Source organism: Caballeronia sp. LZ065, from assembly GCF_031450975.1.
GTDB lineage: Bacteria > Pseudomonadota > Gammaproteobacteria > Burkholderiales > Burkholderiaceae > Caballeronia.
Genome location: NZ_JARUXV010000004.1, coordinates 191,889 through 249,559 on the forward strand (window position 1 = coordinate 191,889; position 57,671 = coordinate 249,559).

49 protein-coding genes and 1 pseudogene (1 of these 50 only partly in view) are annotated in these 57,671 nt (G+C 65.6%); 26 read left to right on the forward strand and 24 right to left on the reverse strand.

The genetic code is table 11. The annotated features are described in order from the left end of the window. Both QCE63_RS27410 and gabT read right to left on the reverse strand, forming a co-directional pair. Positions 1 to 762, reverse strand: a 762-nt coding sequence (locus tag QCE63_RS27410) for an aldehyde dehydrogenase family protein (protein WP_309837563.1), incomplete at its 3' end; no start/stop codon positions are given. A gap of 55 nt (positions 763 to 817) precedes the next feature. After that, a complete protein-coding gene (gabT, locus tag QCE63_RS27415; RefSeq protein WP_309837564.1) occupies positions 818 to 2,113 on the reverse strand; it encodes a 4-aminobutyrate--2-oxoglutarate transaminase in 1,296 nt (431 codons plus the stop codon). A 146-nt stretch (positions 2,114 to 2,259) separates the two neighbouring features. Between gabT and QCE63_RS27420 the strand changes: the two genes are divergently transcribed. Beyond that, a complete protein-coding gene (locus QCE63_RS27420; protein WP_309837566.1) occupies positions 2,260 to 3,753 on the forward strand; it encodes a PLP-dependent aminotransferase family protein in 1,494 nt (497 codons plus the stop codon). A gap of 105 nt (positions 3,754 to 3,858) precedes the next feature. Here the strand turns inward: QCE63_RS27420 and QCE63_RS27425 are convergent, their stop codons facing one another. The 5 genes from QCE63_RS27425 to QCE63_RS27445 all read right to left on the reverse strand — a co-directional run bounded on the left by QCE63_RS27425 (position 3,859) and on the right by QCE63_RS27445 (position 8,853). Continuing rightward, positions 3,859 to 5,400, reverse strand: coding sequence for a methyl-accepting chemotaxis protein (locus QCE63_RS27425; RefSeq protein ID WP_309839276.1), 1,542 nt, complete (start codon positions 5,398 to 5,400; stop codon positions 3,859 to 3,861). A 156-nt stretch (positions 5,401 to 5,556) separates the two neighbouring features. Beyond that, positions 5,557 to 5,718, reverse strand: coding sequence for a hypothetical protein (locus QCE63_RS27430; RefSeq protein WP_309819430.1), 162 nt, complete (start codon positions 5,716 to 5,718; stop codon positions 5,557 to 5,559). A 37-nt stretch (positions 5,719 to 5,755) separates the two neighbouring features. After that, on the reverse strand, positions 5,756 to 6,376 hold the full coding sequence (locus QCE63_RS27435; protein ID WP_309837568.1) for a glycosyltransferase family 9 protein: 621 nt from the start codon (positions 6,374 to 6,376) through the stop codon (positions 5,756 to 5,758). A 328-nt stretch (positions 6,377 to 6,704) separates the two neighbouring features. Then, positions 6,705 to 7,199 (reverse strand): hypothetical protein, encoded by a 495-nt coding sequence (locus QCE63_RS27440; protein WP_309837570.1) that lies wholly within the window; start codon positions 7,197 to 7,199, stop codon positions 6,705 to 6,707. Between the two features lie 157 nt (positions 7,200 to 7,356). Continuing rightward, complete coding sequence (locus QCE63_RS27445; protein WP_309837572.1) at positions 7,357 to 8,853, reverse strand: UdgX family uracil-DNA binding protein; 1,497 nt, start codon at positions 8,851 to 8,853, stop codon at positions 7,357 to 7,359. A gap of 222 nt (positions 8,854 to 9,075) precedes the next feature. Here QCE63_RS27445 and QCE63_RS27450 point away from each other — a divergent pair, with 222 nt between their 5' ends. Beyond that, complete coding sequence (locus QCE63_RS27450) at positions 9,076 to 9,786, forward strand: glycosyltransferase (protein ID WP_309837573.1); 711 nt, start codon at positions 9,076 to 9,078, stop codon at positions 9,784 to 9,786. Here the strand turns inward: QCE63_RS27450 and QCE63_RS27455 are convergent. The 8 genes from QCE63_RS27455 to QCE63_RS27490 all read right to left on the reverse strand — a co-directional run bounded on the left by QCE63_RS27455 (position 9,726) and on the right by QCE63_RS27490 (position 17,737). Further along, positions 9,726 to 10,310, reverse strand: a complete 585-nt coding sequence (locus QCE63_RS27455) for a hypothetical protein (RefSeq protein WP_309837574.1) — start codon at positions 10,308 to 10,310, stop codon at positions 9,726 to 9,728. The genes QCE63_RS27450 and QCE63_RS27455 overlap by 61 nt on opposite strands. Before the next feature lie 331 nt (positions 10,311 to 10,641). Then, on the reverse strand, positions 10,642 to 11,229 hold the full coding sequence (locus QCE63_RS27460) for a nucleotidyltransferase family protein (RefSeq protein ID WP_309837575.1): 588 nt from the start codon (positions 11,227 to 11,229) through the stop codon (positions 10,642 to 10,644). A 113-nt stretch (positions 11,230 to 11,342) separates the two neighbouring features. Continuing rightward, entirely contained in the window at positions 11,343 to 13,565 is a 2,223-nt protein-coding gene (locus tag QCE63_RS27465; protein ID WP_309837576.1) for a xanthine dehydrogenase family protein molybdopterin-binding subunit, read from the reverse strand. Next, positions 13,562 to 14,551, reverse strand: coding sequence for a xanthine dehydrogenase family protein subunit M (locus QCE63_RS27470; protein WP_309837577.1), 990 nt, complete (start codon positions 14,549 to 14,551; stop codon positions 13,562 to 13,564). The genes QCE63_RS27465 and QCE63_RS27470 overlap by 4 nt, the downstream gene beginning before the upstream one ends. A 10-nt stretch (positions 14,552 to 14,561) precedes the next feature. Next, complete coding sequence (locus QCE63_RS27475) at positions 14,562 to 15,254, reverse strand: 2Fe-2S iron-sulfur cluster-binding protein (protein ID WP_309837579.1); 693 nt, start codon at positions 15,252 to 15,254, stop codon at positions 14,562 to 14,564. A 331-nt stretch (positions 15,255 to 15,585) separates the two neighbouring features. Beyond that, a complete protein-coding gene (locus tag QCE63_RS27480) occupies positions 15,586 to 15,837 on the reverse strand; it encodes a DUF4148 domain-containing protein (RefSeq protein WP_309837580.1) in 252 nt (83 codons plus the stop codon). A 66-nt stretch (positions 15,838 to 15,903) separates the two neighbouring features. After that, on the reverse strand, positions 15,904 to 16,419 hold the full coding sequence (locus tag QCE63_RS27485; protein WP_309837582.1) for an isochorismatase family protein: 516 nt from the start codon (positions 16,417 to 16,419) through the stop codon (positions 15,904 to 15,906). A gap of 4 nt (positions 16,420 to 16,423) precedes the next feature. After that, complete coding sequence (locus QCE63_RS27490) at positions 16,424 to 17,737, reverse strand: inositol monophosphatase (protein ID WP_309837583.1); 1,314 nt, start codon at positions 17,735 to 17,737, stop codon at positions 16,424 to 16,426. A gap of 90 nt (positions 17,738 to 17,827) precedes the next feature. On the opposite strand from QCE63_RS27490, the gene QCE63_RS27495 reads away from it, so the two are divergent. From QCE63_RS27495 to QCE63_RS27545, 11 genes and pseudogenes are all read left to right on the forward strand, one after another. Next, positions 17,828 to 18,253, forward strand: coding sequence for a GFA family protein (locus tag QCE63_RS27495; protein WP_309837585.1), 426 nt, complete (start codon positions 17,828 to 17,830; stop codon positions 18,251 to 18,253). Positions 18,254 to 18,470: 217 nt separating this feature from the next. Beyond that, positions 18,471 to 20,045, forward strand: a complete 1,575-nt coding sequence (locus tag QCE63_RS27500; RefSeq protein WP_309837586.1) for a S53 family peptidase — start codon at positions 18,471 to 18,473, stop codon at positions 20,043 to 20,045. A gap of 93 nt (positions 20,046 to 20,138) precedes the next feature. Continuing rightward, complete coding sequence (locus QCE63_RS27505; protein ID WP_309837588.1) at positions 20,139 to 21,845, forward strand: S10 family serine carboxypeptidase-like protein; 1,707 nt, start codon at positions 20,139 to 20,141, stop codon at positions 21,843 to 21,845. Positions 21,846 to 22,215: 370 nt separating this feature from the next. Further along, positions 22,216 to 23,733, forward strand: coding sequence for an efflux transporter outer membrane subunit (locus QCE63_RS27510; protein ID WP_309837589.1), 1,518 nt, complete (start codon positions 22,216 to 22,218; stop codon positions 23,731 to 23,733). A 101-nt stretch (positions 23,734 to 23,834) separates the two neighbouring features. Continuing rightward, positions 23,835 to 25,007: an efflux RND transporter periplasmic adaptor subunit gene (locus QCE63_RS27515; protein ID WP_309837591.1), complete on the forward strand. Its 1,173-nt coding sequence runs from the start codon at positions 23,835 to 23,837 to the stop codon at positions 25,005 to 25,007. A gap of 45 nt (positions 25,008 to 25,052) precedes the next feature. Beyond that, complete coding sequence (locus tag QCE63_RS27520) at positions 25,053 to 28,358, forward strand: efflux RND transporter permease subunit (RefSeq protein ID WP_309837593.1); 3,306 nt, start codon at positions 25,053 to 25,055, stop codon at positions 28,356 to 28,358. Between the two features lie 18 nt (positions 28,359 to 28,376). Next, complete coding sequence (locus QCE63_RS27525) at positions 28,377 to 29,054, forward strand: TetR family transcriptional regulator (protein ID WP_309837594.1); 678 nt, start codon at positions 28,377 to 28,379, stop codon at positions 29,052 to 29,054. Between the two features lie 27 nt (positions 29,055 to 29,081). Continuing rightward, a pseudogene (gene katE / locus QCE63_RS27530) lies at positions 29,082 to 31,217 on the forward strand (catalase HPII); the annotation flags it as partial. 195 nt (positions 31,218 to 31,412) lie between these two features. After that, positions 31,413 to 31,946 (forward strand): hypothetical protein, encoded by a 534-nt coding sequence (locus QCE63_RS27535; protein WP_309837595.1) that lies wholly within the window; start codon positions 31,413 to 31,415, stop codon positions 31,944 to 31,946. A 246-nt stretch (positions 31,947 to 32,192) separates the two neighbouring features. Further along, positions 32,193 to 32,459 carry an RNA-binding protein gene (locus QCE63_RS27540; RefSeq protein WP_309837596.1) on the forward strand — a complete coding sequence of 89 codons (267 nt, stop codon included), beginning with the start codon at positions 32,193 to 32,195 and terminating at the stop codon, positions 32,457 to 32,459. A 216-nt stretch (positions 32,460 to 32,675) separates the two neighbouring features. Next, positions 32,676 to 33,881 carry a L,D-transpeptidase gene (locus QCE63_RS27545; protein ID WP_309837597.1) on the forward strand — a complete coding sequence of 402 codons (1,206 nt, stop codon included), beginning with the start codon at positions 32,676 to 32,678 and terminating at the stop codon, positions 33,879 to 33,881. A 23-nt stretch (positions 33,882 to 33,904) separates the two neighbouring features. Here QCE63_RS27545 and QCE63_RS27550 read toward each other — a convergent pair whose 3' ends face one another. Both QCE63_RS27550 and QCE63_RS27555 read right to left on the reverse strand, forming a co-directional pair. Further along, the gene (locus tag QCE63_RS27550) at positions 33,905 to 34,789 is read right to left on the reverse strand and encodes a DMT family transporter (RefSeq protein WP_309837599.1); all 885 of its coding nucleotides are present in this window, start codon (positions 34,787 to 34,789) and stop codon (positions 33,905 to 33,907) included. Positions 34,790 to 34,902: 113 nt separating this feature from the next. After that, a complete protein-coding gene (locus QCE63_RS27555; protein WP_309837601.1) occupies positions 34,903 to 35,088 on the reverse strand; it encodes a hypothetical protein in 186 nt (61 codons plus the stop codon). 176 nt (positions 35,089 to 35,264) lie between these two features. Here QCE63_RS27555 and QCE63_RS27560 point away from each other — a divergent pair, with 176 nt between their 5' ends. Further along, entirely contained in the window at positions 35,265 to 36,044 is a 780-nt protein-coding gene (locus QCE63_RS27560) for a DeoR/GlpR family DNA-binding transcription regulator (protein ID WP_309837602.1), read from the forward strand. Between the two features lie 43 nt (positions 36,045 to 36,087). On the opposite strand, the gene QCE63_RS27565 is transcribed toward QCE63_RS27560, so the two are convergent. After that, positions 36,088 to 36,858: an alpha/beta hydrolase gene (locus QCE63_RS27565; RefSeq protein WP_309837604.1), complete on the reverse strand. Its 771-nt coding sequence runs from the start codon at positions 36,856 to 36,858 to the stop codon at positions 36,088 to 36,090. A 287-nt stretch (positions 36,859 to 37,145) separates the two neighbouring features. Between QCE63_RS27565 and phnS the strand changes: the two genes are divergently transcribed. From phnS to QCE63_RS27590, 5 genes are all read left to right on the forward strand, one after another. Further along, on the forward strand, positions 37,146 to 38,219 hold the full coding sequence (phnS, locus tag QCE63_RS27570; RefSeq protein ID WP_404990225.1) for a 2-aminoethylphosphonate ABC transporter substrate-binding protein: 1,074 nt from the start codon (positions 37,146 to 37,148) through the stop codon (positions 38,217 to 38,219). Between the two features lie 16 nt (positions 38,220 to 38,235). Beyond that, positions 38,236 to 39,282 (forward strand): 2-aminoethylphosphonate ABC transport system ATP-binding subunit PhnT, encoded by a 1,047-nt coding sequence (gene phnT / locus QCE63_RS27575; protein WP_309839278.1) that lies wholly within the window; start codon positions 38,236 to 38,238, stop codon positions 39,280 to 39,282. Next, positions 39,260 to 40,186, forward strand: coding sequence for a 2-aminoethylphosphonate ABC transporter permease subunit (gene phnU, locus QCE63_RS27580; RefSeq protein WP_309837606.1), 927 nt, complete (start codon positions 39,260 to 39,262; stop codon positions 40,184 to 40,186). The genes phnT and phnU overlap by 23 nt, the downstream gene beginning before the upstream one ends. A 1-nt stretch (position 40,187) precedes the next feature. Continuing rightward, entirely contained in the window at positions 40,188 to 41,000 is an 813-nt protein-coding gene (gene phnV, locus QCE63_RS27585) for a 2-aminoethylphosphonate ABC transport system, membrane component PhnV (protein WP_309837607.1), read from the forward strand. Between the two features lie 258 nt (positions 41,001 to 41,258). Then, entirely contained in the window at positions 41,259 to 43,712 is a 2,454-nt protein-coding gene (locus QCE63_RS27590; protein WP_309837608.1) for a glycogen/starch/alpha-glucan phosphorylase, read from the forward strand. 36 nt (positions 43,713 to 43,748) lie between these two features. On the opposite strand, the gene QCE63_RS27595 is transcribed toward QCE63_RS27590, so the two are convergent. The 3 genes from QCE63_RS27595 to QCE63_RS27605 all read right to left on the reverse strand — a co-directional run bounded on the left by QCE63_RS27595 (position 43,749) and on the right by QCE63_RS27605 (position 46,905). Beyond that, positions 43,749 to 44,156 carry a DUF6232 family protein gene (locus QCE63_RS27595; protein ID WP_309837609.1) on the reverse strand — a complete coding sequence of 136 codons (408 nt, stop codon included), beginning with the start codon at positions 44,154 to 44,156 and terminating at the stop codon, positions 43,749 to 43,751. Between the two features lie 112 nt (positions 44,157 to 44,268). Beyond that, a complete protein-coding gene (locus QCE63_RS27600; protein ID WP_309837611.1) occupies positions 44,269 to 46,365 on the reverse strand; it encodes a TonB-dependent receptor in 2,097 nt (698 codons plus the stop codon). A 165-nt stretch (positions 46,366 to 46,530) separates the two neighbouring features. Beyond that, the gene (locus QCE63_RS27605) at positions 46,531 to 46,905 is read right to left on the reverse strand and encodes a DUF2946 domain-containing protein (protein ID WP_309837612.1); all 375 of its coding nucleotides are present in this window, start codon (positions 46,903 to 46,905) and stop codon (positions 46,531 to 46,533) included. A 205-nt stretch (positions 46,906 to 47,110) separates the two neighbouring features. Here QCE63_RS27605 and QCE63_RS27610 point away from each other — a divergent pair, with 205 nt between their 5' ends. From QCE63_RS27610 to QCE63_RS27635, 6 genes are all read left to right on the forward strand, one after another. Next, entirely contained in the window at positions 47,111 to 47,404 is a 294-nt protein-coding gene (locus QCE63_RS27610) for a hypothetical protein (RefSeq protein WP_309837613.1), read from the forward strand. A gap of 101 nt (positions 47,405 to 47,505) precedes the next feature. Continuing rightward, positions 47,506 to 47,799 (forward strand): metalloregulator ArsR/SmtB family transcription factor, encoded by a 294-nt coding sequence (locus tag QCE63_RS27615; protein ID WP_309837615.1) that lies wholly within the window; start codon positions 47,506 to 47,508, stop codon positions 47,797 to 47,799. A 54-nt stretch (positions 47,800 to 47,853) separates the two neighbouring features. After that, entirely contained in the window at positions 47,854 to 48,915 is a 1,062-nt protein-coding gene (locus tag QCE63_RS27620) for an alkene reductase (RefSeq protein ID WP_309837616.1), read from the forward strand. A gap of 521 nt (positions 48,916 to 49,436) precedes the next feature. Continuing rightward, positions 49,437 to 51,131: an aspartate-alanine antiporter gene (gene aspT, locus QCE63_RS27625; protein WP_309837617.1), complete on the forward strand. Its 1,695-nt coding sequence runs from the start codon at positions 49,437 to 49,439 to the stop codon at positions 51,129 to 51,131. 58 nt (positions 51,132 to 51,189) lie between these two features. Beyond that, positions 51,190 to 52,830 (forward strand): bifunctional aspartate transaminase/aspartate 4-decarboxylase, encoded by a 1,641-nt coding sequence (locus QCE63_RS27630; RefSeq protein ID WP_309837619.1) that lies wholly within the window; start codon positions 51,190 to 51,192, stop codon positions 52,828 to 52,830. 39 nt (positions 52,831 to 52,869) lie between these two features. Next, positions 52,870 to 54,273 carry a glutamate decarboxylase gene (locus tag QCE63_RS27635; RefSeq protein ID WP_309837620.1) on the forward strand — a complete coding sequence of 468 codons (1,404 nt, stop codon included), beginning with the start codon at positions 52,870 to 52,872 and terminating at the stop codon, positions 54,271 to 54,273. Between the two features lie 104 nt (positions 54,274 to 54,377). Here QCE63_RS27635 and QCE63_RS27640 read toward each other — a convergent pair whose 3' ends face one another. Then, complete coding sequence (locus QCE63_RS27640) at positions 54,378 to 55,541, reverse strand: porin (RefSeq protein ID WP_309837622.1); 1,164 nt, start codon at positions 55,539 to 55,541, stop codon at positions 54,378 to 54,380. Positions 55,542 to 55,778: 237 nt separating this feature from the next. Between QCE63_RS27640 and QCE63_RS27645 the strand changes: the two genes are divergently transcribed. Then, entirely contained in the window at positions 55,779 to 56,147 is a 369-nt protein-coding gene (locus QCE63_RS27645) for a nuclear transport factor 2 family protein (protein WP_309837623.1), read from the forward strand. Between the two features lie 10 nt (positions 56,148 to 56,157). Here QCE63_RS27645 and QCE63_RS27650 read toward each other — a convergent pair whose 3' ends face one another. Beyond that, the gene (locus tag QCE63_RS27650) at positions 56,158 to 57,273 is read right to left on the reverse strand and encodes a M14 family metallopeptidase (protein WP_309837624.1); all 1,116 of its coding nucleotides are present in this window, start codon (positions 57,271 to 57,273) and stop codon (positions 56,158 to 56,160) included. 210 nt (positions 57,274 to 57,483) lie between these two features. Then, on the reverse strand, positions 57,484 to 57,671 hold the 3' portion of the coding sequence (locus QCE63_RS27655) for an ABC transporter substrate-binding protein (RefSeq protein ID WP_309837625.1). 607 nt of this gene lie beyond the right edge of the window; 188 of the gene's 795 nt are visible here — the last part of the coding sequence; the start codon falls outside the window, past its right edge; the stop codon is at positions 57,484 to 57,486.

Below are 57,671 nucleotides of genomic sequence, written 5' to 3' on the forward strand. Positions count from 1 at the left end.
CTTGACCGTCGGCGCGCTCTGCGCCATCAGCAGTCGGCCCACGGCGGTGGAGCCGGTGAACGAGAGCTTGCGCACGATCGGATTGCCGGTCATTTCCTCACCGATGGCTTTCGGGTCGCCAGTGAGGATGCTCAGCACGCCCTTCGGAATGCCGGCGCGTTCAGCCAGCACGGCCATCGCGAAGGCTGAAAATGGAGTGGCTTCTGCTGGCTTCACGACGATCGGGCAACCGGCTGCGAGCGCCGGGCCGACCTTGCGCGTGATCATTGCCGCAGGGAAGTTCCATGGCGTGATCGCCGCACATACGCCGATAGGTTCCTTCGTCACGACGATGCGTTTGTCCGCTGCCGGAGTGGCGAGTGTGTCGCCGGCGACGCGCTTGCCTTCTTCCGCGAACCATTCGATGAACGACGCCGCGTAGCCGATTTCGCCCTTCGCTTCGGCGAGCGGCTTGCCTTGTTCGGTGGTGAGGATCAGCGCGAGGTCGTCGGCGTTTTCCGTCATCAGGTCGAACCAGCGACGCATGAGCGCCGCGCGTTCCTTTGCGGTTTTCTTGCGCCATGCGGGCCAGGCCGCGTTCGCTGCGTCGATCGCGCGGCGCGTTTCAATCGCACCCATCTTCGGCACGGCGCCGAGCGATTCACCTGTCGCGGGGTTCACCACGTCGAAGGTCGCGCCGTTGTCGGCCTGCTGCCATTCGCCGTCGATGTAGGCTGCGTGACGCAGCAGCGTCGGGTCTTTCAGTTGATCTTTCAAGCTCATTTCTGCGAATCCTTTTCGGTTGATCGGGAGCACATGTCGATTTTGCCTTCGATCGTCAAACCGTGGCGCCGACCGTTTCCGTCAGCACGTCTTCGAGGATGCCCAGCGCTTCGTCGAACACGTCGTTCTGGATCGTAAGCGGGAACAGGAAACGCACCACGTTCGAATACACGCCACACACCAGCAGCAGCAAGCCACGCTCCAGCGCGCGCGTCTGCACGCGCTTGGCGAAGGCGGCGTCGGCGTCATGCGTGCCGGGCTTGCAGAACTCCACGGCCACCATCGCGCCCGGGCCGCGCACGTCCGCGATCTGCGGGACGTCCGCCTTGAGCGCTTCCAGCTTTGCCTTCAGCTTGTCGCCGAGCGCGGCGCCGCGTTCGCACAGCTTTTCTCCGTCGATGATGTCGAGCACCGCGTGCGCCGCCGCCACCGCCAGCGGATTGCCCGCATAGGTGCCGCCAAGACCGCCGGGCGCGGCGGCGTCCATGATCTCCGCGCGGCCGACTACGCCCGACAGCGGCATGCCGCCCGCGAGCGACTTCGCGATGGTCATCAGATCCGGCGCGACGCCGCAGTGCTCCATCGCGAAGAGCTTGCCGGTGCGTGCGAAACCGGTCTGCACTTCATCGGCGATGAGCAGGATGCCGTGTTCGTCGCAGAGGCGGCGCAGGGCGCGCACGAATCCCACCGGCGCCTGATAGAAGCCGCCTTCGCCCTGCACGGGCTCGAAGATGATCGCGGCGACGCGCGCGGCTTCGATGTCGGCCTTGAAAAGATATTCGATGGCGCGCAGCGAGTCTTCCACCGAGACGCCGTGCAGCGGATTCGGGAACGGCGCGTGGAACACGTCCGACGGGAACGGCCCGAAGCCGATCTTGTACGGCGCGACCTTGCCCGTGAGCGCCATGCCCATCAGCGTGCGGCCGTGGAAGCCACCGGTGAACGCGATCACTCCGGGACGGCCGGTCGCGGCGCGCGCGATCTTCACGGCGTTCTCGACGGCTTCCGCGCCGGTCGTGAAGAACGCGGTCTTTTTCGGATACGCGCCGGGTGCGCGGGCGGAGATCTTCTCGGCGAGCGACACATACGACTCGTAAGGCACGATCTGATACGCGGTATGGGTGAAGCAGTCGAGCTGGGCGCGGATCGCCTCGACGATCTTCGGATGACGATGCCCGGTGTTGCAGACAGCGATGCCCGCCGCGAAGTCGATGAAGCGGCGGCCCTCGACGTCCCACAGTTCCGCGTTCTCGGCGCGCGCCGCGTAGAAATCGCACATGACGCCGACGCCGCGCGGGGTTGCGGCGTTCTTGCGGGCTTGCAGGTCTGCGTTCTTGACGGGGGTGCTCACGAGGGTCTCCTTGGACGGATGGGGCGCTTCGGCTGCGAGAGGGAAGTTCCGGCAGGCCAGATGGCCTGCGGCATGATTCGACGACTATAGTAATATTTGGCCCTCAAGTTCAGAGCCATTTCAATAAATCTATAGGGGCCAATCGGATGTCGAACCGTGCCAGCGTGCTGTCGGACTGGCTGGCCCAGCGCATCGAGCGGGGCAATGGTCAGCCGGTCTACCGGCAACTGCACCGGCTGCTTCAGCAGGCCATCCTCACGCGCGAGCTCGCGGCGGGCGCGAAGGTGCCGTCGTCGCGGCTGCTGGCGGCGGAATTGGGCATCGGGCGCAATACGGTGACGCAGGTCTACGAGCAGCTCGCCATCGAGGGTTACGTTTCGTCGGCGACGGGGCGCGGCACCTTCGTCACCGACGGCGCACCCGACGAAATCCTCTTCGACGATACGCCGCCCGCCGCCATGCCGTCTGCCATCCTTTCCGAGCAGCAGGCGCTTTCAACACGCGGTGCGCGGCTGATCGCGGGCGCGGGCGTCTCGAAGCGACAAGGCGGCGCATTCATGCCGGGCGTGCCGGACGTGTCGCGCTTTCCGTCGCGCGTGTGGAACCGGCTGCACGCGAAATACTGGCGTCGTCCGCAGCCCGATCTGCTGACGTATGCCCCCGGCGGCGGCCACGCCGGTCTGCGCCATGCGCTCGCGGACTATTTGCGCACGTCGCGGTCGGTGCGCTGCACGCCGGAACAGATTGTCGTGACGACCGGCATTCATCAGTCGATCGATCTCGCCACGCGCCTGCTCGCCGACGCCGGCGACACCATCTGGACCGAAGATCCCTGTTATTGGGGCGTGCGCAGCGTGCTCCAGGTGTCCGGGCTCGACCTGAAGGCGATCCCGGTCGATGCGGAAGGCATCGCGCCGACGCCTGCCGATCTCGCCGCGCCGCCCCGGTTGATGCTCGTCACGCCGTCGCACCAGTACCCGCTCGGCATGGTGATGAGCCTCGCGCGCCGCCGCATGCTGCTGGAATATGCGCGCCAGCATCGCTGCTGGATCATCGAGGACGATTACGACAGCGAGTTCCGCTACGGCAGCCGTCCGCTCGCCTCGCTGCAAGGCATGGACACGGGCGGGCAGGTGATCTATGTCGGCAGCTTCGGCAAGACGCTGTTTCCCGGATTGCGCGTGGGTTACGTGGTCGTGCCGGAAGCGCTCGCGGAGAGTTTCGCGACCGCGAGCGCCGAGTTGTATCGCGAGGGGCAGCTCTTGCAGCAGGCCGTGCTGGCCGAGTTCATCGAGCAGGGACACTTCACGTCGCATATCCGGCGCATGCGCGTACTGTACGGCCAGCGCCGCGACGTGATGCTCGCCACGATTGCCGCGCGTTATGGCGAGACGCTTGCCATCGCCGGTGGCGATGCCGGACTGCATCTGGTGCTCAGGCTGCCGAAGGACGTCGACGATCGCGCGGTGGCCGCGGCGGCGCTGGCCGCGAATATCGTCGTGCGGCCGCTGTCGGGGTATTACGCGCATCGGCCGGAGGCGGAATCGGGGCTGCTGATCGGCTATGCGTGCGTGCCGGATGAGGACATTGCGCCGGCGTTCGACGTGCTCGCGGACGTGATCGACCGCTTTTTGCGTTGAGCGCCGTCATGGCGTTCGAGCGCGATTTCACGGGCAAGCGTCGCGCGTCAGGCGCAAAAAAAAGGCGCACGACACGTCGTGCGCCTTTCACCACTTTCATGCGTCTCAGGCAGGCAGCCTGAAACTGCCGATTGCCTCGCGCAGCACATCCGCCTGATCCTTCAGCGAATGCGCGGCGGCCGCCGCCTGCTCGACCAGCGCGGCGTTCTGCTGCGTCACCTGGTCCATCTCGACCACCGCGCGATTCACCTGCTCGATGCCCGCGCTCTGCTCGCGCGATGCGTCGCTGATCTCGTCGAGAATCTCGTTCACGCGACGCACCGACTGGACGATCTCGCCCATCGTGGCCCCCGCGTTCGACACCAGCGAGGCGCCGCGTTGCACCGTCTGCGTCGAGGTCTCGATCAGCGCCTTGATTTCCTTGGCGGCCGTGGCGGAACGTTGCGCGAGGCTGCGCACTTCCGCCGCGACGACCGCGAAGCCGCGGCCCTGTTCGCCCGCCCGCGCCGCTTCCACGGCCGCGTTGAGCGCAAGGATATTGGTCTGGAACGCGATGCCGTCGATCACGCCGATGATGTCGCCAATCTGCCGCGAGCTGGCGGTGATGCGCGTCATGGTGTCGATCACGTCGTCGACGACGCCGCTGCCGCGCGTCGCCACGTCCGCGGCCTGCTCGGCGAGGCGCGCGGCCTGCGCGGCGCTTTCGGCGTTGTTCTTCACGTTGGCGGTCATCTCGTCCATGCTCGACGCGGTCTGCACGAGCGCGGCCGCCTGTTCCTCGGTGCGTTGCGACAGATCCGTGTTGCCCGCCGCGATCTCGGAGGCGCCGACGTTGATGTTCTCGGTGCCGTTGCGCACGCGCGAGACGGTTTCCACGAGCCCGCGCTGCATGGTGCCGAGCGCGTGCAGCAGGCTGGTGGTGTCGTCCGGATGCACGTGGACGGCGCTCGTCAGGTCGCCCCGCGCAATGCGGTGCGCCGCGCCGACCGCGAGTTCCAGCTCGCCGCCGAGATTGCGCCGGATGCTGCGCAGGACGATCAGCATCGCGGCCGTCGCGATGCCGCCGAGCACGGCTGTGATCGCGAGCCAGCGCAGCGCGCTTGCCCAGAAGGCGCTTTGCACGTCGTCCATGTACATGCCGGTGACGATGTACCAGTCCCACGGCGCGAAACGCTGCGAGTAGGACATCTTGCCGACCGGCTTGTCGTTGCCCGGCTTCGGCCAGAGGTAGCTGATGAAGCCGCCGCCGGGCTGATCGCCGGCCTTGACGATATCGACGAACAGGCGGTTGCCCGCCGGGTCCGTGTAGCTGGACAGGTCCTGTCCGTTCATTGCGGGCTTGATCGGATGCATCACCATTTTCGGACGCGAATCGTTGATCGAGAGGTAGCCGTCCGCGCCATAGCGGATGGCGCCGATCACGTCCAGCGCGCGTTTTTTTGCTTCTTCCTCGGGGAGGGTCTTGTCGGCCGCGAGCGCGGCGTAGTGCGCGGTGATGGCATGCGCTTCGTTGACGAGGGTCCTCAACTGTTCCTTGCGGTCCTCGATCATCGATGACCGGTTCTGCCACGCCCCGATGATCCCGATCGCGATCAAGCCGATCCACAGCACGGCGATCATCGAGCCGAGCTTCCTGTTCAACGTCATTCTGTTCATAGGTGCGCCTGCCGCCTCTTGGTATTGTCGGTTGCGACGGCGCATGCCGCCGCATGCCCGCTTTACGGCAGGCGCGGCGGCGTCATGAGGGCGGGGAAAACCCGCGGGTTCCCGCGTGCCGGGAACGCCAGGAACGCTCCGGCGCGTTCAGAAGCGGCGGATCGGGTCCTTGTCGGGCGGCGCGTCCGGATGCTGCGGCTCGTCCGGACGATGTCCCGGCGACGGCGGCGTCAGCGGATCGGCTTCCGGATCGCGGTTCGGGTCCGCGACAGGATCGGGAACGGGATTGGTCTGCAGGTCGATTTTCATGATGTGCCTCGAAAGACGGTGCGCGCGGACGGCCTCGTCACGCGGATTGGGGTGCGGCCGGCATGTGCAACGTGAAAGGCGCGCCCGGATGCGCGCCGCCCGCGTCGGAGAGAATGGCGCGGGCGTGCGCCGTGATGGCGTCGCTGGTCATATCGCGGGGATGCTCCGCCAGGACAAGATGCGGCGTGCCGAGCGCACGGGCCATCGCGACCGGCGACGCGTCCGACGAAGCCGCCGGCGCGGCGTCGTCCGACACCAGCAGGCGCGCATGGGCGATCAGGCGCGGCAGCACGCGCGGCGCGACCGCGCCCGCCAGGAACAGCGCAGCCGTCTGCATCGCGCCCAGCACGCCGGCCGTGCGCACGGGATCGGGCGCATCGCCGACGATGGCGATCTGCCAGCCATCGGCGGCGAGCTGGTCGGCGAGATCGGCGTAGCGCTCGGCGGGCCAGGCCGGCGGCGCGCCGTGACTGCCCGGATGGAGCAGCACCAGACGCTCCTCCTCGATGCCATGGAACGCGGCGAGCTCGTCGTATTCGGTGTCGGGCGGGAGGGCTGCATCGTCCGCGCGGGAACTGATGTGCGGCGCGCCCGGCGTGTCGGGCAGCAACGTCGGGATGAGTTCGTCGCTCATGATGGAAAGGGGATTGGCTCGCATCCTGGCTCCTGCAAGTGGCGTGGCCTCGTTGGATCGTCCGCAATGACGCGGTGGCGGGAGCGGGGCAAGCACCGTCCATGCCCGGGCGGGCACGTGCGGCGGCGTGTGCCGATGCCGATGCAAGCGCGCCGCGACGTGTACGGAGTGCAACGGCGCGCGTGACAGTCTGGCCGTCGAAGGCGGGGTTCTGACAGGTATTGAAGGAGCAGCGACGTCGCGCGTCAAGGCGCGTTGCTTGGCAAGGCGGGCGTCAGTCGTGAAAAAGCCGCCGCCTCGTCATCGCGAGGCGGCGGCTTTCCGGATGGTGTTGCGCGGCGGAGGCCGGGAATCAGGTTTCGGCGTTGCTGTCGTCGGCGGGCAGGGTTTTCGGCGTGAACGCTTCGGCGCGGCGGCGGATGCCTTCGATTTCGCCGGTCACGAAGGTACGGTTGTCGGCGGCGAGCGCTTCCTGATACGACGTGCCTTCGGGCACGCGGTGCAGCAAGGCGCGCAGCTCGCCCTGGGTGGTCTGCTCGACGGGTTCGTAGTCGTACAGGCCCAGCGAGAGTTCGGCGCGCTCATGCAGGATGAACAGGCAGGACGCGAACACGGCGACCGCGAGCACTTCCTGCACGCCGAAGCGGAATTCATGGGGCACCGGCGAGAACGGCAGCCACGCGATGAGCGCCGCACCGGCAAGCGCCACGGCGACGGTGAGATTCAACAGCCACTGTGCGCGGATGACGAGACGTTCGCGCTCGGTCTTCAGCTGCCCGGCCGATTTCGGCACGAGCGCCAGCAGCGATTGTTGACGGTGGAGTTCCTGGAGCGGGAGAGCGGCCATTTAAGTTGTGGTCGTAACCATCTGGTGAGCGCCGGGAGCGACGCGACACCGATATTAACGCGCGGCTTACAGGATCGTTGACGGCGCTTTCGTCTTGTTTCTCCTGTTGCTTCCTGTTGCACTTGAGCGCCTGGCGTTCGCGCGACGGAATGCGGCGTCAGCGTGCGCGTTCCTTGACCGGGGTGCGGATAGTCGCGGTGCCGTCGGCGATCTGCTGCGCGAACACCAGCGCCTCGACAATCGTCCCGAGCACTTCCGCGCGCACTTTTTCGTCGGTCAGGCGCAGCAGATACGACGGATGATAGGTCGGCACGATGATGCGCCCCTTGTGCTCGATGGTCTTGCCGAGATACTCCGACAGCGCCGTGCGATGCCCGGTGAGCGCCTTCAGCGCGGTGGCGCCCAGCGCGACGACCACTTTCGGCTCGATGCGCGCCAGTTCCTCGTCGAGCCAGAAGCGGCAGGCTTCGCGCTCACGCTGGGCGGGCGCGACGTGCGCGCGTTCGTCGCCGTGCGCTTCCCACTTGAAGTGCTTGACCGCGTTGGTCAGATAGAGCGATTCGCGCGCGAGCGACGCCTCGGCGATCGCTTCGTCGAGCAGCTTGCCCGACGGGCCGACAAACGGCTTGCCCTCAAGGTCTTCCTGGTCGCCCGGCTGTTCGCCGACCAGCATCACGCGCGCGCCGGCCGGCCCGATGCCCGGCACCGGCTGCGTGGCGTTGCGCCAGAGCGCGCAGCGCCGGCAGGCATCGAGCGACGGCGGCGCGGTCAGGATCGTGCCCTTCACCGGCTCCCGGTCCGTATTGAGCGCCACTTCCATGTCGGACGGCACGTTGCGCGGATGCTCGTCGCGCCGCGAGTACGGGTCGGCGCGGGCAATCAGCGCGGGATCGGCGCGTTCGTTCGACGGACTTTTCCAGTAGCGCACCGGCATGTGCGAGGCCATTTCAGCGGCATTCGCCTGGGCCGGCGCGAAGGTGCTTTCGTAGTACGCGAGCCAGAGCGCCTCGATGGCGTCGCCGCTGACCGCCTCGCCGCTCATGGCGGTGTCGCCGAAGTCCATCGGCTTTTCTTCCGGCTCGCTCGTGCGGTCGACGCGCAGCAGCGCGCCGTCCCAGAAGGCGGCGCCGTGCGGCGTGGCGATCATCCAGGTGGCGCTGCCCATGCGGGTGGCGAAATGCATGGCGGCATGCTCCAGCAGATCGTGCACGGGCTCGAACCAGCTGATGAACTCCGGCGGCCCGAGCGACGAGTCGCGATGCCTGAAGCGCAGCACGCGGCGCATTGTGTTTTCCTCGGCTTCGACCGCTTCGATCATCCGGTGCAGGCGCAGGCCGTCGGCATCCTCCCGGGACGCGATGGCGCGGTCGCCCTGGGTCCAGCGCCACAGCGCCTTGTACAGGAACGGCCAGCGATCCGGCGCGCGATAGCACGCGGCCGTCTCCAGCATCGTGAGAAATTCGCGGGCGATCCTGACCGGCTGCTTCGCGTCTGGACCCGTGGCGCCGGGCGGCGACTGGATCGTGCCGAACACCGTGGCCGACGCGTCCGATTCGCACCAGAGCACCTCCTCGGGGCGCAAGCCTTCCATGAGGAGATTGCGTGATTCGGTACGCCACGCGGCAAACGACGGATCAAGGATGACGCTTTTCATCGGCGAACGGGATCGTAAAAGTACTGTATATCCATACATTATTCTAGCGATGACCATTGGCTTGAGGCAACTATTTGGAGACGATCGTGCCCTTTGCTGATCCTGCGCCCAGACTGGGTACGGCCATGGGTACGGTCATTGCTGAAATTGATCTGTCGCGGCGTTCGATTGTTTTTTCGACGTTTGGGCTTGCCGCGCCACCGATCAACCCACGGAGCCGTCATGCTGGCCATCATCATTCCTGCCCACAACGAAGCCGCGCATATTGGCGCCAGCGTGGCGGCCGCATGCCGCGCCGCGACGTGTCATCAACTGTCCGGCGAACCGGCGCGCGTAATCGTCGTGCTCGACAGCTGCACCGACCAGACCGGCGACATTGCGCTCGCGCACGGCGCGCAGGTGGTCTCGATCGATGCCCGCAATGTCGGCCGGGCGCGCGCTCACGGCGCGGCGCTTGCGCTCGAGTGGGGCGCGCGCTGGCTGGCCTTCACGGATGCCGACACGACGGTCGCGGAAGACTGGCTCGTGCGGCAGCTCGACTGTCATGCCGATGCCGTCTGCGGCGTGATCGGCGTACACGACTGGTCGCCGCATATCCACGCCGTGCGGGAGCACTTCGGGCGTACCTACATGGATGCGGATGGCCATCGGCATATCCATGGCGCGAATCTCGGCGTGTCGGCGCAGGCTTATCTGCGCGCGGGCGGTTTTCCGCCGCTGGAATCGAGCGAGGACGTGGCGCTGGTGGAAGCGCTGATGGCGAGCGGCGCGAAGATTGAATGGAGCGCGATGCCGCGCGTGGTGACGAGCGCAAGGTTGGACTTCCGTGCGCAAAAGGGCTTCGGCGCGACCTTGCTCGAGGTCAGCAAGCGCTATCTGCCAGCGGCGTCCGATGCCGGCGATTCAAACGATGCCGCGCCGATTGCGGCCTGAGGAAGCAGCGCCGCCTGATCTTCAGGTTTCGCTCTGAAGGCCGCTTGATGCTTGTCCCTCATGACCGTACCGGTGAGGAACGCCGTGAGCACGCTGACGAGCAGCGTGACCGCAACCGCGATGGCGACGCCATCATGCTCTTCTTGCGCAAGCTTGTAGACGAGACCAAAACCGATCAGCACGAGGATGCCCGCGATGAACTGCGCGCGCGCGTCCTTGCAAATGGAGTCTCGCGCGTTCATGGATTCCATGTGCCGCGTGTGCTGACCGTTCATCTGAAACTCCTCGACGATCATTCGACCTGCGCCCGGCACGATCCGGTCGTACTGCGCAAGATACTCGGGCGACGGCATGGGTCCGCGAAAAATTGAATGTGCCTGGACCGCGACCATGACCGAGGCCGGACTTGACGCCTGGCCCGGCGACAGATCCAGTCCAGGCACCGGTTCAGCTCTCTCGCTCCGAGCCGCTTGCGCGACGTAGCGAATGCGCGTCTCCTCAGCGGTTTCGTTGACGCTGTCCATAGCCGTTCAAGGTTCTGTCGAAGTCCGACATGGTTCTGTTCCACGCGTCGTCCATCATCTCGGCAGGCGACTTGCGCGGACGATTGGCCAGGTAATCGGTACGCGGATAAATGGAAAAAACGGAGGCGAACGCGTTTGCCACGCGCCGCATTTCGCGCCGGATTGTCATGTGATGCTCCCCTCCACAAAGGTGTGCGCCGCGCCGCCGGAATGCCGCGCGATTGAAATTGATCTTACCATTTGATAAACGGTGCGAATCAATTCAGCCGAATGGCCAAGCGCTTTTCAGACAACCCGACAGCGCGTGCGCCTACCCCGGCGCAGCATCGCTTCAGACGGCTCCGAGATCGCCGGGCACATCGATGTCGCGCAATACGTTCGGGTCGCCGGCCTCCACGATGAAAGGCTCGTGCAGGGCGAAGAGTCCACGCGCGCCGGCGTCGCCGTCGAGCGCCATGAGCGCGTCCCGATGCGCCAGACCGAAGCCCACCGGGTGCCCACGCTGTCCACGATAGCCGGGCGCGACCAGGGGCTCGCCGCCGTCGAGTGCGCGGGCGACGGCTTCGTAAGTCGTGGCTTCGATCCACGGCATGTCGCCCAGCGCAACGAGCCAGCCGTCGGATTCCGACGTGGCGCGCACGGCCGCGGCGAGCGTGGCGCCCATGCCGCGTTCGGCGTCGATGCTGAAGATGACGCCGCAGCCTGCTTCGTTCAACACGTCGGCCAGTTTCTCCGCACCGGGCCGCACGACGGCGATGACTTCCGCCGCCACCGCCAGCAGCCGCCGCGCTGACTGGAACACCACCGGCGTGCCGTTGGGCAATGGCGCGAGCAGCTTGTTGTGAATGCCGGAGGGATCGAAGCGGGTGCCCAGGCCCGCCGCCAGCAGGATGCCGGTCGCGCTCGACGAATAGGTCATCGCGGCTGCTCTCAGGGAAATTGAACGGCGATTGTGCGGCGCATCGAAGTGCGCCGCAAGCTTAAAAAAATGCGCGGCGGCTCAACGGTGCCGCCGCGCATTTCGTTACACCGTCACGCCTGAATCGAAGGCAGGAGCGTATCGAGCGTGATCGGCAGGTCGCGCACGCGCACGCCCGTTGCGTGATATACCGCGTTGCCGAGCGCGCCCGCCACGCCCGTAATGCCGATCTCCCCAATGCCGCGCACGCCGAGCGGATTGATCAGCGGATCGGGATGCTCGACAAAAGCAATGTCGAGCACGCCGATATCCGCATTCACCGGCACGTGATACTCGGCGAGGTTGGCGTTCGTATAGCGGCCATAGCGTGCATCGAGCTCGCCCTTTTCCATCAGCGCCGAGCCGACGCCCCACACGATGCCGCCCATCAACTGGCTGTGCGCGGTTTTCCGGTTGAGCAGCGTGCCGACGTCATACACGCCGACGATGCGCGGCACACGGATGATGCCCAGTTCGGCATCGACGTGCACTTCCGCGAACACCGCGCCGAAGGAGTGGAACGCGGCCTGCTTTTTCTCGTCGCCGGGGCGCGTGGTGGCGAGCGCCTCGATGGCCTTGCCGCCGTTGCGCGCGATGACCGCCGCCGCCGGATCGCGCCGTTCGGGATTCGACAGGCTCACGACCCAGCCGTTGTTCACCGTGACATCCTCGCGCGCCAGGCCTGCGACGGGCGAGCCTTGATCCGCGAGCGCCATCGCGATGAGTTGGTCGCGCGCCTGCAACGACGCCGCCCGCACCGCCGGCGACACGCTCGCCGCCGACTGCGAGCCGCCCGACACCGGCGCTTTCGGCAGCGAGGAATCGCCGAGTGCGAAGCGCACGTAATCGGGCGGAAAACCGAGCGCGTCGGCGGCCACCTGCGTCATGACCGTGTAGGTGCCGGTGCCGAGATCCTGCGTGCCCGAGGCGACCATCGCGGTGCCGTCCGGCAGGATGCGCGCGACCGCCGATGCCTCGCTGCGGTTCGCCGGATACGTCGCCGTGGCCACGCCCCAGCCGATCAGCGTATTGCCTTCGCGCATCGAACGCGGCGCGCTCTGGCGGCGTGCCCAGCCGAAGGTGTCGGCGCCGCGCTGGTAGCACTCCAGCAGCGACTTCTCCGACCACGGCTTCTTCTCCTGCGGCTCCATGTTGGCGTGGTTCTTCACGCGGAACGCGAGCGGGTCCATCTTCAGCTGATACGCCATCTCGTCGATAGCCGTTTCGAGCGCGAACGAGCCGCTCGTCTCGCCTGGCGCGCGCATGAAAGTCGGCGTGCCGATGTCGAGCTTCACCAGCTTGTGCGAGGTCGACTGGTTCGGCACCGCGTACAGCATGCGCGTGACGATGGCCGAGCTCTCGGTCCAGTCCTCGAAGGTCGAGGTCGTGGAGATCACGTCGTGACGCATGCCGGTCATGACACCGTCGTCGCGTGCGCTGATCTGGATGCGTTGCTCGGTGAAGGGCCGGTTGCCGATCATGCCGAACATCTGCGGCCGCGTCAGCACGAGCTTCACGGGCCGCCCGGTCTGCTTCGACGCCATCGCGGCCAGCACGACATGCGACCAGACCGAGCCCTTGCAGCCGAAGCCGCCGCCGACGAACGGACAGATCACGCGCACGTTGTCATCGGCGATGCCGAAGAACTTCGCGACCGCGCTGCGCGCGCCGGAGACGCCCTGGGTCGCGTCGTAGAGCGTGAGCTTCGGGCCGTCCCAGCGGGCGAGCGTGGCGTGCGGCTCCATCGGATTGTGATGTTCGTAGGGCGTCGTGTAGACCGCGTTCAGACGCGTCGGGCCTTGCCGCAAGCCGGCTTCGACGTCGCCGCGCTGTGTCGTGATCGCGCGGCCCATCATTTTCTCCGGCTGATAGGCCTGAGACTTCGCGCGCCCGAAATCGGCGTTGGGCATGGCCGCCTCGTAACGCACGTCGACGTAACGCGCCGCGTCCTGCGCATGTTCCAGCGAATCCGCGACAACGACCGCCACCGGCTCGTTGCTGTAGCGCACTTCGTTGGTTTGCAGCAGCGTGAGCTTGCGCACGGCGGGCGGTTGCGCATCGGGGACGCCATTGTTGGGCAGGCGCATCGCGTTCTGGTACGTCATCACGAGCAGCACGCCGGGCATCGACTGCGCGCGGTTCGTATCGATCGACGCGATGCGGCCGCGCGCCACCGTACTCGTGACGAGCACCGCGTGGGCGAGCTTGGCGTCGGTGTTGTCGGCGCTGTAGCGGGCCTGGCCGGTGACCTTGAGCACGCCGTCGGTACGGTCGAGCGGTTTTCCAATGACAGTCATGCGACACCTCCGGCCTGTTGAACGGCGCGCACGATTACGCGTTGCGCGAGCGCGACCTTGAACGCGTTGTCGCGCTGCGGCTGCGCGCCCTGCACGGCGAGCGCGGCGGCCGCTTGCAGCGTGGCCGGATCGAGCGGCTTTCCGGCGAGCGCCTGTTCGGCCGCAATGGCGCGCCACGGCTTGTGCGCGACACCGCCCAGCGCGATGCGCGCCTGGCGAACGGTGTTGCCGTCCATCTGCAATGCTGCCGCGACGGACACCAGCGCGAACGCGTAGCTCGCGCGGTCACGCACTTTCAGGTACTTCGAATGCCCGGCGAACAGCGGCGGCGGCAGATCGACGGAAGTGATCAGCTCGCCGGGCTGCAAGGTGGTATCGAGATCGGGCCGCTCGCCCGGCAGCCGATGAAACTCCGCAAACGGAATGGCCCGTTCGCCGTTCGGACCCGTGACGCGCACGACGGCGTCCAGCGCGGCGAGCGCGACGCTCATGTCGGAGGGATTCGTCGCGATGCATTGACGGCTCGCGCCAAGAATCGCGTGCATGCGGTTATGGCCGTCGAGCGCCGCGCAGCCGCTGCCCGGCGTGCGCTTGTTGCACTGGGGAAAGCCGGGGTCGTAGAAATACGAACAGCGCGTGCGCTGCATCAGGTTGCCGCCGACCGTTGCCATGTTGCGCAACTGCGCCGAGGCTCCAGCAAGCAGCGCCTGCGACAGCAGCGGATAGCGCTCGCGCACCCACGCGTGATTCGCGGCGTCGCTGTTGCGCGCGAGCGCGCCGATGCGCAGACCGCCGTCGGGTAGCGTGCTGACGCCGTCGAGCGCGGCGATGTGCGTGATGTCGACGAGTTTCATCGGCCGCATCACGCCGCCTTTCATGAGATCGAGCAGGTTGGTGCCGCCGCCGATGAACATCGTGCCGGGCTGGCTCGCCGCCTGCAGCGCCGTGCCGATGTCGGCGGCGCGTTGATAGGAGATCGCGTCCATGTGCGTCTCCTCAGGCATTGCCGGACGCGACCGACTTCACCGCCGCGACGATGTTCGGATACGCGCCGCAGCGGCAGATGTTGCCGCTCATGCGCTCGCGGATCTCGTCGTCGGACAGCTGCGCGGGGCGGAAGCGGACGTCGGCCGTGACCGCGCTGGCGTCGCCGGCGCGGTATTCGGCGATGAGCGCCGTCGCCGAGCACAACTGCCCGGGCGTACAGTAGCCGCACTGAAAGGCGTCCTTCTCGATGAACGCGCGCTGGATCGGCGCGAGCGTGTCGCCGTCGGGCGCGAGTCCTTCGACGGTGGTGACGGACTCGCCATCGTGCATCACCGCGAGCGTCAGGCACGAGTTGATGCGCCGGCCCGACACCATCACCGTGCAGGCGCCGCACTGGCCGCGGTCGCAGCCCTTCTTCGTGCCGGTGAGGCCCGCGTATTCGCGCAACGCATCGAGCAGTGTGGTGCGCGCCTCGACTTGCAGTTCGTAGGGATGACCGTTGATGGTCAGCGTGACGGGCATCGTCGGCACGGCGGCGGGCGGCAGGGGCGCCGGGGCCGGTGCGGCGGCCTGTTGCTGGGCGTGTGCGAGCGGCGCGGCGCTGACGGCGGCGGCCGCCGCGGCCGACTGCAGGAAGCGCCGGCGCGATGGTTGCTGCGCGGTTTCGCTGGCGTCGTGGGAAGGGGTATTGGCTGGGGACATGGCGATTCGATGCTCCTCGCTCGTTCGGAAGGATGCCTGCACAGTCTCCAGTTTTCATGAAGGCATTCGCCCGCGGCGGAACGCGACATCGTGCGCCGGGTGTTCGAGTGCTGTGCGGTGCATGGGATGCGCGGGGCGTGCGCCCGTTCGTCCGTGATCGAACGTTCGACTCCGCGACGGCTCGCAATCAGCAAGTACGGTGCCATGCGATCCGTGACGGACCTGCCGTACCAAAGCGCCAGTGAAAGCGCGTAATTGCTGCACGCACCGGTAAATCCGGCACATCACATCATCAGGAAGATGGCGAAATTGCCAGTTTCGTGCGTGACGCTCAACGTCCGGGTGGATTGCCGTAACGAGAAATGCTGCCGTCGGCACGGGCTTGGGCGAGCGCCGCGCGGACTTGCGCCCGGGTGAGCGGAGCGCTCGGAGGCGTGACCTCTGGCTGCGTCTGCGTCTGCGCTTGTGTTTGTGGTGGCGTCTGCGTCTGCGTCTGCGGAGGCGCGCCGTCATGGGTCTGCGCCGCGGCGTGGACGGCAAGCAGGCAGCCGGCACACAAGGCCGGGCGAATGGCGAGATTCATGGCGCGCTCCTTCAAGACGACTTCGTGCAACGGCCAGGCGAGCAGCAGAGCGCCATGGTCGCACGGTCACTTGATCAGCGCGAGCGTCTCCCTGAAACGTGGATGCACATGGCTGCCGAGCCAGCCGAAGACCGTGGTTTCGACCGTCGTGAGCCGCGCGCCTTCCTGCTGCGATCGCGCCAGTGCCATGGCGCGATCGGCGGGACGGCGCGACGCCACGGCATCCGCCACATACTCCACGCGATAACCCAGCCGCAGCAATCCCAGCACGGTCAGCAGCACACAAACATGGGCTTCGGCGCCAGCGACCCACAGCGGGCCGGGCGCAGGCGGCAGCGCGGCAACGAAGTCCGGTGCAAGCGTGGCGTCGAAGGTTTGTTTCTCGATACGGCGGCCCGCACCGCAATGCGCCAGCAAGGCATCCACCGTCCCGCCGATGCCGCGCGGATTCTGTTCCGTGACCAGCACCGGCATATCGAGCAACTGCGCCGCGCGCACGAGCGTCGCGACGCGGCGGGTCAGCTGCTCGCCGCCGTCGAGATGCGGCAGCAGCCGCGCCTGCATGTCGATGACGACGAGCACGGCATCAGGCCTCGCTTTCCATGATGCGGTCGATCAGCCGCGCGTTCTCGCCCGCCGAGCCGATGCCGGCATGCCGCGCCATCGGCACGAAGAAATGCGTGGCGATGGGCAGCTTTGAGCGTTCGAGCCAGCCCGTCAGATGCGTGGCGAGGCGCCGCGCAGGCGCCTTCAGTTCCTCGCGCAGCACGGCGGGCAGCGTGTCGAAGTGGCGCATGTCCGTCTGATACGGCTCCGGTGCGACGCACAGCGCGTTCGGCCGGCCATCGACATCGACGGGCAGCCGTTCCAGCGCCTGATGCAGCAGCGCGACGCCGAGCCCTTCGCCGCGCCACGGCTTGCGCACTTCCCACAAGCCGATGTAGATCACGCGATGCGCGTTGAACACCTCGCAGAGCTTCTCGGGACCGAGCGCCTCGGTGGCGGCGAGCGCGAGCGACAGCATCTCGCCGGAGTAGGTATCGAGCGTATAGACGAGGTCGGCGCTGCTCTGCAACGGCGGCACCTTGACCAGTTGCAGTTTGACCGCCGCCGCGACGATGTCGCTGCCCGCTTCATGAAACACCGCGAAGGCCGTGCCGAGCCGCTCGTCGTCCACTTGCGGATACTCGTGGCGATAGGTCATCGTGAAGAGAAACGGCCCGATCTTCTCGCGATACGCAAGCGGCCGGTCCACGTCATACACGTCCGTGCCGTCGAGGCCGTAGGGATCGTAAGCGCGCTTCTCGCGCCGGGCGCCGTCCTGCGCCAGCGCGGCGAGCGGGCGGCGCGACTCGGGCACGAGATCTTCCGGCAGGCCTTCCCACGTCAGCCGAAGGAACTCGCGGCCGCCGCGATAGTGCGTCTCGAACAGCGACAGGACGGGATCGGCCGCCACCGGCTCCAGGATGCGCTGCGCGCATTCGGCGGCGCGGTCGAGCAACTGGTCGGCTTCGGCGGGATCGGGCGCGAGGTGCGGCTCGTTGCCGTCCGGCGTGGCGGGCAGGCCGCGCCCGAGGCGCTCCTTGTGTGCCTGTTCGAGCCATTCGTCGGCGGCCCGTTCGGCGATGAAACCCGCCGCGATCCGGTCACCCGTCAGCACGATCGACTGACCGGTTTGCCCGAGCGGAAACACGTAGGCGTCGTTCATGACGTCGTCGATCGTCACGCTACGGAAGGTTTCGCGCGGCGCGTGCGTCTGGGCGTCGGTGTCGAAACGGCTGTGCGAGAGAACGTGAGCGACGAGGTCGGTGGCGGCCGGACCGAAGTCCGATCCGGCGCCGGGAAGAAGCTTCAGAAGGGACAAGGTGCGGGTGCTGCCGGCCGTGCTCGCTGTGCTCATGAGTGCCATCTCCGATCGTGAAGGGTTATCGTAACAAACCAAAGGGCGCGGCAGGCGCGCCGGTGCAACGATCATTCCCGGGAGAGCACGATGAATGTCAAGCAGCGCGACGAAACGAATCCAACGGTTCACGAGGGCGGTTGCGCATGCGGCGCGTTCCGCTTTCGCGTGACAGCTTCGCACAAGCGGGTCGGCATGTGTCACTGCATGACATGCCGGCAGGTGCACGGGTCGGCCTTCGGCGCCTACGTGATCTATGCGCGCGGCAATGTGACGATGAGCGGCAGCGTATCGACCTGGCAGAGTTCCGAACAGGGGCGGCGGCATTTCTGTCCGGTGTGCGGCTCGGTGGCGTATATGGAATACGTGTCGCGCGACGAAATCGATCTGCCGCTCGGCGCATTCGATCAGACCGGCGTGTTCGAGCCAGACTACGAGTTGTGGTGCAGGCATCGCGAGCCGTGGCTGCAGCAAGGCGCGCGGCCCGAGTATGAGGAAGAGCGGCCGTCGCACTGACCGCGGGCTCAAGCGCTGCCGGGATCCCGCATACGGGGACATCGTTTGTCTCACTGGAACTGCATGCTCTCGCCAACGGTCCGAGCAATTGCATTCGCGCCGGGAAAATAAGACGATGAGCGACGTGCATACAGCGCATCGCAATACGCGCCGGCCGGGCGAAAGCAGCAAGATCGGGCACCTGTGAACGGCAAGGCCAACGAGGAGGTTCGACATCATGGCGAAGCAACCGGTCGGCGGCAGCGACAAGATTCATCCCGAAGGCGCGAAGTGTATTGGCGCGTGCGATCCTGGCGAGCAGATCGAAGTGATCGTGATGCTGCGGCGCAAGGACGAAGCGGGCTTTGAGGCGATGATGGCGCGCATCGATGCGGGCGAGGCGCCCGCTCAACCCGTCTCGCGCGCCGAGTTCGACAAACGCTTTACCGCTTCCGACGCAGACGTCGACAAGGTCAAGGCCTTCGCGAAGCAATACGGCCTGACCGTCGTGCGGGCGGAAACCGAGACGCGCAGCGTCGTGCTGAAAGGCACCATCGAACAATTCCAGAAAGCTTTCGATGTGAAGCTCGAACGCTTTCAACATCACAACATCGGCGAGTATCGCGGCCGCGCAGGTCCGGTAAACGTGCCCGAAGACATGCATGACGCCGTCACGGCCGTGCTCGGCCTCGACAGCAAGCCGCAGGCGCGTCCGCACTTTCGTTTCCGTCCGCCTTTCCAGCCCGCGCGCGGCCCGGCGCCCGCGTCCTTCACGCCCGTCGATCTCGCGCGCCTCTATGACTTTCCCGAAGGCGACGGCGCGGGGCAGTGCATCGCGATTATCGAACTGGGCGGCGGCTACCGCGACAGCGACCTCAGCGCGTATTTCAAGAAACTCGGCGTGAAGGCGCCGAAGGTGATTTCGGTCGGCGTCGACAATGCGAAGAACGCGCCCACCGGCAACCCGAACGGTCCCGACGGCGAAGTGACGCTCGACATCGAGATTGCCGGAGCCGTCGCGCCGGGTGCGCGCATTGCCGTGTACTTCGCGCCGAACAGCGACGCCGGTTTCGTCGATGCCGTCAATCGCGCGCTGCACGATTCCACGAACCAGCCCTCGGTGATCTCGATCAGTTGGGGCGGGCCTGAGGCCAACTGGTCGTCGCAGTCGATCAGCGCCTTCAACGCGGTGCTGCAAAGCGCGGCCGCGCTCGGCGTCACCGTGTGCGCGGCATCCGGCGACAGCGGTTCGTCCGACGGCGCCAGCGACGGCGCCGACCATGTCGACTTCCCGGCATCGAGCCCGTATGTGCTCGGCTGCGGCGGCACGAGTCTGACGGCCTCGGCGAGCGGCATCGGCAGCGAGGTGGTCTGGAACGACGGCGATCAGGGCGGCTCGGGCGGCGGCGGCGTGTCCAGTGTCTTCGCGCTGCCGGTCTGGCAGAAAGGGCTCTCGGTCACGCGCAACGGCAGGCATGCGGCGCTCGCGAAGCGCGGCGTGCCGGATGTGGCGGGCGACGCCTCGCCGCAGACTGGCTATGAAGTGCTGATCGACGGCGAGCAAACGGTAGTCGGCGGCACCAGCGCTGTCGCGCCGTTGTGGGCTGCGTTGATCGCGCGCCTCAACGCGCTCAATGGGTCGCCGGCCGGCTTCGTCAATCCGAAGCTGTACAAGGCGCAGACCGCGTGCCGCGACATCACCGAAGGCAACAACGGCACTTTCTCGGCCTCGGCCGGCTGGGATGCCTGCACCGGCCTGGGCAGCCCGGACGGCGGCAAGATCGCAGCGGCGCTCAAGTCCGCCAAGGGCTGAGCGTGCTGGAATTGAGTTGAGTTGAGTTGAAGCATCGAGCAGGCAGCACCGACAGTGAACAACAACCACGACGACGATTCTGGAGCGACGACGATGAACTCCGATCCACTGGCAGCGAAGCACCCCTCCGCCGAAGCCGCCCCTGCATCGCAGGCGGCCCCGGCGGCGAAGAAAGCGGCGAAGAAGACCTCGGCCGCCAAGCAGGACCAACCGTATTTCGATCCGGTCGCCTACGGCAACGGTCCCGACGACGCCGTCGAGGCCGGCGAGGCGGACGAGAACGCGGCCATCACGCATCACAGCGTGAGCATCGGCGGCGCGAAGATCGCCTATACGGCGACGGTCGGCCATCTCGTGACGGTCGATCCGAGCAGCTCGAAGCCGAACGCGAAGATGTTCTACGTCGCGTTCACGAAGGACGGCGCGAAGGAGGAAGCCCGGCCGCTGATGTTCTTCTATAACGGCGGGCCGGGATCGTCGTCGGTGTTCGTGCTGCTGGGCTCGTTCGCGCCGCGCCGCATCAAGACCGCCATGCCGAGCTTCACGCCGCCCGCGCCTTATCAGATGGAAGACAATCCGGACAGCCTGCTCGACCGCAGCGACCTGATCTTCATCAACCCGGTGGGAACCGGCTACTCGGCCGCCATCGCGCCGAACAAGAATCGCGACTTCTGGGGCGTGGATCAGGATGCCGGATCGATCGCGCAGTTCATCAAGCGCTATCTGACGAAGAACAACCGCTGGAATTCGCCCAAGTTCCTGTTCGGCGAATCCTATGGCACGGCGCGCAGCTGCGTGCTCGCGTACAAGCTGCATGAGGATGGCATCGACCTGAACGGCGTCACGCTGCAATCGTCCATTCTGGATTACGCACAGGCGGGCAATCCCGTCGGCGCCTTGCCGACCGCGGCGGCCGATGCGTGGTACCACAAGAAGCTCGGCGTGCACCCGACGCCCACCAACCTCGTCACGTTCGCCGAAGAGGTCGCGGAGTTCGCGCGCACGGACTATCTGAATGCACTGCGCAAGTTTCCGCAGACCGACGACGAGCTGGTGGAAAAGCTGTCCGAGTACACGGGCATCGAGAAGGCCACGCTGCTGGCCTGGAGTCTCGACATCGCCGCTTACGACAGCCGCGGCAATTCGCTTTTCCTGACCACCTTGCTCAAGGCGAAGGGCGAGGCGCTCGGCTCGTACGACGGGCGCGTGACGGCCATCTCGACGGGCATCGCGGGCAAGATCGACCCGAACTCGGGCGGCAACGATCCGACCATGACGGCGGTCAGCGGCGTGTACACGACGATGTGGAACAGCTATCTGAACGAGCAGCTGAAGTTCACCTCGACGTCGTCTTTCACCGACCTCAACGATCAGGCGTTCCTCAACTGGGACTTCAAGCATACGGACCCGACCGGCGCGCAGAAGGGCCTCGATGCGAAGGGCAACGTGATCCTCTACACGGCGGGCGATCTTGCTGCCGTCATGGCGCTGAACGTGGACCTGAAGGTGCTGTCGGCGAACGGCATGTACGACTTCGTGACGCCGTTCTATCAGACGGTCATCGATCTCCAGCAGATGCCGCTGATCGACAAGACCGTGCGGCAGAACCTGGCGGCGACCTTCTATCCGTCGGGGCACATGGTGTATCTCGACGGCGGTTCGCGCACGCAGTTGAAGGCGGACGTGGCGAAGATGATCGACGAGACCACGGGCAATCATGCGGCGATGACGCGCGTCATCGCGCTGCAGAAGGTCACCGCGGACAAACTCGGCGCGCTGTCGCCGGCTGCGGGCGGCTGAGGCGCAACGTCTCGCTTGAGTCTCGCGTTGCCGCTGCGTCGCCGGATACCGGCTGACGCAGCGGCGTCTGCTGCAACCCTTTCTCTTCGGCATCCTGCCTTCATTCGATACGGCGCAACGCGCGCCGGTCGACATCCTCCTCCTGCCTGCGCAACGGTCTTCATGCCGGGAGACCTTGCGACTCCAACGCGCCAAAGAATCGGTCAGAGCGAATCTGCGATTCGCATCTGGCTCGTCGAAATCGGCGCGTGACGTCGCTAAGATTTCCTTGTCCATGGCGACGAACCACGCGCAGCGCCTCGAAGGCGCCGGACGCGGACATTCGATTCAAGTCGCACTGCACGGCCAATTCAATAAAAAGAGAATGTGCGTGAAAACAGCTTTCCGGCTCTTCGCACCCGTGGCCGCTGAACGACGCCGTGTGAACTGGCGTCGTGCAGTGGCGCTTGCCGTGCTGATGCCCCTCGCGGCGTGCATGCTCGGTCCGGACTACCAGCGGCCCGCGATGGAGGTGCCACAGAGCTTCAAGGAAGGCGCCGACTGGCAGCGCGCCGACGCGAATCCGCAAGCCGCCATCGACAGCACCTGGTGGCGCATGTATGGCGACGAGCGCCTGAATCAACTCATCGAACAGGCCTTGCAGGCGAATCAGTCGATTGCGGTGGCCGAAGCGGCGTATCGCGTCGCGGTCGCGACGGTGGCGGCCAACCGCGCCGGCCTGCTTCCGACCATCACGGCGGGTCTCACCGGGACGCATTCCGGCGGCGCCGTGCAGGCGGCGGGCGCGGCGCTTGACTCAGGCGCGCCGTCCGCCGTTGTGCCAGGCAACAACGTGGTCGCGCTCGGCTCGGTGATCTGGGAGCTGGACCTGTGGGGCGCGGTACGGCGGCAGATCGAGGAGGCCAACGCGAACGCGCAGGCTTCCGATGCGCAACGGGCCGGAACGCGCCTCTCCATCGCCGCGAGTCTTGCCACCGCGTATTTCGAACTGCGGCAGGCGGACTACGATCTGCAGGCGCTGAACGCGCAACGGGACATCGACGCGCGCCTCCTCGCGATGACCCAAACCGCGCTGAACGAAGGCTACGCATCCAGCGACGATGTCCTGTCCGCCCAGCAAACCTTCGAAACGATCACCGGCCTGCTGCAAGCCACCGCCACGACGCGCGAGCAGGACGAACACGCGATCGCCGTGCTGGTCGGCGTCCCGCCCGCGTCGTTCAGCATCGCGGCCGATCCGGACTATCACTTCGCCGCGCCGGCCGTGCCGCGCACGCTGCCGGCGCAATTGCTCGAACGGCGCTATGACGTGGTCAGCGCCGAACGCTCGGCGGCGGCGGCCAATGCGGGCATCGGCGTGGCGGTGGCCGCGTTCTTTCCGACGCTCTCGCTGTCCGCCGACGGCGGCTTCGCGCACGACTCGCTCGCCCGTCTGTTCACCGTGCCGTACCGCTTCTGGACGCTGGGCCCCGATCTCGCGCAAACCCTCTTCGACGGCGGTGCGCGCACGGCCGCCGAGCACGAGGCCCGCGCCCGCTACGACGAGAGCGTCGCGACGTATCGCAATACCGTGCTGGCGGCGTTCCAGAGCGTCGAAGACAGCCTGTCCTCAATCAATCATTTGCAGACGCAGGAACACGCGGTCGCGAAGGCGCTGGACGACAGCCTGCGACTGTTCGCGAGCAAGCAGGCGCAATTCGAGGCCGGCGCGGTCAGTCAGCAGGACGTGCTCACGCAGCGCCTGACCTTGATCCAGGCACGGCAGAGCCTGTGCGACACCGAGGCGCTGCTGACGCAAAGCCATGTGCTGCTCGTGAAGAATCTTGGCGGTGGCTGGCAGCAGGATCATGCCGGCGTCGCTGCGCACGCTTCCGCTGCATCCGGCTGACCCGGCGGTCCCGCGTGGGCTCACACGACCGGGCGGCGAGCGGCGGGCGTGACGGGAGGAAGACGCCGCTCGCATTCATCACCCGCAAGAGCGGAGCTCATATGAAGTCACGCTTTCGACGCGCGACCTTGTCGTGCCTGTGTCCGATCGTGCTAGCCGCCTGCTCGAAGAGTCCGGCGCCGCCCGCGCCGCCGCGCGTCGCGACCGTGACGGTGCAGGCGCGCTCGGCGCCGCTCGAACGAAGCTTGGTCGGGCGCCTGTCGCCGTATTACAGCGCCAACGTCACCGCGCGCGTGTCCGGCTTGCTGCTCAAACGCGATTACACCGAGGGCGCGCCGGTGAGGGCCGGGCAACTGCTGTTCGAAATCGATCCTGCGTTCTACCGCACGCAGCTCGACACGGCGCTCGCGGTGCTGGCGCAGGACCGGGCGGTGTCCCTCAACAACCGGATCACGGCGCAGCGCGATCGCCGGCTGCTGCCGGTCGGCTCGGTGTCGCAGCAGACGGTCGACAACGCCGACGCCGCCGAGCGCAGCGCCGCGGCCAAGGTGCAGGCCGACGAAGCGGCGGTGCAGAGCGCGCGCGTGGCGCTCGGCTACACGCGCGTGACCGCGCCGGTCAGCGGCATTGCGGGGGAGCAGCAGGTCACGGCGGGTGCCGTGGTCGGCAACGGCACGTCCGACAGCGGCGGCAACGGCACATTGCTGACGACCATCCAGACGATCGATCCGATGTACGTGAACTTCACCATCAGTTCGGCCGATCTCGCCACGCTGGAACAGCCTTCGAGCCCGTCAGCGAGCCAGCCGGCGATCGAACTCACGCGGCCCGCCGAGACCACCGTGCGCATCGCGCTGCCCAACGGCGCGCCATACGGCAGCGCCGGCACGCTCGACTTTTCCGGCGTCACGGTGAATGCCGCCACCGGGGCGGTCAATCTGCGGGCGCGGGTCGCGAACCCGGACCGGCGTCTCCTGCCGGGCATGTACGTGACGCTGACCGTCGACCTGGGGTGGCAGAACGGCGTGTTCCTGATTCCGCAACAGGCCTTGCTGCGCGATACCGCCGGCGCCTACGTGCTGACCGTGGGCGCGAACGACGTGGTGGCGCGCCGCGACGTCGAGGCCGCCGAAAGCCGCGGCAGTGACTGGATCGTCACGCGGGGACTCGGCGACGGCGACCGGGTCCTCGTGACCGGGCTTCAGGCGGCGCACGAGGGGCGAAGGTCGCGCCCGTCGCGTGGCAAGCTCCCGCACCGGCTGCGGCCGGCGTGACGCCTGCGCCGGCTGCGCCCGGCGTGACCAGGTAGGGGGCCGCTCATGCCGAGTTTCTTCATCGACCGTCCGGTGTTCGCGTGGGTCGTCGCGGTGCTGATGTCGCTGTTCGGGATCGTCGCGGTGCGCAGCATGGGCATTGCCTCTTATCCCGACATCGCGCCGCCGCAGGTGACGGTCACCGCGCAATATCCCGGCGCGAGCGCCGAGACCATGGAATCGACTGTCACGCAGGTGATCGAGCAGCAGCTCAACGGCATCGACAACCTGCTGTACTTCAGTTCGACATCGGGATCGAACGGCCAGACGCAGATCACCCTCAGCTTCGCGACGGGCACCAACCCGGACATCGCCGAGGTGCAGGTGCAGAACCGGGTCGCGCTGGCCCAGCCGCTGCTGCCGTCGCAGGTCACGCAACAAGGTGTCGTGATCTCGAAGTCGAGCCCGGACATCCTGATGTTCATCGCCTTGCAGTCGAACAATCCGGCCATCCAGTCCGGGGAGCTCTCCGACATCATCGCCTCGCGGATCCAGCCGGCCATCGGCCGGATCACGGGCGTCGCCAACACGACGCTGCTCGGCGCCGAATATGCGATGCGCATCTGGCTCGACCCCGACAAGCTGCAAAGCTACGGACTCTCTACCTCGCAGGTCTTCAGTGCGGTGGCCGGGCAGAACGCGCAGTTCCCGGCCGGCTCGCTGGGCGCGGATCCGGCCATCGAGGGACAAACGTTCACGGCGGCGGTCTCGGGAGACACGCTGTTCTCGTCGATGAAGCAGTTCAGCGACATCATCGTCCTGTCGAACAGCAGCGGCACGACGGTCAGACTGAGCGACGTCGCGCGGATCGCGTTCGGGCCGCAGACCGGCGGGCTGACGGTGTCGTATCGGGGGAAGCCGGCCGGCGGCATGGGGGTCTTCCTGCTGCCGGGCGCCAACGCGCTGGACGTGGAGCGCGCCGTGAAAGCCGCGATGGCTACGCTCGCGCGCGACCTGCCCGCCGGCGTCACATGGTCTGTGCCGTACGACACCACGCCGTTCATCACGGCATCGATCGAGGACGTGGTCCGCACGCTGGCCGAAGCCATCGCGCTGGTGTTCCTCGTCATGCTGGTGTTCCTGCAAAACCTGCGCGCGACGATCATTCCGGTGCTGGTGATTCCGGTCGCGCTGCTCGGCACCTTCATCGGCCTGGCGGCCCTCGGCTTCACACTCAACCAGCTGACCCTGTTCGGCATGGTGCTCGCGATCGGCATCGTGGTGGATGACGCGATCGTCGTGATCGAGAATGTCGAGCGCATCATGAGCGAGGAGGGCGCGCGGCCGCGAGCGGCGACGCGCAAGGCCATGAAACAGATCACGGGCGCGATCGTCGCCATTACCGTTGTGTTGACGGCGGTGTTCGTGCCTTCCGCGCTGCAACCGGGCGCAACGGGCATCATCTACGCCCAGTTCGCGCTGACCATCGCGATCTCGATGGGCTGCTCCGCGTTCCTGGCCATGTCCTTCACGCCGTCGCTGTGCGCGGTGATCCTCAAGCCGCATCACCGGACGGAGAAGAACGCGTTCTACCGCGGCTTCGACAGGCTCTTCGCCTGGACCGCGTCGCGCTACGTGGCCCAGGCGGGCCGCATGATTCGCCGGGCGCCGCGCTGGATGGCGGCGTTCGCGTTGATCACGGCGCTGGCGGGCTTCCTGTATGCGCGGCTGCCTACGAGCTTCGTTCCGGACGAGGACCAGGGCTTCGTGCTCGCCCTCGTCAACCTGCCGCCTGGCGCGACCTTGCAACGCACCGCGCACGTGATGGACGAAGTGCGCGACACGCTCGGCCGCAGTGACGTGAGCCATGACATCGCGGGGATTTTTCAGCCGGAGGGCTTCAGTTTTGTCGGCATGAGCGAGAACGTCGGCATGGCCTTCATCCAGCTCACGGACTGGGACAAGCGTGCGGCGACCGCCATGGCGCTGATCCCGCGGATGAACCAGATCCTCTCCAGCATCGCCGACGCGCAGATCTTCGTCGTCAATCTCCCGACCATCCACGGCCTGAGCCAGTTCGGCGGCGTCGACATGTATCTGCAGGCGCGCGCGGGCCAGTCGCGCGCCGAGTTGGGACAGGCGGAATACGCTCTGCTCGCCGATGCCGCGAAAAGCCCCGTGCTGGCGGGCATCCGACCGAACTCGCTGCCTTACCAGCAGCAGCTGGACATTGCGGTGGACCGGACGCAGGCGCAGGCGATGGGGCTCTCGCTCACGGATATCTATCAGACGCTCGAGATGCAGCTGGCGCCGTCCTACGTCAACCAGTTCATCTATGGCGGCCGCGTGAAGCGGGTCTATCTCCAGGCGGATGCGCCGTACCGGATGGGGCTCGATGCCTTTCAACATCTGTTCACGCCGGCTACTTTTGCGGTCAACAGCGCGGTCAACAGCGCGAGCAACGCCACGTCCGTCACGCGCGGTTTCGTCACGCCAGTTGATCCGTCGCCCGCCAATACGTCGATCGCGCCGTACAACATGGTGCCGCTCGCGAGCGTCGTCGCCGCCAAATGGGCCTACGGTCCGACGGCGTTGGCGCGCTACAACGGCTATTCGGCCATCGAGATCGTCGGCAATTCGGCGCCCGGCTATTCGACCGGGCAGGCGATGAGCACGCTCGATCGCATCGTCGATCATGACCTGCCGCACGGCTTCGCGGCGAACTGGACCGGGCAGTCGTATCAGGAACTGCTTTCGGGCTCATCGGCGACGCTGTTGATGGCGCTCTCCATCCTGGTCGTGTTCCTGTGCCTGGCGGCGCTCTACGAAAGCTGGTCGATCCCCGTCTCGGTGCTGCTCGTGGTGCCGCTCGGCATGCTGGGCATGCTGGTGTTCTGCCGGGTCTTTGGCGTGCCGAACGACATCTATTTCAAGATCGGGCTCGTCACGGTGATCGGGCTCGGCGCCAAGAACGCGATCTTGATAGTCGAGTTCGCGGTGGACGGCCAGAAGGACGGCCTGACGCTCCGCGACGCGGTGCTGCAGGCCGCGCGCCTGCGTCTGCGGCCGATTCTCATGACCTCGCTCGCGTTCATTCTCGGCGTCCTCCCGCTGGTGCTTTCGTCGGGTGCGGGGGCGGTGTCGCGGCATGAGATCGGCACGGGGGTGATCGGCGGCATGCTGTTCGCGACGGTGTTCGGTCTGCTGCTGATTCCGGTCTTCTATGTGAGCGTGCGGCGCTTCCTGGGCGACAGGCTCGATGAAGTCTCGCCGCGCATGACGCGCCACGCTCGCGATGAAGACGACGACGGCGACGGCGGCCCACTTGGGCCTTCTGGCGGTGAGGCGTCGGCGGAGGGCAAGCCGGCCTGACGGGGGGCGCGTCGGGCGGTGCGAAGGCGGATGAAACGAACACGACACGAAGCGCTTGCCACACGGGGGCAGATTCTCGACGCGGCCGAATGCGTATTTGCCGAGCAGGGCGTATCGGGCGCCACGCTGGACGCCGTCGCGCTGCGGGCCGGCTTTACGCGCGGCGCGGTCTACGGCCATTTCCGCAACAAGTGGGCGCTGCTGGCCGAGGTAATGCAGCGCGTGACGCTGCCGATGGACGCGTTCAGCAAGGCCGTCGCCGATGCTGCGGACCCGGACCCGCTCGGCGAGATCCGGAAGCGGCTATTGCACTTCCTGGGTACGGCCGTCGTGGAGCCGCGCAACCGCCGCCTGTGCGAGGTGCTGTACACGAAATGCGAGCACACGGAAGTCACGGCGTGCATCGTCGACGCGCAGCGCGAGGCGGCGATCGACGGCCGGGAGCAGTTCGGACGCCGTCTTTCGCATGCGGTCGCGCGGGGACAGTTGCCGCCCGGGCTGGACGTGGAGCGCGCGGCCAGCGTGGTCCATGCCTTCATCGGTGGCGTCTTGCGGGACTGGCTGCTGCAGCAGGACGCGATCGTCCTGCCGCGCGATGCCGAATATTTGACTGATGTTTGCATCGGTATGGTGAGGATCATGCCGCTGTTGCGCGCAGAGCGTGCCTCCGGACAGGAACGTTGCTTGCGCGGGTGAGAGGCAAACAGACGAACCTCACATCCGGAGTCCCCACACATGGCCACAAAGAAGCAACCGGCGAGCGGCGTCGCTCGCGTGCCTTCGCACAGCAACAGCAACGCGAAGGTGGAAGCGCTCGAAACCTTTCGCACCGATGCCACCAATCAGGCCCTGACCACGAATCACGGCGTCAAGATTGCCGACAACCAGAATTCCCTGCGCGCCGGTGAGCGCGGTCCGTCGCTGCTCGAAGATTTCATCATGCGTGAAAAGATCACGCACTTCGACCACGAACGTATTCCCGAGCGCATCGTGCATGCGCGCGGCTCGGCGGCGCACGGCGTGTTCAAGGTGTACGAATCGCAGGCGGCGCTGAGCAAGGCGGCGTTCCTGCAGGATCCGTCGAAGGAAACGCCCGTCTATGTGCGCTTCTCGACCGTGCAGGGTTCGCGCGGGTCGGCCGACACCGTGCGCGACGTGCGCGGCTTCGCGGTCAAGTTCTACACCGAGGAAGGCAATTTCGATCTGGTCGGCAACAACATGCCGGTGTTTTTCATTCAGGACGCGATCAAGTTCCCCGACTTCGTGCATGCCGTGAAGCCCGAGCCGCACAACGAGATGCCGCAGGGTGGTTCCGCGCACGACACGTTCTGGGACTTCGTCTCGCTCGTGCCGGAATCGGCGCACATGGTGCTGTGGGCGATGTCCGACCGCGCCATCCCGAAGAGCCTGCGGACCATGGAAGGCTTTGGCATTCATACGTTCCGGCTGGTGGACGCGCAGGGCAAGGGACGCTTCGTCAAGTTCCACTGGCGGCCGACGATCGGCTCGGCGTCGCTGCTGTGGGACGAAGCGCAGAAGCTCGCGGGCAAGGACCCGGACTATCATCGCCGCGACCTGTGGGAAGCGATCGACAACGGCGATTATCCGGAATGGGAACTGGGCGTGCAGATCGTCGAGGAAGAGGACGAGCACAAGTTTCCGTTCGACCTGCTCGATCCGACCAAGATCATCCCCGAAGACCTCGTGCCGTTGCAGATGATCGGCAAGCTCACGCTCAATCGCAATCCCGATAACTTCTTCGCGGAGACCGAACAGGTGGCGTTTTGTCCCGGACATATCGTGCCGGGCATCGACTTCACCAACGATCCATTGTTGCAGGGCCGGCTGTTCTCCTATACCGATACGCAGATCAGCCGCCTCGGCGGTCCGAACTTTCACGAGATTCCGATCAACCGGCCGCTCGCGCCGCTGCACAACGGTCAGCGCGACGCGATGCATCGCATGACGATCGACAAGGGCCAGGCGTCGTATGAGCCGAATTCCATCGACGGCGGCTGGCCGAAGGAAACGCCGCCGGCTGCCGCGGGCGGCGGTTTCGAGACCTACACGGAGCGCGTGGAAGGCTCGAAGATCCGCGTGCGCAGCCCGTCCTTCAAGGACCACTATTCACAAGCGACGCTGTTCTGGAACAGCATGACGGATCCGGAGAAGGATCACATCGTGGGCGCTTACTCGTTCGAGCTGAGCAAGGTGGAACGCAAGCCCATTCGCGAGCGGCAGCTCGGCATCCTCGCCAATATCGACGCGACGCTTGCCTCGCGCGTCGCCGGGAATCTCGGTCTGCCCGTGCCGAAGCAAAGTGCGAGCGCCGAGGAACTGGGCACGCCGTCGGTGAACGAGTCGAAGGCGCTGTCGATCGTTGCCAAGACGCCGCCTTCGGTCAAGACGCGCAAGGTCGCCATTCTCGCCGCACCGGGTGCGGACGCGGCGACCATCCAGGCGATCAAGGACGCACTCAAGGCAGAGGGCGCGCACGGCAAGGTCATCTCGCCGACGCTCGCACCGCCTGCGCAGGGCATCGAACCGGACGCGACCATTCTCGGCATGCCGTCGATCATGTTCGACGGTGTGATCGTCGCCGGTGGCAAGGCGAGCGCGAAGGCGCTGTCCGAATCCGGCGACGCGCGTCATTTCGTGCTCGAGTCCTTCAAGCATCTGAAGGCGATCGGCGCTATTGCGGACGGCGAAGACCTGCTGGCGGCCTCGCATCTCCCGTCCGGCGATGACGGCATCGCCGTGGGCAGCGACGTCAAGGACGTGATGCAGCGCTTCATCGAGGCCATGGGCCAGCACCGCGTCTGGTCGCGCGCTCAGAAGGCGGAGTCGGTGCCTGCCTGACGGCATGACGGGATCCGCAATGAGCAAAGGCGCTCTGTCGAGCGCCTTTGCTTGCGCGTTTCGCCCGATCCGTTTCGTGGCCCGCAAACGATGCTTCGCGTGCGGTGCGCCATTGATGTGTTTTAATTGACCCTCCGATCTGCTCAATAACAAAAGCGGCGCCGTCCGGCCGCACGATGGATTGCACCGAGAGGCATGAATCGAAGGGATAAGAAAATCATCGAGAGGCGGAAGCGGCGCGCCGGGCGTGCCCGTTTCTCCATGCGCACGGCGCTGGCCTGTACCTGCGCGATGTTTGCGTTCGCGCCGGGCATGTCGCGGGCGCAACGCGCGGAATGGCTGGATGCGCGCGTGACCCAGGCCACCATCGTCGACACGATCTGCGTGCCGGGCTACGTGGACCGCGTGCTGCCGTCGTTCGAAAGCCAGATGCGGCAAAAGGAACGTCTGCTCAAGCAGCGCAGCATCGATGCTTCGTTTGCATCGGAATATGCGCTCGACCACCGGATGCCGGTCTTGCTGGGCGGTTCGCCCAATTCACCCGCGAATCTCGATCTGCGTCGCTGGGAAGGGCGCGCGGGGCAGCGTCGCAAGGAACGGCTTGCCGTCTATCTGAAGCGTTGCGTCTGCACCGGCGACATCACGCTGAAAGACGCGCAATCCGCGATGGCGGGGGACTGGCCCAATCGCTATCCGAATCTGTCCAGCATGTCGTGCAACGGCGAGTGATGCATCGGCCGCGGTCATTGCTGTTCGGCATCCATCCGATTGGGAAGATCAATCGAAAAAGACGGAATGTCGCGGCTCGATACCGGTCTACGGGAATAGACTGAGCAAACTTGTCACTTGCCGTGGAGCCATCATGATCGTCGTCACTGTGTCCCTGTTCATTGTCGGCACGCTTGCTGCGCGTCATCTGCAACAGCGTCGCGCGAAGCCTGTACCGGTCCGCGTGCGTGCAAGAAGGTGACGAAGATGAACCTGCTCGTCTGGAATCTTCCTCTGCGCTGCGCCGCGCGCGATGTGCGGCGTTTCCTGGAACACGAACTCGGCGATTACGCGAGCGACATTCAGGTCCATGGCGCGGGCACCGTCGATGCCTACGCCACAGTCCGCCTCGACACCGATGTGCCTTACATCGGCGAGGCCATTGCCCAGAAGCTGTGCCACCTGCGTCTGCTCGACGCCCCGCTGCGCGCCCGCGCATCCGCTTCCGGCGACGCCTCCATCCGGCTGCATTGAGCGCTCGTCTTCGCGGCGTGCGTGACCGGCCGGAATGAACCTTGCTGCGCCTCGGCTGACGAACGTTGGAAGTGCGGCCAAGCCGGTGCCTCGACGACACCGGCTTTTTCGTCGCATCGTGCGCGTGTCCGCGAGGCGGATGCGTGCTTCCATCGACCGAAGTGGCGCGTCCACGGATCGCTCGCGCAAATTTGCCAGAGGGGAACATTCATCTCGATGCACCAGGCAGGGAAGAGCAAGACGAACAAGACGCCAATCGGCGCACGATTTCTGACGGGCGCCCTGGCAGGCGCGCTGATGTTGAATGCGGCCCCGGCCGTGGCGCAGGGAACACTCACGCAAGAACACGCGGCGGCGCCCGCCACACCGGCCCCGCCCATGCTGTCCGAAGCGAGCGCGCCGAGCGGCGCCAGCGCCCCGGCGCGTGCGCTTCCCGCGATGCCTGTGCCCGTTCCCGCGCCGGCTCCCGCAGCGGTCTCCAGTGCTCCAGGGATCGGCGCGGCCTCTGCGGCTTCCGAAGCAGCGGCCGCAAGTGGTGCAAGCGCAGCCTCGGCGGCGAGCGCCGCCAGCGCGGCTTCCGAAGCGCAAGTGCCTGAAGTGCCGCTACCGCCCGAGCCGCCCGAACCGAACCTCGCACAGCGCACCGGCATGCAACCGGCAGGCGCGCTCGCCATGCGTCAGGCCTACGCGAAGGAAGTGAGCCGCCGGCTGACCATACCGGCCGTGGACCAGCAGGCCTATGGCCGCCTGCTGCAACATCGGCTGGCCGAAGAGGGTCACGGCGATCTCGCCAATGAGTACGTCGTACTGGTCGACCGGAGCGCGAACGTGCAGGCGCTGTTCGTCTACTTCCGCGCGCGGCCGGACGATGCGTGGTCGATGATCGGCGCATCGCCGGTATCGACCGGACGCCCCGGCACCTATGATCACTTCCTGACGCCGCTCGGGGTGTTCCAGCACGTGCCCGGCAACATGGACTTCCGCGCCGAAGGCACCTTGAACGAGTACCAGATCCGCGGCTACGGCGCACGCGACATGCGCATCTACGATTTCGGCTGGGCGGAGGGCGAACGCGGCTGGGGCAAGGGCGGCAAGTCGCCGATGCGCTTCCAGATGCACGCCACCGATCCCGAGAAACTCGAACCGCTGCTCGGCATGCGGCATTCGAAGGGCTGTGTGCGCATTCCTTCCACGCTCAACACCTTCTTCGATCATCACGGCGTGCTCGATGCGCAATACGAGGCGCGCGCCGCCGAAGGGCAATCGATGTGGATCCTCAAGGCCTCGCGCAAGGCGACGCCGTGGGCGGGTCATTACCTGGTCGTCATCGATACCGGGCGGAAGTCGCGGCCGGCGTGGTCGCCGGGTCCGGGAAAGGCCGTGCGCGAACACATTCCCGCCGGCGCGGACACGGTCGACTGAGCGCGCATTGCACATCGCGCAGGCTATTTCGAGCGCGCCAGCAGCACGCCGGCCAGCGCCACGCCGAAGCCCGCGAGTTGCAGCGCGCCCAGCGTTTCGCCAAACAGCAAGTAGCTTTCGAGCGCGGCCAGCGGCGGCGCGAGAAACAGCAGAGCGGTTGCACGCGATGCATCGCCGCGCCGGACCATCCAGACGAGCAGCGTGGTCGCGACGCCCGACAGCATTACGATGCCCCACAACAGCGACACCCAGGTAACCGGCGATGCAACGAAGCGATGCTCGCCGAGCGCGAGCACCAGCACGAGCGCGACCACGGCCGCGCCGGCGTTTTGCAGCGCGCTGGCGCTGCGAATATCGGATTGCGCGAGCGAGCTTTTCTGGTACAGCGTTCCTGCCGTGATCGCGAACACGGCGAGCACTGCCGTCGTCACGACGAACCATTCGGGCGCATGAGCGGCCCCATGCTGCGCGACCGGTGCGCCGCTCGCCGCGATCTTCGGCGCCAGCACGAGCGCGACGCCGAGCAGGCCCAGCAGCAAGCCGCCCCACGCGCGCGGGGAGAGCCGTTCGCCAAACAGGCGCGCGGCGACGGCAGCGGTCAGCAGCGGTTGCAACGCGCCGAGCAGGGCCATGATGCCCACGCCCAGCCCTTGCGCGATCGCCCAGTAACCCGAGCCGAGATAGACGCCTTGCAGCAGCGCGCCCGCGAACAGATGCCGGCCGATATCGCGGCCCTTGGGCCAGGGCGCCCGCGCGAACACGGCGAGCACGATGAAGAGCAACGTCGTGCCGGCGAAGCGCACGAGCAGATATATGTTCGGGTCGACATAAGGCGTGATGGCGCGCGCCACGATGAAGCCCGTCGACCAGAGGAACACGAAGACCGGTGCGGCGAGTAGCGAGAACATGAGGAGGGACGACGAGACGGAATCCCGCAGTATCGTCGTTTCGGCGCGCGCGTGTCTTGTCTGGCCGTGCACCGCGCGGAGGGGCGGAGGGGCGGCGCGCGGGTGCGGGCGGCTCAGTCGAGCGAGAAGGTATCGAGCGGCTGGTTGGCGCGCGCCTCGCCGTCGAGACGGCGCGAGAGCTGCGCGTGCAGACGCCTGGCTTCGTCGAGCGTGAGGTCGATCCAGTAGGGATCTCCAGCGGCGTCGTTGAGACGCTCGGGCGGAAACTGAATTTCGATGATCACGCCTTTCTTGTACATCCGCTTGCCCCCATCATTTCTCTGCGAAGCGTGCAAGTCTAGCGGACCCGGCCGCCTGGATTGCCAACGCACCGGAAAGAATCCATTGCGCGATCGGGCCAGCGTGCCGCCTTGCCAAGGATTTGCCACACAAGGCCGCTAGACTCCTCACACTGCCTCATCTCGACCACGAACGAATGCTCCCCGAACAGCGCCATCACTACATCCTCGATGAACTCGACAAGCACGGCGTGCTTGCCGTTGCGGATGTCGTGCGCGCGCTATCCGTCTCGCGCGAAACCGTGCGGCGCGATCTCAACACGCTCGCCGGGCGCGGCCTGCTGACGACGACCCACGGCGGCGCGCTGTCAGCCGAGCGGCGCGAAGCGCATCTCGACATCCGCGAGGCGGTGAATGCGGCGGCGAAGGAGGCTATCGGCGTGCGGGCGGCGGCGTTCGTGCCCGACGGCGCGTCGGTGATCGTCGATTCGGGAAGCACCACGCAGGCCGTGGCGCGGGCGCTGGCGAACCGGCATCGGCTGACCGTGTACACCAACGACTGGCGCATCGCGCTGTTGCTGGCGCGGCGCAACGGCAACCGGGTCACCGTGCTCGGCGGCGAGCTGGCCGATGCCGAGGATGCCGCCTTCGGTCTCGATACCCTCACGCAGCTCACGCAATATCACGCGGATTTTGCTTTTATCGGCGCGGGCGGGATAACGCAGGACGCCCATCTCACCGATTATTCTCGGCTGGCCGCCGAAGTGCGCGCGCGGATGATCGCGTCGGCCGCGTGCGCGATCGTGGTCGCGGACTGTTCGAAGTTCGGACGCGTGGCGCCGGTGCGTATCCGCGGCTTCGAAACGGTGCGCTACCTCGTGTGCGAAGCGGCGCCGGAGCCGGCCATGCTGCGCGTCATTGCGTCAAGAGGGCCGCAAGTGGTGCCGGTCCTGGAGTGCCGTCCGGCGCGCGCATGACCCGGCAGCGGCCCCTGCCGGGCGGATGGGGCCGCTGCTGTCGTCACTGCTTGACGCTCCCCGTCGCGGCCGTTTCGATCAGCTTCGCGACCTCGGCCGGATGCGACATGAAGGCCACGTGGCTCGTCTTCAGTTCGATCGTCCTGGTGCCCGCGCGCTGGGTCATCGAGCGTTCCAGTTCAGGATTGATCATGCGGTCGTCGGTGGCGATGACGCCCCAGCTCGGCTTGGTCCTCCAGGCCGCTTGCTGGATCGGCGTGCCGAAGTTCTTCGCATTGGGCATCACCTGCGAGATGCCCATGAAGCTGGCTTCGGCGACGGGAAGATCGGCCGCGAAGTCCGCGTTGAAGCGGGCCGGATCCAGATACAGGTAGCCGTCGGACGTGACCTTGATGGCATGGCTCGCGGGCGGCGTCTTTTTCGACAGGGAAGCCGGCGATTCGCCCACGTCCGGCTCGAATGCGGCCACGTAGACGAGGCCGGCGACCTTGTCGTGATTGCCGGCTTCGGTCACCACCGCGCCGCCGTAGCTGTGGCCGACCAGGATGGCCGGGCCGTCCTGCAAGTCGAGGACGCGCCGCGTGGCGATGACGTCGTCCTGGAACGAGGTTTCCGGCTCCTGCACGACGGAGACCTTGTAGCCGTCGCGCGCAAGGATTTTGGCCACGGGTTGCCAGCCCGAGCCATCGGCGAAAAAGCCGTGGACGAGGACGATGTTCTTGATCGGCTCCGCGGGCGCCGCATGGGAAGCCATCGCGCCGAGCGACAGCATCACGCCGGCTGCGGCGCGGGAGAGGGATAAGGAAACGCGCATGTTCATGCTCCAGATGAGTAGGGAAGCGGCGATTCGTCGGTACAACGGACGGCATCCTACGTGGGGGCAAAATGCGCCGCAAGACATCGGAGCCGCCGGGAGAGCGAAGTTTGTTCGGCGTGGGCGGAACACGGATTCGCCCATCGTTCGAGCACTGCAAGGTTGGCGAAAAGTGCCGATTGTTGGCAAATCGTGGTGCGTTCACGTCGATGTCACGGATATCTGCAATTCTCCGGTTCGAGGTTGAAACCGCCTCGAATCCTCCCGACATGAGAGAGCTCACCACCATGACCCGCGATTTGCGCCTTGCGCGCGCCGTGCTGCCGGCGTTCGCCGCTGCATTCAGCCTGTTTGCCGCGATGCCCGTGCACGCCGCCGGAGCTGTCGTTCTCTACACCGCCGACGGTCTCGAGAACCTCTACAAGGATGTGCTGCCCGCGTTCGAAAAGAAGGAAGGCGTGAAGGTCAACATCGTCACGGCGGGCAGCGGTGAAGTCGTGAACCGCGCGACGGTGGAGAAGGACGCGCCGAAGGCCGACGTGCTCGTCACGCTGCCGCCGTTCATCCAGCAGGCGCAGCAGGGCGGCCTGTTGCAGCCGTACCCGAGCGTGAACTACAAGAACGTTCCGGCGATCGCGAAAGCGCAGGACGGCGCGTGGGCCACGTTCGTGAACAACTACTTTTCGTTCGCGATCAATCCCGACGTCACGAAGACCGCGCCGCGCACCTTCGCTGATCTGCTGCATCCGAACTACTCGGGCAAGATCGCTTATTCGAATCCCGCCACCGCCGGCGACGGCATGGCCGTCATCATCCTGACCTCGGCGCTGATGGGCGAGGATGCGGCGTTCGGCTATCTGAAGAACCTCGAACAGAGCGCCAAGTTCCACACGAAGGGCACCGGCTATCTCGACGTGCTGCTCTCGCGCAACGAGATCGCCTTCGCGAATGGCGACCTGCAGATGGACCTCGACGACGCCGCCAACGGCGGGCTCTCGATCAAGCCGCTGTTCCTGTCGCACAAGGCCGGCGAAGCGCCGACCACGTTCCAGCTGCCGTATGCGATCGGCCTCATCAAGAGCGGACCGAATCAGGCCGAGGGCAAGAAGCTCATCGACTATCTGATGTCGCCGGAAGTGCAGGCGAAGGTGCCGGACATCTACGGCATTCCGGGCCGCACCGACGTGCCGCTGGCCGGCAAGAACGGCGAAGCCGTGAAGCAGGCCATCGCGGGCGTGAAGCTGATTCCGGTCGACTGGAACCAGGTCATGGCGAAGAAGGCCGGCTGGACCGAACGCTGGAAGAACGAAGTGATCGGCAATACGGGCAAGCAGACTGAAGTCGTCAAGCCGAAGTCGTAACGTGAACGCGATTCCCATGCAGACAGCGGGCGTCGATGCGACGCCCGGCGTGCAGATCGACCGGCTCACGGTGCGCTTCGGTGCGCGCACGGTGCTGGACGATCTCTCGCTGCATATCGAGCGCGGCGAGTTCCTGACAGTGCTCGGCAAGAGCGGCTGCGGCAAGACCACGCTGTTGCGCTTCATCGCGGGCTTCGTTGCGGCCGATGCGCTTGCAGGCCGGCTGTCGATCGCCGGCCGCGACCTGACGCACGCGGCGCCGCACCGGCGCAATCTCGGTTTGCTGTTCCAGAGCTATGCGCTGTTTCCGCATCTCTCGGTGTTCGACAACATCGCCTTCGGCCTGCGCGCGCGCCGGCTCGGGGCCAGCGAGATTACGCGCCGCGTCGCCGATGCGCTCAAGCTCGTGCAACTGTCCGATGCCGGCCATGTGATGCCCGCGCAATTGTCGGGCGGCATGCAGCAGCGCGTGGCGCTGGCGCGTGCGCTGGTCATCGCGCCGGACGTGCTGTTGCTCGACGAGCCGCTGTCCGCCCTCGATGCCAACCTGCGCGCGTCCGTGCGCAGCGAATTGAAGGCGCTGCATGAACGCCTGCCGAACCTGACGATTGTCTGCGTGACGCACGATCAGGATGACGCGCTGGTGCTTTCGGACCGCACGCTGTTGATGCGCGATGGCCGCATCGCGCAGCTGGGCGCGCCGCGCGAATTGTATGACGCGCCGAACGATGCCTACGTCGCCCGCTATCTCGGCGCGGCGAACCTGCTGCCGCCGCGCGTGGTGTATCCGCTTGGGGCTGCGGGCCATGAGGAGCGCGAGCGGCTGGCGTGCATCCGTCCGGAGAGCTTCAGGATCGGGCCGCTGGGCGAAGGCCGCCTGCACGGCACGATTGCGTCCGTCGAATGGTATGGCGCGGCGTTGTCCATCTCGGTCGCGCTCGATGCGTTGCCCGGCGAGCCGGTGCTCGTCTCGATGCAGCGTGGCCACGCCCGCGCGCCGGAGCAGGGCGCGCGCGTCTCTTTGAATTTCGAGGCTGACGATGTCGTCCTTGTTCGTCCCTGACAGCGTCGCGCGCGACGAGCCCCCCGGCGACGCTGAGCTTTCCGAGCAATTCGCCGCTCATGCCGCCGCAGCGAAGCGCCGGGCGCGCCGCGCGCAATGGCATCTGCTGTTCATTCTCGTGGTGGTGCTCGGGCCGCTCGTCGTCTATCCGCTCGCGCGCCTCGCGATGCTGAGCGTAAGCGGACCGCAAGGCTTCACGCTGCGTGCCTACACCGCGTTCTTCGGCAATCCCGAAACGCGCGGCATGATCGGCACGACGCTTGGCATCCTGTTCGCCAGCGCGAGCATTGCTTCGCTGCTCGGCGTCGCGCTGGCCTCGATGCTGTTCTTCAGGCCGTTCGCGGGCGCGCGGCTGCTGACGCGCTTCCTGGAATTGTTCGTCGCGTTTCCTTCGTTTCTCGTGGCCTTCACGCTGATCTTTCTCTATGGCTCGCAGGGCTCGGTGAGCATCGGCCTGCAACGGCTCTTTTCCCTCGATGCCACGCCGCTGGACTTCCTGTTCGGCATCGGCGGCGTGATCCTGGCGGAAGTCGTGTTCTATGCGCCGTTCGTCGTGCGCCCGACGCTCGCGTCCTATGCGACGCTCGACATGCGTCTCGTCGAAGCGGCGCGGAGCCTCGGCGCGAACGGCTGGATGGTCGCGCTGAAGGTCGTGCTGCCGCTCGCGTGGCCGGGCATCGCGGCGGGCACGGTCCTGTGTTTCCTGCTGACGCTGAACGAGTTCGGCATTCTGCTCGTGCTCGGCAGCGCGCATCTGATTACTTTACCCATCGCCATCTACAGCGCCGCGACCGTCGACCTCGACCTGCCCACCGCGGCCGCCGGCGCGGTCGTGATGCTGCTGATGTCGCTGTCGCTGCATGCGCTGTACCGGCGCGCCGAACGCCGCTCGAAAGGACGTTGACATGCAGCTTGCCCTTGCTTCGCGCTTCAGACCAGGCGCCGTCCTGAGCATCCTCGCGACGGCATGCGTCGCGCTGCTGTGCGTCTGGCTGTTCGTGCTGCCGGTGGGCGTGGTCGCGCTGTCGAGCGTCGCGTCGCACTGGTCCGGCACGATCCTGCCCGACGGCTACAGTACGCGCTGGTTCGCGCGCCTCTCATCCAGCGACTTCGACGCGGTCGTCACGAGCCTCGAAGTCGGTCTCGGCGTGGCGGTGCTCGGCACCACGCTGGGGCTCTGGCTCGCGCTAGCTTTGGAAGGACGCGACCGGCGCGGCCTCGGCGCGCTCGTCGATGCCGTCGCGATGATGGGTAGCGGCGTGCCGAGCGTCGTGCTCGGTCTCGCGGTGCTGATCGCCTATCACAAGCGTCCGCTCGATCTCTCCGGCTCGGCGGCCATCGTCGTGCTGGTGCAACTCGCGCTCGTGCTGCCGTTCTGTTATCGCTGCGCGGCCGCGGCACTGCGCCCCGAGCTCACGACGCTGCGCGAGGCGGCCGCGAGTCTCGGCGCGCCGCCGCGCAGGGTGCTGTTGCAGGTCGTGCTGCCGCAACTCGTGCCGGCGATTCGCGCCAGCCTGGCGCTGGGCTTCGCGCTGTCGCTCGGCGAACTGGGCGCGACGCTCACGGTCTATCCGCCCGGCTTCGCGACGGTGCCCATCGTCGTCGTGGGGCAGGTCAATCGCGGCTACTATCTGCCGGCATCGGCGCTTTCGCTGATCCTGCTCGGCATCTCGCTTGCAGCGCTGCTGCTGATCGCCGCGCGGACGCCGCGCCGTTGAGAAGCGTGCCGATCATACGGATGGCGAAGTAATTATTTCTCTCGCTCTGAAAAGAGCGAGGGCGCTGGTGAGCAATTCCCGGGCCTCATTGCGGTGCACGAGCCGTCATACCAAAAACAATAAAACTGGCGTAACCTGCACGTTCAGGCGCGACCGCACCCGCGCGGAAACGGGCGATAGCCGGCAAATGCGTCCAATCGGTGAACTCCGGATGCGCTTTCGCGGTCGCTGCATATGATGCAATAACCGGAGGTTTCGATGACATCCGTCGACCTGGAATTCGACCAGCTCAATAGTACTGTCGATGCGCTCAGGCGCTCCATCTCGAACCGCCTGATGTACGGCGTGGGCAAGGATGCGGTCACCGCGCAACCGCGCGACTGGCTGCATGCCGTCGAACTGGCGGTGCGGGACCGCCTCGTGGCGCGCTGGATGCGCACCACTCGTCTGCAATATGAACAGGACGTGAAACGCGTCTATTACCTGTCGATGGAGTTTCTTATCGGCCGGACCTTCACCAACGCGCTGCTCGCGCTCGGCATTCACGACGAAGTGCGTGACGCGCTTGCCGGTCTCGGCGTCGATCTCTCCGCGCTGGAGGATCTCGAACCCGATGCCGCGCTCGGCAACGGCGGCCTAGGCCGTCTCGCCGCCTGCTTCCTCGACTCGATGGCAACCGTCGGCGTGCCCGGTTTCGGCTATGGCATCCGTTATGAATACGGGATGTTCCGCCAGACGATCGTCGACGGCAACCAGGTTGAAATGCCCGACTACTGGCTGCGCGCGGGCAATCCGTGGGAGTTCCCGCGTCCGGAAGTGGTGTACACCGTGCATTTCGGCGGGCGTACCGTGCAGCACGAGGACCGCACCGACTGGATCGATACCGAGCACGTCAACGCGATGGCCTACGACACGGTCATCCCCGGCTTCGCCACGACGGCGACGAATACGCTGCGCCTGTGGTCCGCGCGCGCGACCGACGAGTTCGATCTCTCCGCCTTCAACCAGGGCGACTATCGCCGCGCGGTGGAAGCGAAGAACACGTCTGAACATGTGTCGCGGCTGCTGTATCCGGATGATTCGACGCAAGCCGGCCGCGAACTGCGCTTGCGCCAGGAATACTTCTTCGTCTCCGCGACGATGCAGGATCTGATTCGCCGCTATCAGCGCACGCATACGCACTTCGGGCGGCTCGCCGAGAAGGTGGCGGTGCATCTGAACGACACCCATCCGGTGCTGGCGATTCCCGAACTGATGCGCCTGCTGGTGGATCGTCATCATCTGCCGTGGGACAAGGCGTGGAAGCTGATCCAGCAGATGTTCTCGTACACGAACCACACGCTGATGCCGGAAGCGCTCGAGACGTGGGATGTCGAGATGCTCGCGCGGCTGCTGCCGCGACATCTGGAAATCATCTTCGAGATCAACGCGCAGTTCCTGAAGCAGGTCACCGAGAAGTTCGGCCGTGACGTGGAGCTGATCCGCCGCATCTCGCTGGTCGATGAATACGGCCAGCGCCGCGTGCGCATGGCGCATCTGGCGATCGTCGCGAGCCACAAGGTCAACGGGGTTTCAAAGCTGCACTCGCAACTGATGGTGCAGAACATCTTCTCCGACTTCGCGCGCATGTATCCGGAGCGCTTCACCAACGTGACGAACGGCGTCACGCCGCGCCGCTGGCTCGCGCAGGCGAGTCCGTCGCTGTCCAGCCTGATCGACAAGCGCCTCGGGCCGCGCTGGCGCACCGATCTCTTCGAACTCGGCCGGCTGCGCGAATGGCGCGACGATCCCGAATTCCGCAAGGCGTTTCATGACGCGAAGTTCGCGAGCAAGCTGCGGCTCGTCGAACGCGCGAAACGCGAGGCCCACGCGATCATCAATCCCGAGGCGCTGTTCGACCTCCAGGTAAAGCGGATCCACGAGTACAAGCGGCAACTGCTCAACATCCTGTATGTGATCGTGCGCTACAACCGCATCCGCGAGAATCCGGAGAAGGACTGGACGCCGCGCGTGGTGATGTTCGCGGGCAAGGCGGCGTCGGCGTACAAGATGGCGAAGAACATCATCAAGCTCATCAACGACGTCGCGAAGAAGATCAACGCGGATCCGTTGATCGGCGATCGACTGAAGGTGGGCTTCATCCCGAACTATGGCGTGAGCGTCGCGGAGTTGATCATTCCGGCAGCCGATCTCTCCCAACAGATCTCGATGGCCGGTACCGAAGCGTCAGGCACCGGCAACATGAAGCTGGCGTTGAACGGTGCGCTGACCATCGGCACGCTGGATGGCGCGAATATCGAAATCTGCGATGCGGTGGGACGCGAGAACATCTTCATCTTCGGCAACACGACCGATGAGATCGAGTCCTTGCGCGCGGCGGGTTATCGGCCGCGGCAGATCTATGAAGAGAACCCGGAACTGAAGGTCGCGCTCGACCAGATCCGCCTCGGGCATTTCTCGCCGGAGGAGCCGCACCGCTTCTACGACATCTTCCACACGCTGGTGGACTGGGGCGATCACTACATGGTGCTCGCCGACTTCGACAGCTTCGACAAGACCCAGACCGAAGTCGATCTCAAGTTCCGCGACAAGGACGCGTGGACCCGGAGCGCGATCGAGAACGTGGCCGGCATGGGCATTTTCTCGTCGGACCGCACGATCGCGGAGTATGCCCGCGATATCTGGCACGTCGAGCCGTTGCAGATCACCTGAGTGCAACGGGGCACGTCGTGCCCCGTATCGTGACGATCAGCTCTGCGGCTTCACCGCCGCAGTGGCTGCGGCGTGCTTCGAGACCGCCTCGGCGACCAGCGCGGCTACCTTGTCCGCGAAGTCCTGATCCTTGGTGATGAGCACTTCGCGTTCGCCTTCGGGCGTCGCGACCATCAGTTGATAGATGACGTCCTGCGTGATCCAGGTCAGGTAGCCAACCACGACGAGCATGATGCCGAGCACGAGCGCCGCGCCCGAGCCGGTGAAGATGCCCGCGCCCAGCGCCACGAGCCCGATCAGCGCAAGGATGACCGGCAGCGGCTTCTGGCGCGGAATCATGACGACGCGCGCCGTGCGCAGTTCGCGCAGCGGGATCATCTGGCCCGAGGCCGACAGGCCCGCGCGCGACAGCGTGACGCCGCGTTCGTTGAAGGGAGTATCCATAAGCGTTGCGTGAAGTCCGACGAACGGTGAAACCGGGCAGGTTACCAGACCGCGCGGTCCGGCGGCGTGTGCCGTATCGACACGGGCCGCCGGACTGGCCGCGTAGACCGGCCTAGAAGGCGTAGCGGACCCCCGCGAAGACGCTGCGTCCCTCGCCCGGATAAAAGATTGCCGTGGATGCCGTGCGGGCGTCGGCGACCGTGCTGATGTCGCTGACATAGCGCTTGTTGGTCAGGTTGCGCGCGTCCAGGAAGACCGACAGCCCGTTCCTGAAGTCCATGCCCGCCTGAAGGCCCAGCAAGGTGTAGCCGGGCACGCGCAGCGTGTTGGCGTCGTCGGCCCAGGCGCCGGCCGGCACCCAGTCCACCGATGCCGAAATGTGAAAGCCGTTGGGCCGCGAGTAGCCGAGCACCGCGCGCACCACGTTCACCGGCACGCCCGCGATGCGGTTGTTGCCGTACACCGGGTCGTCCTTGAAGCGGAAGTCGCTCAGGTTCCACACGCCGGAGAGCGTCACCTTGTCGCCCGCGCCGGGGCTCGTCAGATTGCGCAGCACGTCCACCGACACGCCCGCTTCGACGCCCTGCAGCACGGTCTTGTTCGCGTTGAAGGTGGAGGCGGGGATGTCGGGGCTCGTCGTGTATTGCAGCAACTGATCGCGGACGATCGAACGATACGCCGTGAGGTCCCAGCTCACGGGGTCACGCGTGCCGCGCGTGCCGAGTTCGAGCGTCCACGCATGTTGCGCGCTCAGCGGCGTGAATTGCGTCGTGTTCGAGAAGGTCTGCGTCAGGTCGCTGAAGTCGGGCACGTCCTGGCTGCGCGTGACGTCCATGTACGCCTGGATCTCGCGGTTCGGCTGCCATAGCAGACCGAGTTTTGGATTCACGCCGCTGAAGGTCTCGCTGGTGGACTTGTAGGTCGGGTCGGCGGCGAGTCCGCCATGATCGACATACTGGCGCACGTCGCGCAACGCCTTGAAGCCTGCCATCAGCGCGACCGTCGGCAGGAAGAACAGGCGGTCTTCCACGTAGGCTTCGTAGTTATAGGCGCTTTGCGTGGAGTCCAGCGTCTGCGTGCCTTCGTTGCCCGAGACGTTCACGTATTGCCGCGCCCGCGTGTTGCCGCCGAAAAAGCGCGCGCCCGCGATCACGTCGTTGCGCATGCCGCCCAGATTGAGCGTCGCCGTATAGCGCGGGGCGATGCCGTAGGTCCAGCCATCCTGGTCGAGCACCTGGAAGATCGGGTGGTAGAGACTCTTGTGAATTGCCCAGGTGACCACGTCGAGTTGGCCGACATCGAGCTTCACGCTCGTCTTGTTGGCGATGCGTTCGGTGCGCGTGTCGCGCGCCTGATCGCCGGACAGCGCGCTCGGCGCGGCCTTGGTGGGATTGCTCAGCGCGTCGCTGAGCGAGAGCGTGCCCGGCAGTTCCTGATCGACAACATAGACGCCCAGGTAGAAGCGCGTCTCGACCTGCGGCGAAAAGCGGTAGCCGATGTTCGCGTTGAACTGCTCGTACTGCCCGCGTTCGTGATCGCGGTAGCCATCCGCATGATTCACCGAGAACGTGCCGATGAAATCCAGCGGCCCCAGCACGCGCGAGAACTGCGCGCTGCTGCGCACCGTGCCGTAGCTGCCGCCTTCGAGTCGCAGAATGTTCGGCGCCTCGGCGGTGCGGGCGGTCGGCGTGATGAAGTCGATCGCGCCGCCCTGCATCGACGAACCGTACGCAAGACCGTTGCCGCCCTTGTAGACATCGACCGATTGCAGCGCGATGGGGTCGATCTGATAGTAGTCGCCGCTGCCGTCGGCGAGGTTGGTCGGAATGCCGTCCTGAAGGATTTCGAGTCCGCGCGTGTGATAGCTGCGCGCGATGCCCGAGCCGCGGATCGACAGCCGCAGTTCCTGGCCATAGCGGTTCTGCACGAACACGCCGGGAACGTTCTTGAGCACATCGCGCAGGGTGAAGGCGTAGGTGTTCTGGAAGTCGTCGCCATCGACGAAACCCGCCGAGCCGACGGTCTCTAACAGCTTGCGTTTCTCCTGCGCGACGCTCTGCGACGTGAGTGACTGCGCGGACTGTCCCTGCACGATCACGGCGGGGAGCGTAGCGGCGGGTTCAGGCGTCGTCTGGGAAAACGCGCGCGAGGCGAACAGCAGGCTCACGCCGGTGGCGAAGGCGCTTTTTCTGGCGAAGGCGTATTTCATTGTTTCGCCTCCGCGAGCGTGAAAGCAGGCGAGGGCGGCTCGCAGCCGTGTGTGATCGGGCACAGGGTCATGGTTCTTCTCTGATATCGGTCGTGAAAGATCGCGCACGCGCATGGACGTGCGAAACCGTTCGATGCCCCAGGGCATCGCGTCATGAGGACGAGGTCAGATCAGAACGGGCGGGGCGCGTGGCTGCGCCGGGGAGAAGTGCGTGGCGCGCCGCGTGTTGCGCGCGGGCGCGGCCGCGACGGTTTGCCGCGCAGGAATATCCAGCGAGAACGCCAGCCGTACGGTCGGCAAGACAGGCGCATGCGCGAAGACATGACAGTAGCCGCAGGTCTGGCCGTCGAGGTGCGCGGGGGTGTCGGAACTACGATGCTCGTCCGCTGGGGTCGCGTGCGCCGAGCACAGTTCCGCAGTGAAGTCCGCCGCATGCGCATGCGCCGCGAGCAATTGCGAGATCGCCGGTGCGAACGTGATCAGCAGCATGGCGAACAACGCCAGCAGTGAACCCGTTCGTTGATGGAGGCGACGGCGCATGGTGATCGGAGATAAGGGCGGAAGTCGTGACGGCGGCGATTATGCCATCGGCTACTTGGTATTACAGAGCAAATTGCGCGGAAATTCCCGGAATAAATATGGTGCGTGAAACGGTGCATGTCATTGCATGTGCGGCGCAACGCACCGAGACCGCTGGCTCACTGTGGCAGTGTGCTCGCATGAAGCTCACGGCACGGGAGGTCGCATGAACGTGCGCACGGTTTCGTTGTGGATTGCGATGGCATGCATGGCCGGGCATGCCGCCGCCGACACGCTCACACGCGCGGACGGTGGCCGCTACGTCGGACAGGTCGTGAGCGGAAAGGCTGACGGTCAGGGCGTCGAAACGCGTCCTGACGGAACCATCCTCAAGGGTCGTTTCGCCCAGGACGCTTTCGTCGAGGGCACGATGCGCTCGGGCGGCTGGGTCGTGCCGTTCTCCGCCTGCCATTCGCCCAGTGCCAGCGCCTCCGCCGCGCCTCAGGTCGCCGATCGTTGAAGCGTGGGGCACTTGCATATCGTAAAATTCCGATATAAAATTCGACGCAAGACGATTTCGGGAGCCTTTGCATCCGTTTCGTCAGACACAAGCGCACCGAAATGGATATCGACGCAATTCACAAGGCCCTCGCCAACCCCCTTCGCCGCGAGATTCTCGAGTGGTTGAAGGAGCCGGAGCTGCATTTCCCTGAACAGGAACTGCCGCATCTGCACGGCGTTTGCGCGGGTCAGATCGATGGACGCTGCGACATGTCGCAGTCCACCGTTTCGGCGCATCTTTCTGTTTTGCAAAAGGCCGGACTCGTCACCACGAAGCGCGTTGGACAGTGGGTGTTCTTCAGGCGCGACGAAGCGGTGATCCAGGCGTTCCGCGATTCCCTCGCGAAGCTCTGAGCAGGTTTTCCGCACGGCGCGGTCCAGCTTTCAATTTATTTAGGATGCCATTACATGACGACTCTCTTCGATCCGCTCAAGGTCGGTGCACTCACGCTCAAGAACCGCATCATCATGGCTCCGCTCACGCGTCAGCGTGCCGGCGTCGAGCGCGTGCCGAACGCGCTGATGGCGCAGTACTACGCGGACCGCGCATCGGCCGGTCTGATTCTCAGCGAGGCAACCTCGGTGACGCCGCTAGGCGTCGGCTATGCCGACACGCCGGGCATCTGGTCGGATGAGCAGGTGGAAGGCTGGAAGCTCGTGACGAAGGCCGTGCACGATGTCGGCGGCAAGATCATGCTGCAACTGTGGCATGTGGGCCGCATCTCCGACCCGGTGTTTCTCGACGGCGAATTGCCGGTGGCGCCGAGCGCCATCGCGGCGGGCGGACATGTGAGTCTCGTGCGTCCGCAGCGTCCGTTCGTGACGCCGCGCGCGCTCGAACTGGATGAAATCGCCGGCGTGGTCGCCGCGTTCCGCAAGGGTGCGGAGAATGCGAAGCGCGCGGGGTTCGACGGCGTCGAAGTGCATGGCGCGAACGGCTATCTGCTCGACCAGTTCCTGCAGGACAGCACCAACAAACGTACCGATGCCTACGGCGGCGCGATCGAAAGCCGTGCGCGTTTGCTGCTCGAAGTGGTCGACCAATGCATCGACGTCTGGGGTGCGGACCGCGTGGGCGTGCATCTCGCGCCGCGCGCGGATTCCCACACGATGGGCGATAGCGACCGCGCCGCGACCTTCGGTTATGTGGCGGGTGAACTTGGCCGTCGCAAGATCGCGTTCATCGCGGCGCGCGAGCACGAAGCGGGCGACAGCCTCGGGCCGCAACTGAAGAAGGCGTTCGGCGGCGTGTATATCGTGAACGAAGGGTTCTCGAAGGCGAGCGCCGAAGCGATCATCGCGCGCGGCGACGCGGACGCGGTGGCCTGGGGCAAGACGTTCATCGCGAATGCGGATCTGGTGCGCCGCTTCGAACAGGACGCCGCGCTGAACGACTGGGACACCTCGACGTTCTACGCGCCCGGCGCGAAGGGCTATACCGACTATCCGCTGCTCGAAACGGCGGAATAAAACCACGCATTGAAAAACAGGAGAACGACGGCGCACGCCGTCGTTCTTCAGTGCTCGCGCATCGGCCGCAAGCCAGTTTCATCCTCCCCGCCATTCGGTCTGTCTCTACGCACGCATCAGCGTCCGCGTCTGTCCCTCCGCCTCCCTCGATAAGTTGCCTCGACACCTCAAAGCGCTCATCGCAGAACTTCGACCCCTGACGACCGCCGGGCAATTGCCGGTCACAAAAAATTGCGGACTTGTTAGGGGCAGTTACGAAAATTGGTGTATTGGTGAGCCGTCGAGATGAATCCGTGCCAGACGCAGGCCCGGGCCGATGAGGCTCGCGTTTTACGCCCGGCAAGACGCAGAACTTGCGTCGAATTGCGCGTGTGTTGTCGTCGGTCAAGCTGTGCTTTCATTTCGAACGGATGGCTGAAACTTCGTCAATATAATTCGGGCGATTCAAATGATCGTGCTGATTTTCTGCCGTTTCTGGTCAAAAAAACGGCAAAGCAGCTTCGACTTGACAAGGAACGCTTATGTCATGGCTTACTGCAACACTGCGTAGTTATCCTGAAATCGCCGTATTTTTCTCGTTGGGCGTTGGCTACTGGGTCGGCGGGAAAAGCTTCAAAGGGTTCAGTCTCGGCGCAGTGACCGCGACCCTGCTCGCCGCCATTGCCGTAGGCCAGCTCGGCATCACCATCTCACCCAACGTCAAGTCCGTTTTCTTCCTGATGTTCCTGTTCGCCGTCGGCTATGGCGTCGGGCCGCAGTTCGTGCGCGGCATCGCGAAGGACGGATTGCCGCAGGCGTTGTTCGCCGTCATTCAATGCGTGTTGTGCCTGGCCGCGCCGTGGGTCGCCGCGAAGATCGCCGGTTATGACATCGGCTCGGCGGCGGGGCTGTTCGCCGGCTCGCAGACCATCTCGGCTTCAATGGGCCTCGCGACCGACGCAATCAATCGCCTTGGCCTGCCACCCGAGCAGGCCAAGGCGATGCTCGACGCCATGCCTACTGCCTACGCCGTGACTTACATCTACGGCACGATCGGCTCGGCGCTGATCCTGGCGATGCTCGGTCCACGGCTTCTCGGGATCGATCTGGTGGCGGCGTGCAAGGAGTACGAGAAGCAACTCGGCGGCGGCACGGAGCTGGGCGGCGACGGCTCGGGCTGGCATCAGTTCACGCTGCGCGCCTATCGCGTGCAGGCCCATGGCCGTGTCGTGGGGCTGACGGTCGCGCAGGCGGAAGCACTGGAGCCCGCGGGCGCCCGGCTCTTCATCGAGCGGATCCGGCGCGGCGGGCAGATCCAGGAAGCGAAGATCGACGACGTACTGGAGGCCGGCGACGTGGTCGCGGTGGTCGGGCGGCGCGATCAGCTGGTCGAGATTCTCGGCGGTGGCGTGGCGACAGAAGTCGACGACGCGGAACTGCTCGCCGTACCGGTCGAAGGCGTCGATATCTTCGTGACGAACAAGTCGGTGGAAGGCAAGACGCTCGGCGAACTGGCGCATTTGCCAGGCGCGCGCGGCGTGTTTATCCGCAGGATCAAACGCGGTGCGACCGAGACGCTCATACCCGTACTGGCGAACACGAAACTGCACCGTGGCGACACCGTGACGGTGGTAGGGCGCACGCAGGACACCACGGCCGTCGCAAAGGCGGCCGGCGTGATCGACCGTCCGAGCGATGTCGCCGACATGGCGTTCACCGGCCTGGCGATCACGCTTGGCGCGCTGATCGGTGCGGTCGTCATTCACGCGGGCGGCGTTCCGCTCACCCTGTCGACCGCGGGCGGCGCGCTGATCGCGGGGATCGTCTTCGGCTGGCTCCGCGCGATTCACCCGACCTTCGGACGGATTCCGTCTCCGACACTGTGGTTCATGAATTCGGTCGGCCTGAACGTGTTCATCGCCGTGGTGGGCATCACCGCTGGCCCGGGCTTTGTCGCGGGGCTCGAGAAGCTCGGCGTGAGCCTCTTTCTGTGGGGGATCTTCGCGTCATCCGTGCCGCTCATTCTCGGCATGTACATCGCGAAATACGTCTTCAGGTTTCATCCGGCGATCCTGCTCGGCATCTGCGCGGGAGCGCGGACCACGACGGCCGCGCTCGGCATGATCTGCGATGCCGCGAAAAGCCAGGTGCCGGGCCTCGGCTACACGGTCACCTATGCGGTGGGCAATACGCTGCTGACGATCTGGGGGATGGTGATCGTCATGCTTCTCTCGTGAGCGTGCCGCATGCCTTTTCGCGTGTCATCGAGTTGATTTCTTTTTCTGGGGGTGTTGGATGGCCAAGTCTTCAAAGCCGGCTCGCGACGATCGTGCTGCGATGGCAGCGCTCAGCCCGTTCGAACTCAAGGACGAGCTCATCAAGGCCGCGGGCGGCAGCGCGGTCGAGCGGCCCGCAAATCTCGCGATGCTCAACGCGGGCCGCGGTAATCCGAATTTTCTTGCGACCATTCCGCGCCACGGCTTCTGGCAGCTGGGCCTCTTCGCGATGCGGGAGTCGGAGCGTTCGTTCGCCTATATGCCGGAAGGCGTCGGCGGATTTCCAAAGCGGGAAGGCATCGAGGAGCGCTTCGAAATTTTTGCGCGCGAGTTTCATGGAACGCCCGGCATCAGCTTCCTGGCGGGCGCCGTGTCCTACGTTCGAGACCAGCTCGGCTTGAATGCGGCTGATTTCCTGTATGAAATGTGCGAAGGCATTCTCGCCTGCAATTATCCCGTCCCGGATCGCATGCTGACGCTGTCGGAGAGCATCGTCGCGCAGTATCTGCGGCGCGAGATGATCGGCAAGCATCCGTTCGTCGGCGAATTCGACGTCTTCGCGGTGGAAGGCGGTACCGCGGCGATGACCTACATCTTCAACACGATGCGCGAGAATTTCCTCATCAAACCGGGCGACACCATCGCGCTCGGCCGGCCGATCTTCACGCCGTACATCGAAATTCCGCGCCTGAACGACTACAAGCTGAACGTCATCAACTGCGATGCCGACGTGAAGAATCGCTGGCAGTACTCGAAAAGCGAGCTCGACAAGTTGCGCGACAAGAAAGTGAAGGCATTCTTTCTCGTCAATCCGAGCAACCCGCCGTCGGTGAAGATGGATGAGGCAAGCTTGCAGTACATTGCCGAAATCGTGAAGGAACGGCCTGATCTGATTCTCCTCACCGATGATGTCTACGGCACCTTTGCCGACGACTTCGTGTCGCTCTTCGCGCTGTGCCCGAAGAACACCATCCTGGTCTATTCGTACTCGAAGTATTTTGGCGCGACCGGCTGGCGCCTCGGCACCATCGCGACGCATCGTGACAACGTGCTGGACGCGCAGATCGCGGCCTTGCCGAAGGATGCGCGGGCGCTCCTGCACGAACGTTACGAATCGATCACGACCGAGCCCGACAAGCTCAGATTCATCGACCGTCTGGTGGCGGACAGCCGCACCGTTGCGCTGAATCACACGGCGGGCCTATCAACGCCACAGCAGGTGCAGATGGTGCTGTTCTCCCTGTTCTCGCTGATGGACACGCCCGATGCCTACAAGAACGCGCTGAAGCGTCTGATCCGCAGCCGCAAGGCGGCGCTGTATCGCGAGATCGGTGTCGCGCAGGAAGAGGAAGACGCGAACCAGGTCGACTACTACACGATCCTCGATCTCGAATACATGGGTGGGCGCGCGTATGGCAAGGAATTCGTCGACTGGGTGCTCAAGAGCGTGCAGCCATCCGAAATGCTCTTCGAGCTTGCGAAGGAAGCGCGCGTCGTTCTGCTGCCGGGACGCGGCTTCGGGACGCCGCATCCTTCGGGCCGCGTGTCGCTCGCCAATCTCAACGAGAGCGACTACATGCAGATCGGCCGCGCGATTCGCAAGCTGATGGATCGTTACGTCGAGCGCTTCAAAAAGGAAGGCGGCAAAACAGCGAAGTAATCGACATTCTCAATCCCTATTTGCAGAGGATGCAAGGCAATGAATCCCGCAACGACACCGGACGGCACGCCGCCCGAAAAAGTCACGATGTACGACGAATTCAATCTCGAGGTGCCGGAGGACGCTTTTCCGCGACACGGCATTTCGGCGCGCGCCGCGGACGCGCTGGTCTGGAGCGACGAGTGGACCGACACCAATCCAATGCTGAACATGTCGTCGTTCGTTACGACCTTTGCGGAACCCGAGGCGGTGGAAACCGCGCGGCGCAACATGTACAAGAACTACATCGACCATGACATGTATCCGCAACTCTTCGCGATGGAGAGGCGCATGGTCCGCTGGCTGCACGAGCTCTGGAACGGTCCGAAGGACGCGGAGCCCTATGGTGCGGCGACCATTGGCTCGTCCGAGGCGTGCATGCTGGCGGGGCTGGCGCACAAGTGGAACTGGCGGCAGGCGCGCGAGAAGGCAGGCAAGGACGCATCGCGACCGAACATGGTGACCGGCGGCAATGTCCAGATCGTCTGGAAAAAATTCCTGCGCTACTTCGACGTCGAGCCGCGCATCGTGCCGCTCGAGCCGGGCAACTATCGGCTGACGGCGGATCAGCTGGACAAGTACGTCGACGAGAACACCATCGCGGTGGTCGCGATCGCCGGACAGACGTTCACCGGCGAGGACGACGACATCCAGGCGATCCACGACTGGCTCGACGCGTACGAACAGAAGACCGGCATCTCGATTCCGATGCATATCGACGGCGCCTCGGGCGGTTTCGTCAATCCCTTTCTCTATCCGGACTACGCGTGGGATTTCCGTCTCCCGCGCGTGCAGTCGATCAACGCGTCCGGACACAAGTTCGGGCTCACGCCGCCAGGACTCGGCTGGGTGGTGTTCCGGGAGCGCAAGGTTTTCAATGAAGACCTGATCTTCTACGTCAATTATCTTGGCGGTGAAATGCCTACCGCGACCCTCAACTTCAGCCGCAACGCGGCGCCGATCGCGGTGCAGTACTACCAGTTTCTGCGTCTCGGCTTCGATGGCTACAAGCGCATCGTGACGCACACGCTCGCCAATGCGGTCAGGCTGCGCGACGAACTGGTCAGGAGCGGCTACTTCACCATCATGAACGAGACGCAGCGCATTCCTGTCGTCGCCGTCACGCTCGATCCCAAGGTGAAGAAATTCAATGAGTTCGACGTGTCGAACAAGGTGCGCGAGAAAGGCTGGGTGCTGTCGGCGTATTCGATGCCGCCCAACGCCGAGGAAGTGAGGAGCCTGCGCGTGGTGGTGCGTCCACACATCAACCACACCGTCGCGATGTCGCTGGCGCGCGACATTGTCTCTGCTTGCACGTACCTCGACGAGCACGGCGGCACCGCCACCGCTCCGGCACTGCATGCTCACGCCGATCCTCACAAGGTCGCCGTGGCGAAATGTTGAGCCGCGTGAGCGTGTGAGCGTGTGAAACCAAGCGGGCCGCCCGAAGGCGGCCCGCTTGGTTCGACCGACGTCCCTCGACAGGACGTCCGGCGTCGCAGCGATGCTTAGAACTTGTGGCGGATGCCGACGCGGAACGCCAGCTGATCGTTCTCGCCGAGACCCGACGTGCCGAAGTAGCTCGTCGCCGAACCGATCTGCGCCTGCACGTCCGTCGTGCCGTTGCGGCCCGAAGCCTTCTGGTAGATGCCGAGCACGTACACGTCGGTACGCTTCGACAGCGCGTAGTCGACCGACGCGTCGAACTGGTGCCAGTGGCCCTTGGCGTTGTCCGTCAGGTTCATGTACGAGTAGCCGAGGCCAGCCGTCAGCGCCGACGTGAAGGCGTACTTGCCGCCGATGTCGAACGCGTTGAACTTCGAGCTCGCGCCGGTGACCGGTTCGAAGCGCGTGTTGGTCCACAGGCCGAAGATCGTCGCTGCGCCCAGCGCGTAGTTCGCGCCGATGCCGAACGTGCGCAGATCCTTGATGTTGGCTTGCGTGATGTTCGCGATGTTGGTCGAGAACGTCGGCGTGGACGAGCCCGGGTAGTGGATGTCCGTGTAAGCCGCGCCGATGCCGAGCGGGCCCGCCTTGTAGTTCAGGCCGAAGCTGTAGGCGCGCGACGAGCCGGCCGTCGTGCCGACCGTCGGCGAGCCGGCGAAGGCGCCAGCCGCGTTCGAGAAGCCGTACATCGCGCCGAACGTCACGCCGTAGAAGCTGGCGCTGCTGAACTTGACCGAGTTGTTGATGCGGCTCGAGGTCAGCTGGTCGACGTCGTTGATGTGGTAAGCGTAGTTGCCCGCGACGGTCTGGCCGCCGATCGAGTACGCGCCGCCGAGATAGTCGGTCGAGAACGAGTATTGACGGCCGAAGGTCAGCGCACCGACGTCGTTCTTCGAAATACCGACGAATGCCTGACGGCCGAATTCAGCGCCGCCCTGGCCCAGTGCGCCGGTGCCGCTGTTGAAGCCGTTTTCCAACGTGAAGATCTCCTTCAGGCCGCCACCGAGATCTTCGGAGCCCTTCAGGCCCCAACGGCTGCCTTGCGCCACGCCGTCGTCGTACTTGACGAGCGAGTCGCTGCCGCCGGTGCGTGCTGCGTTGTTCGCGTAGCTGATACCGGCGTCGATGATGCCGTACAGCGTGACGCTGCTTTGCGCGTGCGCGGAGGTGGCGGCGAGGGCGGCAAATGCGGCGAGCGCGGCGGTCGCCAAGAGATTCTTCTTCAAAACAAGCTCCGTGAGTTGGTTCGCGGTGGTGGTGACGATGTCGGTCAAATCCGCGTTCTACGACGTGTTCATTGCGACGGGCGCAACTGTAGCGAGCGCTGAAGAAGAAAATGTGACAGGGCTTTCAGCCTGCTTTCGGTGTATCTCAGGTGCAACACCACTGGCGGAATTGTTGCGCTTGTGTATCCGGCCCGCGCGATGCGAAGCTCACGCTTCACTCTTTTGACGAGCGACACCATGGACGAGACGGGAATCCGCGAACTGGAAGCGCGCCTGAAGCAGGCGATGATGAAGTCGGACGTGGAGGCGCTGGACGCGCTGCTCGCCGACGACCTGAGCTTCGTCGATGCCACCGGCAAGGTATGGACGAAGGCCGACGACCTGAACGGGCATCGTTATGGCATGCAGCGCATCGAGAAGCTGGAGACGGAGGACGCGCGGGTGCGCGTGTATGGCACGTTCGCGGTGACGGTGACGCGCGTGGCGATCACGGGCACGTTCGGCGGCGCGCCGTTCGCGGGCAGCCTGCGCTACACGCGAACCTGGGGCGAGATCGACGGGAACTGGCGCGTGGTGGCCGCGCAATGCGGCCTCGCGCCTTTCTAGAAAGCGATGCTCAAGCGGACAGCAGGGACCCGGTCCGATACGCCTTCGCGCCCGCGATGCGCGCCACTTCGAGACCGGCCGTCGCAAAGCGCACGATGTGGCGCGCGTACATGACGCCCGAGGTCGTGCATTTGAGCGTGGTCACGGTGTCGGTGAGCGGATCGATGATGTCGGCGACCGGCGCGCCCGCTTCGATGTACTCGCCCACCGGCGCGCGGAACACCAGGATGCCCGACATCGGCGCGACGATCGGCTCCGCGCCCGCGAGCGGCGTGGCCGGATAGGCGAGCGGCGGCAGCTCGGGCACCGGAGCGTCGATCACGCCGCGCCGGATCAGATAATTGACGATGGCCTGCGCGTCCTTGTCGGCGAGTTCGTAGGACACGTCGTGCTGGCTGCGCAATTCCACCGTCACCGACACGCCGCCGTTCGGAATCGGGAAACGCTCGCCGTATCGTTGACGCAGGTCGGACCAGCAGAAGCTGTGGATCTCGTCGAAGGGATTGCCCACGGAGTTCAGCGCAAGCAGCGACGCGCGGGCATCGAGATAGCGCGCGAGCGGCTCCACTTCTTCCCAGATGTCCGGATTGGTGTAGAGATGCAGCGCGGCGTCGAGGTCGCAGTGCAGGTCGAGCACGACATCGGCGTCGAAGGACAGCTTCTGCAACGCGAGACGCTGCGATTCGAGTTCGGTGTGCGGCGTCTGCTCGTCGAGCGCTTCCTGCATGGCGGCGCGCACGGCCAGCTTGTTGGCCTCCGCGTCCGGGCCGAGACGCGCCTCGATGCGCGGCGCGATCAACGCGGCGAGATCGTGGAAATTGCGGTTGAAGTTGTGGCCGCTGTTGGTTTCGAAACGGCCCATCAGCGTGCCGTGCAGATGCTGCGACAGGCCGATCGGATTCGGCACCGGCACGATCACCACTTCGCCGCGCAGCTTGCCGGCGGCTTCGAATTCGGCCAACTGGCGGCGCAGACGCCACGCGACCAGCATGCCGGGCAGTTCGTCGGCGTGCAGCGAGGACTGGATGTAGATTTTCTGGCCGCCGCCGGGGCCGTAGTGAAAGCTGGTGATGGTGCGGGTCGTGCCGAGGGACGGCGAGATCAGGGAGTGGGTTCGGGTTTGCATAGGGGTCGCGCGCACGCGATTGCGTGCTTCTTGCCTCGGATAGTTGCGGGGCGCCGCGGTGTCTCCTTCCGCTGGCGTCTTACCGGACGTTCGATCTTAGCCGAAATCACTGCGGCGGGCGCCCGGACAGCGGCGTCCACAAGGGATGATGCAAACGAAACGGGCTCCGTGCCTTGCGGCGCGGAGCCCGTTTCGAGGGGGCGGGACGGCTTAGCTGCCGTACACGTTGAAGTCGAAGTACTTCTTCTCGATCTTCTTGTAGGTGCCGTCCTTGATGATGTCGGCGATGGCCTTGTCGATCTTCGCCTTCAGGTCCGTGTCGTCCTTGCGCAGACCGATGCCGGCGCCGTTGCCGAGCGTCTTCGGATCGTCGAGGTCCTTGCCCGCGAAGTCATAAC

Bases quoted from the DNA above. Each gene is read 5' to 3' on its own strand.
- QCE63_RS27420 (WP_309837566.1), top strand. From the start codon at position 2,260: ATGTCGAACCGTGCCAGCGTGCTGTCGGACTGGCTGGCCCAGCGCATC.
- QCE63_RS27425 (WP_309839276.1), bottom strand. From the start codon at position 5,400: ATGACGTTGAACAGGAAGCTCGGCTCGATGATCGCCGTGCTGTGGATC.
- QCE63_RS27430 (WP_309819430.1), bottom strand. From the start codon at position 5,718: ATGAAAATCGACCTGCAGACCAATCCCGTTCCCGATCCTGTCGCGGAC.
- QCE63_RS27435 (WP_309837568.1), bottom strand. From the start codon at position 6,376: ATGCGAGCCAATCCCCTTTCCATCATGAGCGACGAACTCATCCCGACG.
- QCE63_RS27440 (WP_309837570.1), bottom strand. From the start codon at position 7,199: ATGGCCGCTCTCCCGCTCCAGGAACTCCACCGTCAACAATCGCTGCTG.
- QCE63_RS27445 (WP_309837572.1), bottom strand. From the start codon at position 8,853: ATGAAAAGCGTCATCCTTGATCCGTCGTTTGCCGCGTGGCGTACCGAA.
- QCE63_RS27450 (WP_309837573.1), top strand. From the start codon at position 9,076: ATGCTGGCCATCATCATTCCTGCCCACAACGAAGCCGCGCATATTGGC.
- QCE63_RS27455 (WP_309837574.1), bottom strand. From the start codon at position 10,310: ATGGACAGCGTCAACGAAACCGCTGAGGAGACGCGCATTCGCTACGTC.
- QCE63_RS27460 (WP_309837575.1), bottom strand. From the start codon at position 11,229: ATGACCTATTCGTCGAGCGCGACCGGCATCCTGCTGGCGGCGGGCCTG.
- QCE63_RS27465 (WP_309837576.1), bottom strand. From the start codon at position 13,565: ATGACTGTCATTGGAAAACCGCTCGACCGTACCGACGGCGTGCTCAAG.
- QCE63_RS27470 (WP_309837577.1), bottom strand. From the start codon at position 14,551: ATGGACGCGATCTCCTATCAACGCGCCGCCGACATCGGCACGGCGCTG.
- QCE63_RS27475 (WP_309837579.1), bottom strand. From the start codon at position 15,254: ATGTCCCCAGCCAATACCCCTTCCCACGACGCCAGCGAAACCGCGCAG.
- QCE63_RS27480 (WP_309837580.1), bottom strand. From the start codon at position 15,837: ATGAATCTCGCCATTCGCCCGGCCTTGTGTGCCGGCTGCCTGCTTGCC.
- QCE63_RS27490 (WP_309837583.1), bottom strand. From the start codon at position 17,737: ATGAGCACAGCGAGCACGGCCGGCAGCACCCGCACCTTGTCCCTTCTG.
- QCE63_RS27495 (WP_309837585.1), top strand. From the start codon at position 17,828: ATGAATGTCAAGCAGCGCGACGAAACGAATCCAACGGTTCACGAGGGC.
- QCE63_RS27500 (WP_309837586.1), top strand. From the start codon at position 18,471: ATGGCGAAGCAACCGGTCGGCGGCAGCGACAAGATTCATCCCGAAGGC.
- QCE63_RS27505 (WP_309837588.1), top strand. From the start codon at position 20,139: ATGAACTCCGATCCACTGGCAGCGAAGCACCCCTCCGCCGAAGCCGCC.
- QCE63_RS27515 (WP_309837591.1), top strand. From the start codon at position 23,835: ATGAAGTCACGCTTTCGACGCGCGACCTTGTCGTGCCTGTGTCCGATC.
- QCE63_RS27520 (WP_309837593.1), top strand. From the start codon at position 25,053: ATGCCGAGTTTCTTCATCGACCGTCCGGTGTTCGCGTGGGTCGTCGCG.
- QCE63_RS27535 (WP_309837595.1), top strand. From the start codon at position 31,413: ATGAATCGAAGGGATAAGAAAATCATCGAGAGGCGGAAGCGGCGCGCC.
- QCE63_RS27540 (WP_309837596.1), top strand. From the start codon at position 32,193: ATGAACCTGCTCGTCTGGAATCTTCCTCTGCGCTGCGCCGCGCGCGAT.
- QCE63_RS27545 (WP_309837597.1), top strand. From the start codon at position 32,676: ATGCACCAGGCAGGGAAGAGCAAGACGAACAAGACGCCAATCGGCGCA.
- QCE63_RS27550 (WP_309837599.1), bottom strand. From the start codon at position 34,789: ATGTTCTCGCTACTCGCCGCACCGGTCTTCGTGTTCCTCTGGTCGACG.
- QCE63_RS27555 (WP_309837601.1), bottom strand. From the start codon at position 35,088: ATGTACAAGAAAGGCGTGATCATCGAAATTCAGTTTCCGCCCGAGCGT.
- QCE63_RS27560 (WP_309837602.1), top strand. From the start codon at position 35,265: ATGCTCCCCGAACAGCGCCATCACTACATCCTCGATGAACTCGACAAG.
- QCE63_RS27565 (WP_309837604.1), bottom strand. From the start codon at position 36,858: ATGCGCGTTTCCTTATCCCTCTCCCGCGCCGCAGCCGGCGTGATGCTG.
- phnS (WP_404990225.1), top strand. From the start codon at position 37,146: ATGACCCGCGATTTGCGCCTTGCGCGCGCCGTGCTGCCGGCGTTCGCC.
- phnT (WP_309839278.1), top strand. From the start codon at position 38,236: ATGCAGACAGCGGGCGTCGATGCGACGCCCGGCGTGCAGATCGACCGG.
- phnU (WP_309837606.1), top strand. From the start codon at position 39,260: ATGTCGTCCTTGTTCGTCCCTGACAGCGTCGCGCGCGACGAGCCCCCC.
- phnV (WP_309837607.1), top strand. From the start codon at position 40,188: ATGCAGCTTGCCCTTGCTTCGCGCTTCAGACCAGGCGCCGTCCTGAGC.
- QCE63_RS27590 (WP_309837608.1), top strand. From the start codon at position 41,259: ATGACATCCGTCGACCTGGAATTCGACCAGCTCAATAGTACTGTCGAT.
- QCE63_RS27595 (WP_309837609.1), bottom strand. From the start codon at position 44,156: ATGGATACTCCCTTCAACGAACGCGGCGTCACGCTGTCGCGCGCGGGC.
- QCE63_RS27600 (WP_309837611.1), bottom strand. From the start codon at position 46,365: ATGAAATACGCCTTCGCCAGAAAAAGCGCCTTCGCCACCGGCGTGAGC.
- QCE63_RS27605 (WP_309837612.1), bottom strand. From the start codon at position 46,905: ATGCGCCGTCGCCTCCATCAACGAACGGGTTCACTGCTGGCGTTGTTC.
- QCE63_RS27610 (WP_309837613.1), top strand. From the start codon at position 47,111: ATGAACGTGCGCACGGTTTCGTTGTGGATTGCGATGGCATGCATGGCC.
- QCE63_RS27615 (WP_309837615.1), top strand. From the start codon at position 47,506: ATGGATATCGACGCAATTCACAAGGCCCTCGCCAACCCCCTTCGCCGC.
- QCE63_RS27620 (WP_309837616.1), top strand. From the start codon at position 47,854: ATGACGACTCTCTTCGATCCGCTCAAGGTCGGTGCACTCACGCTCAAG.
- aspT (WP_309837617.1), top strand. From the start codon at position 49,437: ATGTCATGGCTTACTGCAACACTGCGTAGTTATCCTGAAATCGCCGTA.
- QCE63_RS27630 (WP_309837619.1), top strand. From the start codon at position 51,190: ATGGCCAAGTCTTCAAAGCCGGCTCGCGACGATCGTGCTGCGATGGCA.
- QCE63_RS27635 (WP_309837620.1), top strand. From the start codon at position 52,870: ATGAATCCCGCAACGACACCGGACGGCACGCCGCCCGAAAAAGTCACG.
- QCE63_RS27645 (WP_309837623.1), top strand. From the start codon at position 55,779: ATGGACGAGACGGGAATCCGCGAACTGGAAGCGCGCCTGAAGCAGGCG.
- QCE63_RS27650 (WP_309837624.1), bottom strand. From the start codon at position 57,273: ATGCAAACCCGAACCCACTCCCTGATCTCGCCGTCCCTCGGCACGACC.